This window comes from Acinetobacter sp. YH12049 (genome assembly GCF_013419875.1).
GTDB lineage: Bacteria > Pseudomonadota > Gammaproteobacteria > Pseudomonadales > Moraxellaceae > Acinetobacter > Acinetobacter amyesii.
Window position 1 is genome coordinate 1 of record NZ_VOZH01000013.1, and the last position, 57671, is coordinate 57671.

A 57671-nucleotide genomic window follows, 5' to 3' on the forward strand; every position below is an offset into this window, starting at 1 on the left:
CCTTTGTAAGAAATATTTTTGATTGAATGCGTTTCTATCTTTTCTGCAATCTCGCCAACTTTGTATGTCTGACCGTGATACTCAACTCGATGACCTTCTTTGGCCCGAATCAGCCATTTGAAGCGATTCTTGCTCATCGCTCTTAGATGGGCAATTGAGTCACCTTCACGATCAATGATATGAACTTTTGTTTTCTCAACCGGATACTGTTCGATCGTTTTGATTTGTTCTGCGAGTGAATCCAAATGGGTTTTTCGCTCGCTGTATTGTTCACTGAATGTGGAATAACAGCCTGATGCGTCAGATAGCGTTTGAGCCAATGGTGCAATGGGAAGCCCCGATGCCGCATCAACCAGTAGACTGCTTTGCAGTTCATAGCCTGAATCATATTGATGGGTTCTTTGAAGACGCTGAGTTTTATTGTTATGTTTCATATATTGCAGTTGAGACCAATCATGAATAATCAGCGCATAAGGGTGAGAGGATTGATCAATCTGTTCAAATGCAAGTCGCTGTATTGGCTCATTCAATTGCTTGAAAGAGACTTTTTCATTATTGAGAAATCGCCAAACTGCCTGGGTGGTTGCAAAACTGGACTTCTGGGCAGAGGCCATTTCCTTAATTGCAGGGGCAAGTGAAGCAAGAGGATTCATATTAAGCTTTACGAGGGCGTTGTATCGTCTGACGAGACGTGTATCAAGATGGGAGATATTAAATTGAAGAGCATGCTCTTCAATTTAACCCAAAACTTGGGATTTGTGTAGATACCTATGCCCAAAGAGAGAGGGAACTTAAAGAGAATTACTCAGCATCTGCCATCAGATCAGCGCTCATACCTACAGTATTAAAGCCTGCATCAACATACAGAATTTCACCTGTGATACCATTTGCCCAAGGTGAGCAAAGGAACAATGCTGCATTACCGACATCTTCAATGGTAACATTGCGTTTAAGTGGTGCGACTTTTTCATTTAGGTCTAACATTTTACGGAAAGATTTAATCCCTGAAGCCGCTAAGGTACGAATCGGACCTGCTGAAATCGCATTTACACGAATACCTTCAGCACCAAGACTTGTTGCCAAATAACGTACGCCTGCTTCTAGTGACGCTTTTGCCATGCCCATAACGTTATAGTTTGGCATTACGCGTTCAGAACCTTGGTAAGTCAGCGTCAATAAGCAACCTTGACGTGCAGCCAATAAAGGTTTTGCCGCACGAGCCATCGCAATAAAACTATATGCGCTGATGTCGTGAGCAATTTTAAAACCTTCACGGTCGGTAATATCAGTGAAATCGCCATCTAAAGTATGCGCTGGTGCAAAACCAATTGAATGCACAACACCGTCTAGACCATCCCAATGTTTAGCAAGTTCAGCAAAAGCGGTATCAATTTCAGCGTCCACTGCGACATCACATGGGAAAACTAAAGTTGAACCAAATTGTTCAGCAAAATCATCTACACGTTTTTTTAATTTTTCGTTTGGATAAGTAAAAGCCAGTTCTGCACCTTCGCGATGTAAAGCTTGCGCAATACCAAATGCGATTGATAACTTACTTGCAATACCCGCGATTAAAAAGCGTTTGCCAGCCAATAGTCCTTGTGCCATGTAAAACTCACTCAAAATAATTTAACAGCATAATGCCAAGTCTAAAGCATTTTAGAAATTGCATAATGCGCCTTTTTTTAGAAAACCATCATTGTATAAACAATGTGGAGAAAACCTGATTCAATCAAGCAGCGTCAATATTTGTTGCCGCTTAAGCGTCCAAATGCAATGCTTGTAATGAATTTCTCCATAAGATCTGTGCAATCTCAGATTCAGTACGGTTTAAGCTCTGAGCCAAACCCAGCAATACATAGGGCAAATTGACCGGCGTATTACGAGTACGCCCTTCCGTCGAATGCTGACAACATAAGGGTGTCATATCGGGACAGTCGGTTTCTAAGACCAAATGTGCCGCCCCTAAAGTCTGAACCACTTGATGTAATTTTTTTGCATTGGGATTGGTGATTTGCCCCGTTACACCAATTTTAAAACCTAGCTTGGTAAATGCCTTCGCTTCTTCAACACCACCACTAAATGCATGTGCGATACCACCGAGCTTAAATTGATGCTTTTTCAACATCGAAAGCACCTCCGCATGGGATTTTCGAATATGCAGCAATATTGGTTTATCAAACTGCTGTGCTAACTCAAGTTGTGCGGAAAAATACTGCTGCTGCTTTTGAAAAAGTTCAGGCTGCTTATGCTGTTTCAAAAAGGTATCTAAACCTATTTCACCCACAGCAACACAATCATGCTGCTTTAGCATCTGTTCCACATCGAACAAATGTTCTGTACGGTGTTGCTCAATATAAAACGGATGTAAGCCGGGAGCTAAATAGCTTGTTGGAACATTGGATAAACGAGCTAAAAACTCTTGGGTATGCAGCAAATCTTGAAAACGTGACTGTACAAAACCAATCAATACCAACGCATCGACACCCGCCTGTTTGGCAGCATACGCCAACTGTTCCCGATCAGCGTCAAAATCGGGAACATCAAAATGCGTATGCGTATCAAACAGTGAGTAAGTCATTGAACTAATTAATTTGCTTTTGCGGCTGAGGCTTCAACAGCTTCAACTACTGGTAGATATTGCTTTTTCAAGATACTTTGCAATTGATCATACGGAATGGTCAAACGTGGTAAACCCGCCACATATGGCCCAATTTCATATTCGGCATATTGCAAAATTAGACCTTGCTGACTTAGATAAAAGTTATCAGACAGTTTAAATTTCCAAATCTGTTCATATTCTTGAACATTGTCCGCCAACTTGGCATCTTTCACCCAAGTTTTAAAGACTTCATAGCCCAGCTTTTCAAGTTTAGTACGTTGATTGGGCAGCAATATGTCATTGAGCTGTACCAATTTTTGAGTGCTTAAATCGAAGTTATAATATTGCTGTGCAGAAGAACCATGCGCCCCACCTAAATATGAGCTGGTATTTAAAACCACTGTTGCCAAGGGTTTTTCAGCATTCAATATTTTAGGTTTAATCATCAAACTGATTTGCTGATTGGCGCTTAAAGATTTCAACTCTTTATCTAAATTTAAAAATGCTTGCATATAAGGCTGCGTGGCTTTTTCCAATTTTAATTTGGGCGTTTCAACCTTTGCCAAAGCAGATTTTGCTTCAGACGCTGCAGGTACTTCACTTGCAGCGGGAGCATCAGTACTCAGCGTTTTATCTTCTAAAGGCGATACAGATAGAATTTCACCTAACTGTTTTAGAATTTCCGCATCAATCAATTCATCAATAAAGGCTTGATTACTGTTTAAGCGTTCAACTGAAATTTCAGGGCAGACTCCGCCATCACATTCAGGTAAATTCAGTTGTAATTTTTCCGCATCACCAATCAGTTTTGCACTCAAATCTGGCTGTTCAGTTTTGGCTTGATCCGGCTTTTTTTCAGGTTCAGCTTGTTGTGGCTGACACGCCGTGAATGCAACAGAAACTGCCAATATTGAGCTTGCCCAAATTTTATTTTTTTGCACCATTGCTTCAACCTTTCATTTCGAATAATTGATATTTATCTCGGTAAATATCTCATCAAATTAAATACTTTCGTTGTTTAGAACATATGCTGATAAACGTCAGCTTTCAATACTTGTTGTGTTTGCGCTTTGCTGAGATAAATATCCAGTTGTTTACTATCTTTGACAATTTCATCTGTACGGTAATGCAAACCGACACCTTCTTGATCAAAGAACCAATCTGCTTGGCCCCAATAGAGTTTTTTCGGTGCCGATTTTTTGACATCTACCTCTTGTTCATCTAACCATTTGCTATAGGCTTGCTGCACAATAGCATCCATATTTTGCTGTTGCTTTGCATCAATAATATCTAAAGGTTTAAGATTCTTTTTCGCACGGCGGTCTGCCACAAAAAAATAATAACGCTCTTTGACCGTGATATTTTCCTGTTTGGTATCAACACCGATTTGCAGTAACACATACTGATTCCGTTGATATGGAACTCGTGTGTACATGGCCAATTCATAGGCTTTATTGGTTTTAAACTCTGCTTGCCAAGCATCTGATTTTTTCACATATGCATCGACAGCTTGTTGGAGATTCATATTTTGCTTTAATGCAATCTGATCTTGTACGACGCTGGCCTGATTCTTTTCAATCCAGCCATTCAACCATGTATCTACGGTCTGAATGGTTTGTATCTCTAAATCAATACAACTTTTATTTTCACAAAACGGTTTGGCAATTTTTGCGGCTTGCTCTTGGATATTTAAATAGAGCAAAACATCAGGATTGATTACGGCCGCTTCAGAAGCACCACCGTCGGCCGGCTTTGTCGCTTTGTTTTCTTTTCCTGAATCACATGCACTGAGCAGCAAAACACTCCCCAAAAGTGCAAAAACTGTAGCATCCTTGAATATTTTCATGATGTCCTAAACGACCAAATGATTGCGTAATGTATGGATTTAAAAACTCTACCACAAAATAAAACAGCTTCACGAAGAAGCTGTTTTATTTCTGTAAAAGAACAACTTAGTGTTCACGTGTATTACGGAACACGATATCCGGATAACGTTCTTGCATTAACTGTAAATTCACACGACTTGGTGCAAGATAAGTTAAATGACCACCGCCATCGACAGACAATTGGTCGTGTGCTTTTTTCTTAAATTCGTTGAATTTTTTCTCGTCATCACACGATACCCAACGTACGGTATTGATGCTTACAGGCTCGTAAATACAATCAACTTTGTATTCTTCTTTCAGCCGATACGCCACCACTTCAAACTGAAGCACCCCCACAGCACCCACGATTAAATCGTTACTGTTTTGCGGCATAAAGACCTGAGTTGCACCTTCTTCTGAAAGTTCTTTTAAGCCTTTTTGTAGCTGTTTTGACTTCAAAGGATCTTTTAAACGCACGCGACGGAACATTTCAGGGGCGAAGTGAGGAATACCGGTAAAGTGTAAATCTTCACCCGAAGTGAAAGTATCACCGATTTGAATCGTACCATGGTTATGCAAACCGATAATGTCGCCCGGCCATGCTTCTTCAAGGTGCTGACGGTCACCAGCAAGGAACGTTAAAGCATCACTAATACGCACATCTTTACCTAGACGCACATGTTTCATTTTCAAGCCTTTTTCATACTTACCTGAACAGATACGCATGAATGCAATACGGTCACGGTGTTTTGGATCCATATTGGCTTGAATTTTAAAGACGAAACCTGTGAAGCCTTCTTCAGTCGCTTCAACTTTGCGGTCTTGCGTCGGATGTGCTTTAGGTTCAGGCGCATATTGACTAAATGCATCCAAAACATGGTCTACACCAAAGTTACCGAGTGCCGTACCAAACAGGACTGGCGTTTGACGGCCTGCCAAAAATTCATCACGGTCTAAAGGTTCATTGGCCATTTGAACCAGTTCCAACGACTCTTCAAATGCAGCCCAAGCGAGATCGCCAACTTTTTCACGCAAATCTGCATAGTCATAACCATCACGGACTTCAATATCCGTAATGGTTGAACCGAAACCTGCCTTATAAACGTAGAATTTTTCTTCAAGTAGGTTAAATACACCCGCAAAGTCACGACCTGTACCCAGTGGCCAAGTAATCGGAACACATTTAATTTTTAATACGTTTTCGATTTCATCAAGTAGTTCTAATGGCTCACGAATTTCACGGTCCATTTTGTTGACGAATGAAATAATCGGCGTGTCGCGCATACGACACACTTCCATCAATTTGATCGTACGATCTTCGACACCTTTTGCACCATCAATCACCATAAGTGCAGAGTCAACGGCAGTTAATGTACGGTAGGTATCTTCAGAAAAGTCTTCATGCCCTGGGGTGTCGAGCAAGTTAATCATCTTGTCTTTAAACGGGAACTGCATAACCGAAGTGGTGATCGAAATCCCACGTTCTTTTTCCATTTCCATCCAGTCAGACGTTGCCGCACGATCAGATTTACGGCTTTTTACCATACCTGCAACCTGAATCGCCTGTCCCCATAACAACAGTTTTTCTGTCATTGTGGTTTTACCGGCATCGGGGTGGGAAATAATAGCGAAAGTACGTCGCTGAGCGACCTGTGTCGCTAATTCTTCTTTAAAACTCATGAAAGACACCTACTGCAAAACTCGCAGTGCAAAAGATCAGATCTGATCAATATGGAAAATTGGCGATATTGTATCAGATTGACCATTAAAAATAATCAACCACATCGGGTTGAGTCAAAATCTTAGCGTGGCGTGTCTTGATGTTTTACATTGGATGACGACCTGTTTTTATCGACGATATAACGTATTCCACTGTCTTTTTTCTATACTCATTGGCAATGCGATAAGACTACAAATGACTTTATTCAACTTTCGCTTTCATGCTTTCTTCAAGCTGTGTCACTGGCATCGGCATTCCTAACAAATATCCTTGCAACTGTTGGCAACCTAAACGTTTTAAAATTTCTGCTTGTTGTTCTGTCTCTACACCTTCTGCAGTGACCGTTAAACCCAGTCGAATTGCCAAGTGAATAATACTTTCTAAAATAATTTCTTCTTTAGAACCGACGCTCAAATTGCGGATAAACTCACGGTCAATTTTCAGTTCATCTACAGGCAGTTCTTTTAAATACAAGAAACTTGAATGTCCCGTTCCAAAGTCATCAATCGCAACTTTAATCCCCATCTGTCTCAAATGTTCAAAAGTCACGATACTGGCATCGATATGATGCATCGCTGTTGACTCGGTAATTTCAATAATTAAGTTTGACGGGTTAATTTCATACCGTGCAAAAAGCGACTCTAAGGTACTAAATAAATGTTTATGTTCAAACTGAATGGCCGATAAATTGACTGCAATTGGATACAGCGGCATATTCAGCTTTTCCCAGTGCTGAATTTGCTTACAGGCTTCTTCAAGCGCCCAATAGCCCATGGCAATAATCAGTCCAGTTTTTTCAGCGCCATTGATAAACTTATTTGGCGTCAGCATACCTAAAGTTGGATGATTCCAACGAATTAAGGCCTCTACCCCACAAATTTCACGATCAGCGGCATTGAATTTTGGCTGATAAAATAAAATAAACTGCTGCTCTTCTACCGCTTTATACAAATCATTGATCAGTTTCGTCTGACTTTTTTCTTCAAATTGGTCGGCGGTATAATTAAAGAATGAATAGGTATTACGCCCTTGATACTTCGAACTCAACATTGCAGTGTCTGCATTGATCAGCAGATCTTGCAAGTTCGCACCATGTTCTGGGTACATCGCAATACCAATACTGCCTGAAATATTGATTTCCTTACCTGCAATCAAGAAGCTTTCTTGCATCAATTCCAATATTTTTTCAGACATTGCTGTAGCGGAGTCATTGCTTGCCGACTCAAGCACAATCAGAAACTCATCGCCACCGATTCGTAGTAATTTGGCTTGATCATCGATTAAACGATGAATACGTGTGGCAATTTGAATCAGCAGTTGATCACCGACATGGTGTCCAAACACATCATTTACCGCTTTAAAACGGTCAATATCAATATAAATAAAAGCAATTTTATCTTGTCTTAAGCGATGCTCAGTAAATAGAAAATGTGCATATTCAGCCAAAAACAATCGATTAGGTAAACGGGTCAAATTGTCCTGTACCGTTTGATTGGCCAGTTCTCGATTTGCGCACATCAACTGCAAACTACGATGCTCTAAACGTTGCTCTAGTACTGCAACGCTAAAGGCTGCCATCAACAATAAACTGGTGACAAATAAGACAATAAACAGCAATAAATTGTGATTAATTTGAGCCGCGACCAATACATCCATCGAGTTTAGCGGTACAAAATCTACAGCCGCCATACCAATATAATGCATAGCGACAATGCTAAAAGTCAGCATGACCGCAACAAAGGCATTCATGATGTTACGTTTAGACGAATACTTATTTTTAAATGTCAGCCAAAATGCTAAACCTGAACCACAAATCGCGACCAAAATCGAACAGATAACAATTAAAGGTTCGTAGCGTTGTTCATAGCCCTGAACGGCTAAACTCAGCATGCCGGTATAATGCATGCCGGAAATGCCAAGGCCCATTAACACGGAGCCTAAAATTAAACGCGGAAAAGGTAAGGTCGGACGAGTGGTCAGCCACACTGCAAAAGTGGATGCAACAAAGGCGATAAAATAGGAAGTTAGGGGCAGACTGGTATCAAAACTATGATTTGAAGGCAAATGGCTGGCCATCATGCCTACAAAATGCATGCACCAGATCGCAGCACCTAAAATTGCGCCACTGAATAATAAAATGACATTTTCATATCTTGGTCGTGTTCCACGGAACAACATTTGTTCGAGTGAAACAGCTAAGTAACAACTTAATAATGCAACTACGATTGAACCAACGACCAGATTGTAATCATAATGAATATGGGTCATATCAAGCGTTCCGCTTAGGTTATCGTGGCACTTTCTTTAACCGAATTACCCAATCTATCTCTTCCCTTTAACTTGTTACATTTTCAATTACTTACTTATTTTCTCTTAGAATCTATTAGTCTACGGTAATGGTCAAGTCTTTCTTTCAAGATTTTAAGCAACTGATTAATTTAAAAAAATAAAGCTTGATGAAGTTCACTAAAACTTAAACTTTTGATAAAAATTGCATCAGGTGTTTATTATTTTAGAACAGTTTCTAATCATAATAAAATGAATAAGTTAGAATCATTTATAGATTGCTTTCTAGATTTAAATCGAACACCGCCCTACTCACAAAAAAATAGCGAGCCGTAGCTCGCTATTTCTCAATGGATAAATTCATCTTTTCTGTCAAAAACTCAAGCAATCATCTCAATGTTATTTATGGATGAATTACTTACTTTTTGGCTGTTGTTGTATGCGTTTTGCCTTGTAATTTGGCATAGTCCATTAGCACGTTTGCTGCTTCCGTCACAAAGACTTCTTCTTCAGGCAGTGCTGGACGTTGGTTTGCCTTCATTTTTGCACGTGCCTCCACCAATGCATCCATAGACGCTTGGTAGCTTTCCCAGTTGGCATAAGGTTTTTGACCCACCACTTTACGACGCTGATTTTCAGCATCCAAAGACTTTTGCTCTAGTGCCAACAGCTCGGCTTTACGCTTCGCTAAGTCAAGCACCACACGCTTTTGCTCTTCTGTCTTTTTCGCAATCGCAGTACGTTGCTCTAAATATTTAAATTGCGGATCAATGCTGACACGTTGCTGAGATGACTTAATCAAATCGGGAACATAGGCTTGGATCGAGCCTTCACGTTTAAACGGTGCTGTAGGAATGGTATCCCACTGTAAAGCATTTTTCGCTTTACGTTCACCAAACTCTTCATTGTAAATATCAACCAACTTAATATCAGGCACGACCCCTTTATTTTGGGTACTGCCGCCAGTCACGCGGTAAAATTTACGTTGCGTTAAGGTTGCTTGACCATAGGCTAAAGAGTCAAGTTGTACCTGCGCTGTTCCTTTACCCGTTGTGGTGCTACCAATCACCACACCACGTTCATAGTCTTGAATCGCAGCAGAATAAATTTCACTCGCAGACGCCGAAGCCAAGTTAATCAATACTGCCAATGGACCTGCATAAGTTTGCGCGCCCCCATCATCATCTTCAAACACGCTGACATTGCCATTGCCATCACGGATTTGCACCACTGGACCTGATTTAATCACTTGACCAAGCATACGTGCCACTTCTTCAAGTGAGCCACCAGGGTTGTTACGTAAGTCAATGATGATACCCTCAACATTTTGAGCATCTAAAGTTTTTAAGGCTTTATTGGTATCTTCTGACACAGAACGGTAGTCTGTACCTGCACGACGTGCACGATAGTTCAAGTAAAACGATGGAATTTCAATTACACCGAACTTATGTTTTTTGCCATCACGCTCAATTTCAGCGGTACGTGAACGCACGCCTGCATCTTCTTCTTGAATCACATCACGTACAATTGTGACATTTCGCGCTTGATTCATGGACGCACCAGCACCCAATAAACGTAGAGTCACTTTGGTGCCACGTTTACCACGAATCAGTCCGACAATTTCATTACTCGGCCAACCGATCACATCCACCATTTTGTCGCCATCTTGGGCAACACCAACGATACGATCGCCTGACTTGACTTGTCCTGATTTGCTAGCAGGACCACCTTCCACAATCGTCTCGATTTTGGTGTAGTCTTCATTACCACGTTCAGGACGGATCGATACCCCAATCCCTTCCAATTGCAGCGTGGTTTGACGGTTCAATTCCATCACATCTACAGGTGGAAAGTAATTACTGTGCGGATCATACGTCAGCATCATGGCATTCAGAGTTTTATCAAGCACATCATCGCTTTTTAAACGACTAATCCGCTCTAACTGACGTGTATAACGCTTGGTTAAAGTCTGTACAGGTGTTAAGTCTTCAGGACCTGTTAAGTCTTGACCATTTGCCAGTGTTGGGTCATCTTTCAACGCTTTTTGTTTGGCTTTCTCTTCTTCTTTGCTGATGGTTAAGTTGATCAGCTGAGAGACCAACATTTTATTCCAATGCGCACGCTGTTCTTCTGTCGATTTAAAGAATGGCGCTTTTTCACGATCGGTTTCGATGTAGCTATTCGGTTGATTTAAATTTTGTGGCTTTTTCAGCTCTTCCAACATATAGGTGTAGAACTGTTTTAGGCGCTCACGATATTGCGCATGGATGGCATACGGCCCTGTTAAATTGCCTGCTTTAAGGTTTGCACCAAAAGTTGAGCCATAACGTTTTTTATAATTTTCAATGTCCGATGCCAAGAACAACGTATGTTCAGCGTCTAAACTATCAATATAAAAATCTAAAATACGGTTAGACGTATTGGCATCTAAACGCTGATTTAAATAGTGTTGACGGTCTACCAATGTTGCAAGCTGACGTGAGACCAAGGCTTGTTCTTGAGTGGGTTGAATGGTACCCGCGCTCACTGCTTCTGTATTATTGGCAGCAATTGCGTCATTCACCACATGAGTGAAAAAGAATCCACCTGTCGCAATCGCAACGGCACAAGCTAATGTTTGAAGTTTCATAAATAATTTGTACTTCCTTGGTATTAAGACCAATATTACCGTGTTGGTTTTCGACCTGAATTGAATAGATTCAAAATCTTAAACAACTTAATATGTTTATGTCGTGTAGTTTTATCATATTCTCTGCTGACAAAGTGTAGCAAATCATTGCAGAATTCAGGTATTGTTTTTCCTTAAAAATTCCAACACGGACACCGAATATGATTGGCGCATTAATGCTCGACATTGCTGGCACAGAACTTACCCAAGAAGATATTGAACTATTACAGGCACCACAAGTTGGCGGCATGATTTTATTTGGTCGCAACATTGAATCTCCTGAACAAGTTCGTGCCCTGACCGACCATATGCGTCAAATTCGTCCTGATATTTTAATTGCCGTCGATCAAGAAGGTGGTCGTGTACAACGCTTAAAGCAAGGCTTCACACTCCTACCAGCTATGGGTAAGTTTGGAGAACTTTACTTAACTGAACCTGAAAAAGCAGTTGAACTGGCTGAACAATGTGGCTGGTTGATGGCGGCTGAAGTCCTTGCGGTCGGGATCGATTTCAGTTTTGCACCAGTGCTGGACTTAAATGATGTCAGTGATGTGATTGGTGACCGTGGTTTTGCCAAAAATATGCAAGACATCATTCCACTTGCAAGTGCCTTCCTAAAAGGCATGAAACGTGCTGGAATGGCATCTACAGGTAAGCATTTCCCAGGCCATGGCTCGGTGAAAGCAGACTCACATGTTGCTGCTGCTATTGACCATCGTAGTTATGAAGAGATCTACCAAAAAGACATGCAAAGCTTTATTCAACTGCAACCACAGCTTGATGCCTTAATGCCTGCGCATGTGATTTATGAAAATATTGATCCTAATCCTGCTGGATTTTCACCGTATTGGATTCAGAAAGTCTTACGTCAAGAGCTCCAATTTGATGGCGTTTTATTCTCCGATGATTTAAGCATGCAAGCCGCTTGTGTCGCTGGCGGCGCAGATGCTCGTATCCAAGCAGCATTAAATGCAGGTTGTGATATGGGCCTCGTGTGTAATAACCGTGAATCTGCATGCATTGCGCTGGATGGCATTCAAAACTTGGCTCTCCCAAATCAAGAACGCCTAGAACGTATGCGCGGTAAAATCCCACAGATTGAGATTGGACAAAGCATTGAACTCGGGGCGGACTGGCAAAACGTGCGTAACCGTATTGTGGATTTTAAAAATCAATATTGCTAATCCAAGACTTTCAAAATTCTAGAAAATGGAGCACGACAAGGTGCTCCTTTTTGATTTATGATGAAGTCAAAATAAGTGCTTCGGCGCTATACAAAAATTGCCAATAAAAACAACATTAGGTCAGGACGACATGACACAAAGTTTATCGGAACATCGACACATTTCCTTTACAGCACATTACACCGGCTATATTTGGTATAGCATGGGGATTTCACATCCCGTTTTTGCCACACGTAAAGGCAAATTTTTAGCACGTTTAGTCCATCCCTTAGAAAGCTGGGCAGAAAAGAATGTGGGCGGTAGCATGCGTTCGACGCTTAAACAGCGCCATGCCATGATCGATCAACATTTAGATCAACTCATTGCCCAACACCCTCAGCTACAAGTACTCGAAATTGCCTGTGGCCTCTCCCCGCGCGGTTGGAATTTTCGTACCAAGCATCCTGAAATTGACTATCGTGAACTCGACTTGCCAGATATGGCAAAAATCAAAACACAGGCACTTAAACAGATTGACCCGCATGCCCCTGAGGTCTTAACTGGCGACATTTTCACTCAAGATTTTGAACGTATTTTTCAGAGTTTTGACCCTGAACGTCCTTTGGTGGTGATTAGCGAAGGTCTGATTAATTATTTTGATCAAATCCTACTGAATAAATTATTGCAAGGGATCACCGAATATGGCGCCTCATTTCAGGAATTGCATTATCTGACCGACATCTATCCAGAACCCGTTAAGAACCGTTTAGCACGTTTTATTTGGGCCAGTAGTAAATTACTCAAAGTCATGTCTCGCAGCGCTTTTACTTTTCATTTTCAATCCCCTGCTGAATTACAGCAGTTTTTCACCCATACAGGATTTGAAGAAGTAAAAGTCGTTCAGCCGGCCTTATACTTTCCACAACAGCAGCAAGAACAAGTGATTCCTTTTCACGATGCAGAGCAGCACTGTGGAGATTTGGTTTGGATGGTGCATGCCAAAACAAAAAAACAGCGCTAAAGCGCTGTTTTTTTTTAGTTGTTCATGTTTTAACTTACAGCTTCTAATATCAACACATCTTCTTTTTGGCGTTGTACAAAGCGCAATAAGCGTTCTGCCAACTCAAAACTACCATGCTTAAATAAAGCGCGAACCTGTGTATCCACAACGTCAAAGATGAGACATTCAATTTTAAACTCACCTTCTTCATCTTCTAGATGTAATGCCAAATCCCGTGGATATGCGTGCATGGAGTCCAACATTTCAGCCTGCACATTCAACAACACCCCAAAATAATTTAAATCTATAATTTGAGTGTCAACCACAAGGTCTGAATGGCGATGAGATAAATGCGTGAATGGCTGTTGTACAGTTACACGCGCTTCGCCACGGCGTTCAATATTTTGCATTTGCTCACGGCTCATTGGAATGATCCCGTCCAACTGCTGAATAGACTCACCGCGTAGATAAGTTGCAAACAAATTCATGGTTTCCTTACGGCGTTGCAACTGCGGTAAATGATCCGCATTGGCAATCATAGCAAATTGCATATTCGGACATTGCAATGCAAAGCCCGCATTTTCATGTGGCAAAGTAAAACTGTCGTACTGCCCGCATGACACCAATACATCACACTGTGGAATCGGCACGTCTTGCAAACGCAGCAAACGATTACAGTTAATGTCATAACGCTCTTGTTCGGTATTGGTGAATTCAGCCATTTGTCTAAAGAACAAACGCTTCGCTGTCGGTGACATCCGCGTCACATCCAGTTTGGCATGATTAACCAAATACAAAATCACCGCTTGACCAAATTCATCCATGCGCTGTTCTTTCATCAAATGCAAGGATTCCTCAAGCAACATGCGCCAGCTCTTGCGCGTTTTTTGCATCACGCCCATTAAAATCATGCGATCAATCAATTCAGGACGTTGATCCGCTAGTCCTGCTGCCACCACTGAACCTAGTGACATCCCCATCACGGATACTTTTTCTAGCCCGACGATATCCAACCAAACGCCCAACATCTGCGCCAGATCACCCAACTCTAAAGTACCTGCTGACACCGCAGTATCGACATTGGTAATTTGCTGGTTTGAGCCCATGGAGGGTAAATCAATTAAAATAATAGGGCCTGCCGCAAATAGTTGTTCGACACAATATTTGTAGGAATTAAAGTTTTGAAATGCCCCACCAATAATAACAATCGGTGTGCGATGAATGGTTTCAGGTTGTGCAATGGCCATATATTCGACCTTCCAGCCATCAATCCATGTCGTTCTGGCAGGCTGTTTAAAGCTTTGCTTGTCATACAGATCGAAAAAACTGTAATGCGTACTTTCCTGTACGGTGGGATCCATTTGGATAATGGAATTCATATTCCTTTCCTCCATTCCTGCCTTATTTTTATTGTCAGGAATTCATTTAGAGACTCTGCTCGACTTAGCGTCCTGCTCTTTAATCGTTATTTGTACGACTTCAATGTCGCTATTGTTTCATTCTATACAGAGGTTCATTTTACAAGCAACTGATATCCCCGCCGCTTATCTACTTTTGTTCTAAAAACAATTTCAAAATGTTAATTCTGGTCAGCATGTACAGTCGAATATGCACTTAAGTGCTTCATTGTTCAGTCACAGGCTGTTAATATCGAGTTGAAATTTCTAAGTGATCAAACCGCTATGCAAGAGTCTATTGAACAATACATGCAAACGGTAGGACAGCAAGCACGCACAGCATCACGTGTGCTCGCAGGGGCTTCTACCCAGACTAAAAATAATGCCTTATCAGCAATTTATACTGCTTTACAAAACAGTGAAAATGCAATTTTGGCAGCTAACCAGGTGGATATGACTAAAGCGCATAACAACAACTTGGATAGTGCTCTACTTGATCGCTTAGAACTTACCCCCACACGCTTTAAAGGCATGCTCCAAGGTCTAAAAGATGTGATCGCACTGACTGACCCGATTGGCGAAATCACCGATATGGCCTTTCGTCCGACAGGTATTCAGCTGGGCAAAATGCGCGTGCCGCTAGGTGTTGTCGGCATGATTTACGAATCTCGCCCGAATGTAACGCTTGAAGCCGCATCTTTGGCGCTTAAATCAGGTAACGCGATTATTTTACGTGGTGGTTCTGAAGCTTTGGAATCTAACCAAGCAATTGCGGCAGCGATTCAACATGGCTTAACTGCCGCTGGCGTGCCTGAACATGCCGTTCAAGTAATTAATACCCCAGACCGTGCTGCGGTTGGCCAATTAATTACCATGCCTGAATATGTCGATGTGATCGTACCTCGTGGTGGCAAAGGCTTAATTGAACGTATCACCAATGAAGCACGTGTGCCTGTTATCAAACATCTTGATGGTAACTGCCATGTTTTTGTGGAAGCTCAGGCTGATTTGCAAAAAGCATTACCTATTGCGCTTAATGCCAAAACACACCGTTATGGCGTATGTAATGCCATGGAAACCTTGCTCGTCGATGAAAATGTCGCTGAAGAGTTTTTACCACGCATTGCTGAACTTTATGCTGAGAAAAAAGTTGAACTTCGTGGCTGTAATGAAACGCAGCGCATTTTGGGTGAATCGATTGTTCCTGCAACTGAGGAAGATTGGTACACCGAATACTTAGGCCCTATTTTGGCAGTGAAAGTCGTTACAGGCCTAGATGAAGCGATTGAGCACATCAACAAATATGGCTCACACCATACCGACTCGATCATTACCGAAAACTTTAGTCTGGCTCGTCAGTTCTTGGCGCGTGTAGATTCAAGTTCAGTGATGATCAATGCCTCAACGCGTTTTGCGGATGGTTTTGAATATGGTCTTGGTGCTGAGATCGGCATTTCAACCGATAAAATCCATGCACGCGGACCAGTCGGCCTAGAAGGTCTGACTTCTCAAAAATGGATTGTATTTGGTGATGGTCAAATTCGCCAATAACACCCAATAAGACAATGAAAGCTGTGCTTTTCTGAGTAAAGGCACAGCTTTTTTTATGACGATTTAAAAAACTAGACCCAGGGTTCACATATTGAAATATAAGCCTGTAAACACACAGGATATAGAATCGAAAACAGATTTTTTGACAATTAAATGCTTAAGAAGAATAAGAAAAGTTCAAATTACCTGCTTTTTGCAACAATTTGAGGATTACAGCGCAGCAACCGCATGTTATGTTCTATGTATATCGCTTAAATCGTATAAATTTTGAGGATTATTTTATTAATAAATGAAAACTATGAACTGATAAATTTTAATTATTATTGTGCTCAGGGTCGATAGTGCTTAAGTCTAATCTCCTAAAGTCTATCTAGGACGATAAAAAAACCCATGATAAAACATCATCACAGATCTAAATTGCATCAATCAATACAACTGCAATCAGATCAACATTATGGATAAGTATTTCAATTAGAATTCGGGTATTTAAACGTGTCTACATCAGTATTAGTAATTAACTGCGGATCTTCTTCTATCAAATATGCGTTAGTTTCTGAGCGCCGTGAAGATCGTATTTTTGGTCTGGCCGAGAACCTAGGTTCTGCTGATGCACGTATTAAAGGGGTCACTACGGGTGGTGCTGCGCTTGAGCTGTCTATTCCACATGCTGACCATGAAAAAGCCCTTGAAACTATTTTAGAGCGTTTGGCTCACCATAATCCTCAAGCGATTGGTCACCGCGTGGTACACGGCGGTACATTAACCAAAGCTGAGCTATTAACACCAGAAATTATTGAACGTATTCGTGAAGCTACACCGCTTGCGCCATTGCATAACCCTGCTCACTTGGTGGGTATCGAAGCAACCATGCGTTTGTTCCCTGAACTTCCGCAAGTAGCCGTATTCGATACAGCATTCCACCAAACAATGCCGTCTCATGCATACCGTTATGCTTTACCAAAATTCTTGTACACACAACATAACGTACGTCGTTATGGATTCCATGGTACTAGCCATGCCTACGTATCTGAGCGTGGCTCAATGTTGGCAGGCAGCTTTAAACAAGGTGGCTGGTTAACTGCTCACTTAGGCAATGGTAGCTCGACTTGTGCGATTTGGAATGGTCAATCTGTAGATACGTCAATGGGTCTGACTCCACTTGAAGGTGTGGTGATGGGCACACGTAGTGGTGATGTTGACCCAAGTATTCACAGCTTCCTTGCGAGCAACTTAGGTTGGGATATCTACAAAATCGACAAGATGCTGAACAGCCAATCAGGCCTACTCGGTTTGTCTGATCTATCAAATGACATGCGTACATTGATCGAAGCATCGGAACAAGGCAATGAAGATGCCGCGCTTGCCATTGAAGTATTCTGCTACCGTTTAGCAAAATCTTTAGCAGGCCTCAGCTGTGGTCTACCACGTATTGACGGTTTATTCTTCACAGGTGGTATTGGTGAAAACTCTGCCTACATTCGTGAAAAAACGGTTTCATACTTACCGCACTTTGGTTTCAACCTTAGTAAAGAATTAAATGACAACTTAAAACGCGGTACTGAAGGTCGTATTGACCACGGTACTGGCCCACAAATTTGGGTTGTTCCTACCGATGAAGAAGGCCGTATTGCCAAAGAAACTGAGCACGTTGTAGACGAGGTGACAGCGTCTGCTACAAAAAAGCCTGATGCTGAAGCTGCGATTGCATAAGCAATCGCATCAGCCCCTTCGCCTTCAATATTAATTTTTAGCTTTAATTTAGACACCGTATGAAAACAATTTTACTCGTGCCAACTGGGGAAGGTGTAGGTTTAACATCTGCATGCTTAGGTTTAATTTATGCTTTGGAATGCCAAGGGGTCAAAGCAGGTTTTCTGAAACCATTTTCACAGGAAAATGTCGCAGATACTGTAGACCGTACAACGGCTCTTTATCGTCATTTATTTAATAATGAAACGGTAGAACCCATTCATCATGCCACCATCGTGAAACAACTGAGTCATGATGAAAGTGATGAATTGCTCGAAGAAGCAGTTCGTTTGCACCGTGAAATTGCAAAAAAGCATGATCTGATTATTGTTGAAGGCTTGGTTCCAAACAGCCGTGATAACTTTGCCTCAGAGCTCAACGCGACATTAGCAAAAGCACTTGATGCTAAAGTAATTATTGTCAGCACAGCAGATATTCAAAATGCCACGAAAACGGCTGAGAAAATTGACAGTTCTCTACGCCAATTCGGTGGAGCTGCATCTGAACGTACTGCGGGCGTTTTGTTTATGCGCACACGTGGTTTGCCAGAAGAATCTGCGCAAATTCCTGTCACGCTTGATCCAAATCTGCGTTTAATCAGTGATACCAATAAATTTGTACTCGAATTACAACAAAGTAATCTGCAAATTGGTTCTACACAGCTACCTGTTATTGGCCTCGTTCCATTTAGTAATACGCTCAGCGTACCGCGCATGTCTGACTTGGCGACGCATATTCAAGCGGAATGGATCAACCAAGGCGATGCTGCTCATCGCCGTGTACTACATAGCAGCTTAGTTGCGTCGAATATTGAACATGAACTTCACAAATTTGTGGCAGGTGAACTGATTATCAGCGCCTCTGACCGTATTGATGTGTTGTTGGCTTCTAGCCTTGCAAGTAGCAATGGTATTCCACTTGCCGGTTTGGTTTTGACTGAACATCATCAACCGAACCCGCAAGTTTTGGATTTCTGCCAAACCGCGATTAAGCAAGGCTTACCGATTTTACATACGCCTTTAAGCACTTTTGAAACGGCACAACAACTTTCAAATTTAGGCAATGAAATTCCTGTCGATGACGTAGAACGTGCAGAGCAAGTGACTCGCTTTGTTTCAAGCCACATTAATGCTGAGTGGATTACTGAAGTATTGAATGGTTCGTATCAACCACGCTTGTCCCCTTCTGCATTCCGTCATGAATTGGTACAAAAATCCATTGCTGCGAAAAAACGGATTGTTCTACCTGAAGGTGATGAACCACGGACCATTCAAGCGGCTGCCATTTGTCAATCACGTGGCATTGCACACTGTATTTTATTGGCAAAACCTGAAGCCGTGATTGAAGTTGCAAAAGCACGTAATATCGAACTTCCTCATGATTTGGAAATCATTGATCCAGACCTGATTCGTGAAAACTATGTGCCGAAAATGGTTGAGCTGCGTAAAGGCAAACTCAATGATCTACAAGCACGCGAACAGCTACAAGACACCGTGGTTTTAGGCACCATGATGCTTGCACTCGATCAAGTGGATGGCCTTGTATCTGGTGCAGTACATACTACGGCGAATACAGTGCGTCCAGCATTCCAATTGATTAAGACTGCACCTGATTATTCATTGGTTTCTTCTGTATTCTTTATGCTGTTACCAGATGAAGTCTATGTATATGGTGACTGTGCCATTAATCCAGATCCAAATGCAGAACAGCTTGCCGAGATCGCGATTCAATCTGCAGATTCAGCGAAAGCTTTTGGTATTGACCCACGCATTGCGATGATTTCGTATTCAACAGGTACTTCTGGTGCAGGTGCAGATGTCGAGAAAGTGGCTGAAGCAACACGCATTGCCAAAGAACGCCGCCCAGACTTACTTATTGATGGCCCGCTTCAATACGATGCTGCATCGGTGGAAAGTGTGGGACGCTCTAAAGCACCTGACTCGAAAGTGGCTGGTCGTGCCAATGTGTTTATCTTCCCTGACTTAAATACAGGTAATACTACATATAAAGCAGTTCAACGTTCTGCAAATGTAGTCAGTGTTGGCCCAATGCTGCAAGGTTTAAACAAGCCTGTAAATGATTTGTCTCGTGGCGCATTGGTCGATGACATCGTGTTTACCATTGCATTAACGGCAATTCAGTCTGAACAGCAAGAAGCTTAATTTTAGTTTCGAGTTCTAAACCACCCTTTCGAAAGATTGGGTGGTTTTTTGTTTTATATAACTTCCATTATATTAAAAATGGCTCAGAATTAGTGGAAATTTCTTTTAAATTCTATGGCTGAATTTTGAGTATTTGGTACATGACCAATAATGTATTCATTCTTCGCTTGAAAAAAGAAATCAAAGCTCTGATACACATATCTAATTTAAAAAATAAAAGGAAAAATTTACATAAATTAGAGCCTGGATATGAAGCTAGGGCGTGACGTCTTGCTTCAGTTTATGCCAATATTTATCTAGAAAAAGAAAAACATGGAAACAAGGATTTAGTTGGTCGTTACTATTGGATGGGCTTAGGTGCATTTGCTTCAAATAATCTTAGCTGCCATTGTTAAACATGGTTTAATTGCATGGGGATATAAATGGATTCCACTAGGGGTAATTCGTGATCCTGTACATACTTTTGCAAAAGGTAACTTATGGCTATTTATGGATATTGCACCTTGGCATTATGCTTTGAGCATGTCTTCATCCTCTTTTAATCAATGCCGAACTCAACGTGATGTTTCCAAATTTACTCATATTAAAGAAGAAGTTATAAACATTCCTTGGTCAAATTGTTTACCCATAATTAAAAACTTAAAAGCACTTTAGAAATTAAAAGTGCTTTTGAATATCTACCAAAAATTGAAAAGTATTCTGCCGAGTTCTTATAATATCAAAAACATGGAAAGAGAATATCAGGGGCGACACGCCGGTGTACTTGATAAGGTACCAGAAACAGTATACAGCGAACCATTATCAAACACTAAAGTCGCCAATTATGATAGCCGTATGGAATGGATTAATAAAGCAGCAGAAAAATATCATCGTTTAATGCAAAGTGATAAAGGAAGATACTTTTTAGAAGAAGAACTAAAAATTATTGCGAAATGGGGCGATAGCAAAGCTAATTTTACAGTTGGAAAGGATAGTAATGATGGAAAAATTTAATTACTGCATTGTTATTTTTATGGTGGGTTATCTCCTTTCAGCTTGTCAACCTAGTGCAAAAAATACAGAGAATAATGTCATGAATCAACTGCGTTTTAGTTTACATTTAGGCAAACAAGGATTTAAAGATTTTTCTCAACATAATCTTGGGCATCCCGATAGTCATCCATCTGGAGCAGGTTTTAAAGAGTTAGATTTTACACCGCCCAACTTAGGTCAGATTAAAGTTGAAAATGGTGAGAATAGCTTAGTGATAGATCATGTATTTTCAGTTCTAGGAACATCGTTTAATAATGAGGATGGAATACAAGGGCTTGATGTTAATGCAGGGCTAAACAAAGAAGAATTTGTACGTCCTGAACAAGCCCACCAAGCTTATGTTGACTTAATGAAACGTATAAATCAGGCCGAATGGAAAAATTATTTCTATCGTTTTTCTGCACGAATAGCAAAGGAAGATAATATTCGATATCTAATGAAATCAGGTGATGTCATTGACCCGACTTATATCTTTAATTATGAAGAATGGAAAAAAATAATCAATACAGTTGGAGGGAACTCTATTGGCTACCGATTATATGCCAATGGTATCCTTTTGGATCTGAGTATAAAACAAACTCAAAAAACTGAAGATGGTAAAGAACAATATATGGTTCGTTATGCTTTCAATACGATTCGTTATGATGAAAGAAATTCAATGGATGATTCAGAGAATAATATTGATACTTACAAAATGACCTCAAAAGAGTTAGAACAAGCATTTGCAAATGAGCTGATAAGAAATAAAAAATCAAGAGAAATTGATGAAAAAGAAGTTATAGCACAAGGCTACCATATCGATGAAAATTATGAAGATCCTGATGTTTGGCAGTATGTTAAATAATCAAATGTTGTCGCTTTTAGACTCAATTTTAAAGCGCTTGTACACAAAATTAAGCATTGAAACTGAAGATTTGAAGATTTGAAGATTTGAAGATTTGAAGATCAGTTTGTATTTATTTTTTTAAAATTTAAAGCAAAAAAAAAGAAGATAAAGCTTTAGGCTTGATCTTCTTGTTGACCGTAGAACCAAGTTGCTGCGATAAACAGAGAAAAACCAATAACAGATAACACTGGAGTAACCATATATTTCACACTCTAAGTTTGATGAGGTCATTATGTAAAAGTTTTATGACAGTTATATGACAAATGTGAAATATTACAAAATCTAGATATACCAATAATAATCAATCATTTATAAAAATATTATATTCACTTATGCCCTTTTTATGACAATTATTTCACTCAATATGACATTAAATTGGCTATTTTTAGCTCAATTATGACAACTGATAAGATCTAGCAAGTAACCTATTAAACTTTCGCCCAAAGATTAAGCGAAATACCCACAAAAGCGCCTTTTTGTCTTATAATTTAGCCCGCTAGCTATCAGCCCGCTCAAGAGATATTTGTATGACAACTATTATCAAGCAAGATGACTTGATCACATCGGTAAAAGATGCGCTTCAGTTTATTTCTTACTATCACCCGCAAGACTTCATCCAAGCGATGAGCCGTGCATATGACCGTGAAGAAAACAAAGCCGCTAAAGACGCAATTGCACAAATTTTAATTAACTCTCGTATGTGTGCAGAAGGCCACCGTCCTATCTGTCAAGATACGGGTATTGTGAACGTATTTCTTGAAGTGGGCTTAGACGTTAAATTTGATTTAACCATGAGCCTAGACGATGCGATCAACGAAGGTGTACGTCAAGGTTATCTTGAAAACTCAAACATTCTTCGTGCATCAGTTTTAGCTGATCCTGCTTTCGGTCGTAAAAATACCAAAGACAACACTCCAGCTGTGATCCACTACAAACTCGTTCCGGGTAACAAAGTTGATATAACTGTTGCTGCGAAGGGTGGTGGTTCAGAAAACAAGTCTAAACTTGCGATGTTGAATCCATCTGACTCGATCGTAGATTGGGTACTTAAAACTGTTCCAACAATGGGTGCAGGTTGGTGTCCTCCTGGTATGCTCGGTATTGGTATTGGTGGTACTGCTGAAAAAGCCATGATGCTTGCAAAAGAAGCATTAATGGAAGAAATCAACATGGACGAACTCCTTCGTCGTGGCCCACAAAACAAAATGGAAGAACTCCGTATTGAGATCTTCGAAAAAGTTAATGCTTTAGGTATTGGTGCGCAAGGTCTTGGTGGTTTAACCACTGTTCTTGATATCAAAATCAAAGATTACCCATGTCATGCTGCGGGTAAACCAGTGGGTATGATCCCGAACTGTGCAGCGACTCGTCACGCACACTTCCAATTAGATGGCTCAGGCGTTGCGCACATTCAAGCGCCAAGCCTTGAAGACTACCCTGCGGTAACTTGGGATTCATCAACATCTAAACGTGTTGACCTAGACAACATCACACAAGAAGAAATGAACGCTTGGCAACCAGGTGATACATTGCTTCTTAACGGTACAATCTATACAGGTCGTGATGCTGCGCACAAACGCATGGTTGACATGCTCAACAATGGTGAAGAACTTCCTGTTGATTTGAAAGGCAAGTTCATCTACTACGTAGGTCCTGTAGATCCAGTTGGTGATGAAGTAGTTGGTCCTGCAGGCCCAACAACTGCAACACGTATGGATAAATTTACACGTCAAGTACTTGAAGCAACTGGCTTGTACGGCATGATCGGTAAAGCTGACCGTGGTCCTGCTGCTGTTGAAGCAATTAAAGACAACAAAGCGACTTACTTAATGGCTGTGGGCGGTGCTGCTTACTTAGTATCTAAAGCAATTCGTGAAGCTGAAGTTGTTGCTTTTGCTGACCTAGGTATGGAAGCAATCTACAAATTTGTTGTAAAAGACATGCCTGTATCTGTAGCTGTTGACGTAAATGGTACTTCTGTACACGCGACCGCACCAAAAATCTGGCAAGCAAAAATTGGTAAAATCCCAGTAGTTGATGCTGCTGCGAACTAATTTCGCCACATTCAAGATCTAAAAAAGCACCCCATCGGGTGCTTTTTTTAATGTCAATATTTAGGCTGTTTGTCGAATGACATTCGCTATTTAATATTTTCACACACTCAAAAACACGAGCTAATTACATTACCAAGTTAATGGATTCCACAGTTTAAAAGGCTTGGTCAACTGCACATCTTCCGCAGGATCATAATGAGGTGCTTTCAACTTCTGCACACTTTTCCGCACTTTTCCAGTGTTTTGATCTTCTGCCACAAAGTTAAAACTGTTGGATTTCAACTCTGTAAATGCGATTTCATTTCGACCAATTTTTTCAGGCATGAGCAGCAATGGCCCTGAAACCGTTCTTTTACTGGATAAATTCTCTTCATCATATTTAATGAAGTAAGTTTGACCTGCTTCAACATCAAAGTCTAAATATTTAGGTTTTTGAAAATGATTCACCCCCAAAGGGCGACTCGATGATAAGCGGTAATTCCCCGCAGGTAACTCCACCCAGTAATAATGATTATTCAATAAACTTGGAATACGCTCACTGTTCAGAAATAAGCTGCTGGCCACAATTTCTTGACGATTCCATTTACTGTCTGGACGATATAAATACACAATCGCTGCTTGATCATGCTGAGCTTTCACTTCTTGAAAATGTCGGCCTTGTTTCTGATTGACCCAACCACCAATGGTAAACATACCCAATCGATATTGCTCAATATGACCCGGTGTACTTTCAGGATCCACAGGCTTTAATGTTGAAGCCAATGACGTTTGCTCAACGGCTGATTTTCCATGACAACCCAGCAGCGCTACACTGCTTAAAAGTAGAATTGCAACTCCACGCATGATTATCCCTCACTGCGTCTTTTTTTATTTTTACACTTTTGTTTTCAGTTTTTTACATTCAGGCATCCACGCCATCCTGCTGAGATTAACATTCTGCCTTTATTTTTGGAAATAAAAAACGTGTGCAAATCTTGGATTTACACACGTTTCAGACGAATAGCGCTTAAGCAGATTTAGAGTTTACAACTTTTAAATCTGACTTCGGTGCAGCTTCTTCAGTTTTCTTTGGTTGACGTTCTGATTTAAATTCAGGTTTCGCTTCACCATTAATCACTGCTTCATTGACAACAACCGTACCCACATCTGAACGACTTGGTAGGTCATACATCGTTTCAAGCAATGAATTTTCTAAAATCGAACGTAGACCACGTGCGCCCGTATTACGGTCAAGGGCTTTTTTAGCCACGGCACGTAATGCAGAGTCTTCAAATACGAGGTCAACATTTTCCATTTCAAATAAATATTGGTACTGACGTGTCAATGCATTTTTTGGTTCTGTCAGAATCTGCATCAATGCTTCTTCGTCCAGTTCTTCCAAGGTAGCAATCACAGGTAAACGACCAATAAATTCAGGAATCAGACCGAATTTAACCAAATCTGTCGCTTCAACTTGGCGGAATAAGTCAGATAATTTTTTAGTTTCATCTTTCTTACGTACTTCAGCCGTAAAGCCAATACCACCTTTTTCCTGACGCTGCTGTACGATTTTCTCTAGACCTGAGAATGCGCCACCACAGATAAATAGGATGTTTGAAGTATCAATTTGGATAAATTCTTGCTGCGGATGCTTACGACCACCTTGAGGCGGAATCGACGCAACCGTACCTTCGATCATTTTCAATAATGCTTGCTGAACACCTTCACCCGATACATCACGAGTAATAGATGGGTTTTCAGACTTACGGGTAATTTTGTCGATTTCATCGATATAGATAATGCCTTTTTGCGCTTTTTCTACATCGTAATCGGCTTTTTGAAGGAGTTTTTGAACAATGTTCTCAACGTCTTCACCCACATAACCGGCTTCAGTTAAAGTCGTTGCATCTGCCATCGCAAATGGCACATCTAAAAGACGCGCAAGTGTCTGAGCAAGCAGTGTTTTACCTGAACCTGTTGGTCCAACCAACATGATGTTACTTTTCGAAATCTCTACACCGTCTTCTGGTTTTTTACCACTGGTGCCAACTTTTAGGCGTTTATAGTGGTTGTATACCGCAACAGAGAGGGTCTTTTTCGCAACATCTTGACCAATCACATATTGGTCAAGCGCAGCACGGATTTCATGCGGTTTTGGTAAAGGACGAGTTGCCCAGTCATTTGATTCAACTTGCTGACTGGTCTGAACTAGGTCAAGACATACGTCCACACACTCATTACAGATGTACGCGTCCTCACCTGCAATCAGTTTCCCGACTTCAGACTGCGTTTTACCGCAAAATGAACAATGCTTTTGTCCTTGAGGATGTTCGGACATATTCACTCCAATAATTAATTCTTTAAAACTTATGGACGTTTAGATAAAACTTCGTCCACAAGACCGTATTCTTTTGCAGCTTGCGCTGTCATAAAGTTGTCACGGTCAGTATCTCGAGCAACAGTTTCGTAGTCTTGACCACTATGCTCTGCCATTAAACGATTTAAACGTTCTTTGATGAATAGAATTTCACGTGCATGAATTTCAATGTCAGATGCCTGACCACGGAAACCACCGAGTGGTTGGTGAATCATGACACGGGCATTTTCAAGACAGTAACGTTTGCCTTTAGCACCGGCGTTAAGCAGGAATGCACCCATCGATGCTGCTTGCCCCATGCAGTAAGTCACAACATCAGGTTTAATAAATTGCATGGTATCGTAAATCGCCATACCCGCAGTAACCGAACCGCCTGGTGAGTTGATATATAAATGAATATCTTTATCTGGGTTTTCTGCTTCTAAGAACAACATTTGGGCAACAATCAAATTTGCCATGTTGTCTTCAACTTCACCGGTTAAAAAAATCACACGTTCACGCAAAAGGCGTGAATAAATATCAAAAGAACGCTCGCCACGAGATGACTGTTCTACCACCATTGGTACTAGTGCGTTTTCAATTGTTGGAACATACATACGTTATTTATTCCTAAATTTTTCTGACTCAACCCATAATTCACAATATGAGGGATATTTGTCGAAATTGCAAAAGATTCCCAATTAAATAACAGATATTTTTTTCATAAGCATTGTGAAATCAGGACAACTTATTTGGGGGCAAATTTCGATAAAAAAAGGCGCTTAATGCGCCTTTTTTTGAAAGCTAGAAATTAGCCTTGTTGACGAGCTTGTTGCTCTTTCAATAAGTCTTCATAGCTCACAGTTGTATCAGTTACTTTAGCAGAAGCTAAGATGTGATCTACAACTTGGTCTTCTAGAATAACAGCTTCGATTTGAGCGCGTTGCTGTTTATCGTTGTTGAAGTATTCAATCACTTCTTTAGGATCTTCGTAAGAAGAAGCCATGTCTTCGATGTAAGCATCAACACGTGCAGCATCAACTTCAATTTTAGCATCAGCTAATACTTTGCTGACTAATACGCCAAGTTTAACTGATTTTTCAGCTTGCTCTTTGAATAGGTCATCTGGAAGCATGCTTGAATCAAACGCTTTAGCGCCTTGAGCACCAAACTGTTGAGTGAATTGTTGGATCATTTGTTGACGTTGACGGTCAATTTCTTGAGCAACCATTGCTTCTGGAAGTTCTACTTCGTTCGCTGCTACAAGCGCATCAAAAGTTGCACCTTTCACTTGGTTACGAAGACCGTTTTTCACTTCACGTTCCATGTTTTTACGCACGTCAGCTTTCAGCTTTTCAACGCCTTCTTCTTCAGTTAGACCGAAGATTTTTAAGAATTCAGCATCAACTTCTGGAAGTTTTTGTTTTTCAACAAGCTTAACAGTGATTTTGAATTGAGCAGCTTTACCAGCAAGGTTTTCAGCTTGGTAGTCTTCAGGGAAAGTTACATCGATAACTTTCTCTTCGCCTTTCTTCATACCAACGATACCGTCTTCGAAGCCAGGGATCATACGACCAGAACCAAGAACGAGTTTAAAGTCTTCAGCAGCGCCGCCTTCAAACTTCTCGCCATCAACAGTACCTTCAAAGTCGAAAGTTACTTGCATGTCTTTTTTAGCCATGCCTTTAGTTTCAACCCATGAAGCGCGTTGTTTTTGAAGATTTTCAATCATCTTCTCAACGTCTTTGTCGTCAACTGAAGTTGTTTTACGTTCAACTTCTAGGCCTTCGAACTTAACTTCAACTTCTGGATAAACTTCTACAGTTGCTTCATAAACTAAAGCATCATCTTTCATTTCAGTTTTTTCAATGTTTGGCATACCAACAGCATTGATTTTTTCTTGTTGGATCGCTTCGAATACTGTGTCACGAATGATGTCGTTTACAACTTCTTGATAGATACCAGCACCGTATTCACGACGAACAACGTTTACAGGTACTTTACCTGGACGGAAGCCGTTGATCTTCACAGTTTTGGCAGTGCGTTTCAAGCGAGCTTCAAACTGCTCGTTAATACGGCTCGTCGGTACAGATACATTTAAACGACGGGCAACGCCCGAAACCGCTTCAGAAGTTACTTGCATGGCTTCCTCGATAATTTGTTAGTTAAAACAGTTTTAAAAAAAAGTGCCACATTATATGACAACAATTAAAGATATACAAAAATGGATTATAACACTATAAATTCAGGCATGGATGCCCTTCTTATTTTTAGAATTTTTCAGCTTTTTTCGAAGAAATATTGATTATTTTTTAATTCACCATTGAAAATGAGAAACTTTCTCACTATTATTCTTAATGATATTTTTTTAATTTATTTTCATATATTTATCTTGTCCATATTTGGAATTCTTTTATGAGTAAATTTAATCTCAACCCTCTTTCCGCTACTTTATTTGGGGCAATTGTAACCACTACGAGTTTCGCACATGCTGAAACGACTGAATCTCAAGCTCAACAGATGGAAACCATTGTTGTTTCTGCAGCGGGCTTTGAACAAAAGATCAAGAATGCTCCTGCTTCAATCAGTGTTGTTACAAAAGCAGACATAGAAAAGAAAAATGCTTCTAGCATTGCAGATTTACTCGCTGACATTCCGGGCATTGATATTCGTGACGGTATTGGTAAAACATCCGGCTTAAACGTAAAAATGCGTGGTCTAGGTAATGACTATAGTTTGGTTTTAATTGATGGACGTCGCCAAACAACATCTTCTGACGTAACTCCAAATGGTTTCGGTGAATCATCAAATGGTTACTTACCACCCCTTGCTGCAATTGAGCGTATTGAGGTCATTCGTGGTCCTATGGCTACTCGCTATGGCTCAGAAGCAATGGGTGGTGTAATCAACATTATTACTAAAAAAGTGTCTGATACATGGACTGGTAATGTTACTGTGAGTGGTAACCTCATGGAACATAATGGGGAAGCCGACTCAGCAAAAACCAGTTTTGTTTTAAATGGCCCTCTTATAAGCGAACGATTAGGGATGCAGCTACGCGGTTCTTATTTAGACCGTCAAAAATCTGAACGTATTCCGGGTACATCTGGCCGTGACCCACGCCCAAGTGAAGCAGATAATTTTGATTTTGGTGGTAAATTATCCTTTAACTTAGATGATAAAAATAGTTTCTGGTTAGATGGCTTCCATTCAAGTCAAAACTATAAAAATGATGATAATCGACTGGGCACTCAAGACACACCGAGCCGTGCTAATGGTTATAAAGACGAACTAGAATTTAACCGTGATCAAATTTCTGCTGGACATGAGGGTAACTATGATTTTGGTAAATGGTCATCTTACGTAAGCCATACAACTACTGAAACCGTAGGCCGTACTATTCCACGAAACACATTCCCATTAAATGCATTTGCAGGTACAGATCGTACATTAGAAAACACTGACTTTGTTGCTGATACACATATCGTCATGCCTATTGCAGATCATAAAATCACAGTAGGTGCCGAATATAAAGAAGCACAAATTGCTGACGATATTGCAGGCGTGGGTTCAAAATTCAAAAAAGACTCATTATCTTTCTACGCTGAAGATGAATGGCGCCTTTTAGATTCAGTTGCTTTAACTTTAGGTGGACGTTATGAAGATCATTCAGGTTTTGGTGGTCACTTCAGCCCACGAGCATATTTAGTTTGGAATACTAATGAAAATCTAACACTGAAAGGTGGTGTAAGTACGGGTTACAAAGCACCTTCTGCAAAAGCATTACACAATGGCGTGATTAGTGTTAGTGGTCAAGGTGCAACTTTTGGTGTCGGCTCTCCTAATCTTAAACCTGAAGAATCCACCAACTATGAATTAGGCTTTAATTATAACAAAGGTAGCTTTGACTTAACCACAACGGCATTCTTTAATAAAATTGAAGATCTGATAACTGATGGAGCTGACCTTTGGAACTGTTACTCTGAAACAAATCCAAACCAAGCAGGTTGTGTCAGCTATGGTTCCCATATTACTCAAGATAGTTTTTCACAAAGTATTAATGCCAATGAAGCAGAAACTAAGGGCGTTGAAGTTAGCTTGAAATACAGCATTATCCCTGAATGGGATATTAAAGCTGCATATACCTATATGGAAAGTGAGATCACAAAAGGTGAAAATAAAGGCTCGTACCTAAATAACGTACCCAAAAATGCTTTTAATATGACATCTACTTGGCATATTAATCCTTCACTCGATGTTTGGTTACAGCATGAGTATAAATCTGATCGTAAACGTTATAGTACAGTCCAAACTGCTGGTGATGCTGGTATCATTTATGCTGCAACTGGCAATAAGTTGAAGGGGTATAATTTATTTAACCTCGGTACAAGTTATAACCTTAACGACAATATTCGTATTAATGGTTCTGTAAATAACTTATTAGATAAAGACTTCACAAGCAATGGAACTTATATCAATAGCCAAAATGTAGAGGCATCGTACTATGACTACATGACTATAGGTTCTTCAATGGCTGGAACTTACTTAGCTGGTCGCAACTACTGGTTATCCATTTCTTATGATTTCTAACTTTTAGTACTTATAAAAGACAAAACTAAAAAACCTGCTTCGGCAGGTTTTTTTGCATTAACAATTACGATTACTTCTTATTTAATTCACAATCATGTCTATATTTATAATCTCAATTAAATATAAAAAAACAATATATTTTATCAATATTAAATAAAAACATAGCCTTAATTAATACTTGTTATATCATTACATTAAATAGGACTATCACAATATGATTATTTATCGTGATTTACAATTACACAAACATGTAAGAACAAATAAGAATCATTATTATTCGCATACAAATTCACTATTCCAAATCGGGTTCGAAATGGCCTTCATTAAAACACGTAAGAAAATTGTTTCATCAGCAATTGCTTCTTCTCTTTCTGTTATTGCCGTTAATGCAATCGCACAAGAGCAAGTTACTCAACTTCCAACGATTAACCAAGAAGTTGCTGCTGAAAAAGCACCAAGCTTAAAAGTTGATAAATCAGCGAATGCTAAATTTGTTGCTCCACTTCTTGATACACCAAAATCAGTATCAGTGATTTCTAAACAACTGATTGAAGACACGCAAGTCACAACTTTAAGTGATGCTTTACGTACAGTACCTGGTATTACCCTCGGTGCTGGTGAAGGTGGTAACCCAAATGGTGACCGTCCATTTATTCGTGGTTATAACTCTGAAAGCTCAATGTATGTTGACGGTGTACGTAACTCAACTTCTCAAAACCGTGAGATGTTTGCTGTAGAGCAAGTAGAAGTTACCAAAGGTTCAGCTTCTGCTATGGGTGGTGCAGGTACTTCTGGCGGCAGTATCAACATGATTTCGAAAGTTGCGAAAAAAGGTGACTTTTTAGAAGGTTCAGTTGCTGGTGGAACAGATGCTTATGCACGTGTGACGCTTGATGGCAACAAAGATTTTGGCAATGGGATTGCTGCACGTGTTGCCGTTATGGGCCACATGAATGAGAAAGCTGGTCAAGCTGATGGTGCTGAATACAAACGTGCTGGTATTGCCCCTAGTATTACTTTCGGCTTAGACACACCTACTCGTGCAACTGTTGGCTATTACTATCTAAAATCGGATGATACACCTGATTCTGGTGTGCCATATAACAATCCATTTGGCGCACCTAAAACTGATGAAATGGACTACCGCCCATTAAACGGTAACGGTAAACCGATTGATGTCAAACAAGGCATTTACTACGGTTGGAAAGATCGTGATTTCCAAAAACAAGAAAATCATATTGGTACAATTAAGTTAGAACATGACTTAACTGACAACTTGACATTGACTAATACTGCTGTTTATAGCAAATCAAAAAATGACTATCTATGGACAAACCCAGACGACTCAAAAGGTAACTTTTTTGATAAAGCAACAGGCCAAGTAACAGGCAATGTATGGGCACGTGCAAACTCACGAGTTGCGGATACAGATGGCTTTACTGATCAACTGGCTTTAACTGGTAAATTTGACACAGGCTTTTTAAAACATCGTTTTAATTTGGGCGCAGAATATTCAGATCAAGAAACAGATCGTACCCAGTATATTATTGACGGCAAAAACTCGACAGGCTCTGCACATCAATCTTGTCCGGCAGATTCGATCGCAAATGGTTGGTGTACATCAGTGCAAAACCCTGACCGTGGTAATTGGACAGGCTCTTTAAGTACTGCTGGCGCAGATCTTTATAATATCGAAACTAAAAATACTTCAGTATATTTCCTTGATAGCATTGAATTACACCCACAATGGATCTTAGATTTGGGTGTACGTTGGGATGATTACTCAACAGAGCAAACGATGACTTATGGTGCGCTCAACAGCAATGTGACCTCAAATCCTGCTAAAGCTCAAGCTGGCGATAAAGTATCAATCAAAAATGAAAAAGACTTTATTAACTGGCAAGCAGGTTTAACATTTAAACCAACTGAAAATAGCAGTATCTATGCAAGCTATGCGACATCCTCAAATCCAGTCGGTGTTGATGGTGGTGATGGCTCAGAAGGTATTACTGCAGCAATCGAAAACCTTAAACCCGAAGAGGTTAAAACTTACGAGTTAGGAACGAAATGGGATGTATTAAACGACCGTTTAAACTTAACTGCTGCAATTTTCCGTACAGAAAAAACCAATACACGTGCAACAACAACAGAGGGTACTACAAGCAACATTGGTGAAACACGTGTTGATGGTATCGAACTTGGTGTTACTGGTAATGTAACTGATAAGTGGGCTGTAATGGCAGGTTATACCTACTTAGACAGCGAATTAGTTGACGGTGGTTTCACGAAAGTCGGTGACGACTATGTTGTAAATCCAAGCAATGGTAACCAAGTTCAAAACGTTGCGAAAAACTCAGCAACACTTTGGACAACTTACCAAGTCCTTCCACAGTTCACAATTGGTGGTGGCGCTACCTACATGGATAAAGTATTTGGTAATGCTACCAATACAAAATGGGTTCCAAGCTACGTACGCTACGATGCTATGGCGCGTTATACCGTTAACAAAAATGTGGATTTACAGTTGAATGTAAACAACCTTTCTGACAAACGCTACTTCACTAAAGCGTATGCCTCACACTATGCAACTGAAGCAGAAGGCCGCAGCGCAGTTCTGTCTGTAAACTTCAAATACTAAGAAAAAATAAATACCATAAATAATTTATGGTATTGACTCAAATAGCCTCGCTTCGAGGCTATTTTTGTATATGATCAAAACACAAACATTACATTTCAAAAGGTCAGACCGTGATTCACCATATTCCAAATGTATTGACTAAAGAACAGGTCAACTACTTCCGCACAGAAATGCAAAAAGTAGAATGGATTAATGGTCAAAAAACTACAGGCTCACTGTCTAAAAATGTTAAAAATAACCAACAGCTAGATATAGACCATCCATTAACACAGCATTTGGGCGATATCATTCTGCATGAATTGTCACAACACGCGCTTTTTACATCAACGGCTCTCCCCCTCAATATTTTGCCGCCCTATTTTAACCGCTATGAAAATGGTGAAACGTTTGGTTTCCATGTCGACAATGCCATTCGCTGGATGCCTGACAGCAATCAAAAAATTCGTACCGATTTGTCCTGCACGATTTTTCTAAGTGAACCCGAAGAATATGAGGGTGGTGAACTTGTGGTAGAAGACACCTATGGCTACCACGAAGTGAAATTGCCTGCCGGAGATTTGATTTTGTATCCATCTACCAGTGTGCATGAAGTTACTCCTGTGACTGCAGGCTGTCGTATTGCATCATTTTTTTGGTTGCAAAGTATGATCCGTGAAGATGCTGAGCGTCACATGTTATTTAATCTCGATCAAAGCATTCAAAATTTGCGTATGCAATTGGGTGATGCACATAGTGAAGTCGTCAAGTTGACTAGTCTGTATCACAACCTTATCCGCAAATGGGCCGAAATTTAAAGCTTAAGGTCAATAGACATGGACAAACTACCAATGACTGATCACAACATTTTAGCGCCACTGACACAAATACCAGCTCATTTGCAAACCATTGCAGATTATGAAGTCGAGGCTGAAAAACACCTTTCCAACATGGTGTGGCAGTACTTGCAAGGCGGTTCGATGGATGAACACAGTGTCCGTGGCAATTTGTCTCAGTTTGAACAGATACAACTGCTACCACGTATGCTGAAAGATCTAACCCAAGGTCATACCCAAATCGAAATCTTAGGGCAACGTTTCCCACATCCTATTTTTGTAGCCCCGATAGGTCATCAACAACAATTTCATCCTGATGCTGAAGCTGCAACAGCCCTCGCTGCCGAAGTCCTTGGCAGCAATATGATCCTCAGTACGTTTACCAATACAGATATGCGTGAGTTAAAGCAGGACAATCCTTACAAATGGTTCCAATTGTATTGGCAAGGTGAGCGCGAAAAGTCATTATCGCTGGTCAAGATGGCAGAAGAACATGCCTATACAGCAATTGTAGTAACCATTGATTCCCCGCATACAGGGATTCGTGACCGTGAACGTCGAGTGTTTTTCCATTTGCCTGAAGGCATGCAACATCCGCATACCCCTGCACATATCCCATTGCCTGAGCTCAATGATGGCGACCATCCCGTATTTAACGGTCTGATGAAAATCGCACCAACATGGGCGGATATCCTTTGGCTCAGTCAAAACACCTCATTACCGATTATTTTAAAGGGCATTGTCAGTCCACATGATGCTGAACTTGCCCTGCAACACGGTGTACAAGGCATTATTGTGTCGAATCATGGTGGGCGCGTACTGGACGGTTGCATTTCCCCTCTCACCGCCTTAGAACTGATTAAAAAAGTTGTGCCTACGGATTTTCCAGTTTTATATGATGGTGGTATTCGTCGTGGTTCAGATGTGTTTAAAGCGATAGCCTTGGGTGCATCTGCCGTATTAGTTGGACGTCCTTGCATTTATGGTTTAGCTACAGCGGGCGCTTTAGGTGTTGCCCATGTACTCAAAATACTGAAAGAAGAATTTGAGATTACGATGGCATTGATGGGAACAGCCACCGTCGATGAGATCAATAAAGATTATATTTTTCAAAAAAGCTAATTTTATAGAAAAATATTTTCCAGTAATGGCATCTTGACGCAAAAATAGGAAATTATTTCCGAAATATATGGACTAATATTTAGTTATACATTTACGAGCTTACGGTAAAGCTAAGTCATGTGAATCTTTACAGATTTATTTCGACTTTCGACTAAAGACTCCGAAATTAAACTTGTAAATTGCTAGAATAGACACAATCTATATAAGTAGTACCTTGCCGTTTATCCACGACATTTATCCACGGTGCTATAAGGAGTTTTCACATGATGTTGGCAGATCCAAGCAAAAAATACCGTCGCATGTACCAACGTGTAGACTTACCAGACCGTCAATGGCCAAATAACGAAATCAATAAAGCGCCGATCTGGATGAGTACCGACCTTCGTGACGGTAACCAAGCGATCTTCGAGCCAATGAACATTGAACAAAAGTTTAAAATGTTCCAAATGCTTGTGAAAATTGGTTTCAAACACATTGAAATCGGCTTCCCTTCTGCATCACAAATCGACTTTGATTTCACGCGTTTGTTGATCGAAGGCGGTCATATTCCTGATGATGTGTACATCGAAGTTTTGGTTCAAGCACGTGATCATTTGATTCAACGTACATTTGAATCATTACAAGGTGCAAAACGTGCCATCGTGCATATCTACAACTCAAACTCGCCAACATTCCGCAATAAAGTGTTGAATGTTGATGTTGCTGGTGCAAAACAATTAGCGATTAATGCCGCAACGAAAGTCAAAGAATACGCTGCAAAACAGCCTGAAACTGAATTTGTATTCCAATACAGTCCAGAGTGTTTTACTGCAACAGAATTAGAAGTTGCTAAAGATGTCTGTGATGCGGTCACTGAAATTTGGGAAGCATCTCCAGAGAACAAAGTGATTTTAAACTTGCCTGCAACGGTTGAAGTTTCAGGTCCGAACGTCTATGCAGACCAAGTGGAATGGATGCACCGTAACATTCAACGCCGTGACGGTGTGATTATTTCTGTGCACTGTCATAACGACCGTGGCTGTGGTATTGCCGCTTCTGAGTTGGCCATTATGGCTGGTGCTGACCGCGTCGAAGGTTGTGTGTTTGGTAACGGTGAACGTACAGGTAACGTGGACGTTGCAGCGATTGCATTGAACATGTATACCCAAGGTGTTGCGCCAAACTTAGATTTCTCAAACATTAACGAAATCATTTCAATCATTGAAGAATGCACAGGCTTGCCGGTACACCCTCGTCATCCGTATGCTGGTGATTTGGTCTTCACCGCGTTCTCTGGCTCACACCAAGATGCCATTAAAAAAGGTTTCGAGTTCCAAAAGAACGAAGAAATGTGGGATATGCCTTATTTGCCAATCGACCCGAAAGACTTGGGCCGCGACTATGATGCCGTGATTCGTGTCAACTCACAGTCTGGTAAAGGCGGTATTGCGTACTTGTTAGAATCAAATTACAACGTGGTGTTGCCTCGTCGTATTCAAATTGAGTTCTCGCAAATCGTACAGCAAAAAACAGATGAAGACGGTACCGAGATTTCTGCGCAAGCAATCTGGTCTTTATTTAAAGACACGTATGTGGCGGCCAAAGATACACATTATGCGGCGAAAAACTACCGCTTACATGATGAAAATGGCAAGCAAGTCATTGAACTCGATATCGAAGTGAACGGTGAGATCCAGCAATTACGTGGTGAAGGCAACGGCCCAATCTCTGCTATCTTAAATGCCTTGCAGTTGCCGATTGATGTATTGAACTATGAAGAACGTAGCATCAGTTCAGGCGCGCATGCCAAAGCCTTGGCGTTGATTGAGCTTCAAGTGAAAGGCACAGGCAAGTCTGCATTCGGCGCAGGTGTACATGACAACATCGTGACTGCATCCATCGAAGCGATTATTGCCAGCACTAACCGTTTAATTGAACAAGGTGTTTTAAGTACTGAACAAGTGATTGCTGCTGCAGTCTAATTCAATGCTATAAATATCAAATAGCAATAAAATGACTTTAGAAGGATACCCTCAAGTGGTATCCTTTTATTATTCATACTAAAGATTTAAGGCGAATTATTCCTGTGTCTTTTCCAGCTGACTCAGTGGGCTTAGTTACCCCACAAAAGTTTATTTTTGAAGAGCCGTTAGAGCTCGAATGCGATCGCATACTCCCACGTTTTGAGCTCATGGTTGAAACTTATGGCGAACTGAATGCGGACAAATCCAATGCCATTTTGATTTGTCATGCTCTGTCAGGCCATCACCATGCAGCAGGTTATCATCATGAAGATGACCGTAAGCCGGGTTGGTGGGACGCATGTATTGGACCAGGCAAAGCCATTGATACGTCAAAATTCTTTGTCGTAGCACTAAATAATATTGGCGGCTGTAGCGGTTCTACTGGACCGACCTCTCCAAATCCTGAAAATGACAATCGTCCTTATGGTCCTGATTTCCCATTAGTGACTGTACGTGACTGGGTCAAAACCCAAGCCATGTTGTCTGATCGTTTAGAGATTCAACAGTGGTATGCGGTGATTGGCGGCTCTTTAGGCGGCATGCAAGCTCTACAATGGTCTGTGGACTATCCAGATCGTTTACAAAAGTGCGTGATTATTGCCAGTACACCAAAACTGTCTGCGCAAAACATTGCCTTTAACGAAGTGGCGCGTCAGTCGATTTTGTCTGACCCTGATTTCCATGATGGTCGCTATTTAGAAAATGATAGTTATCCTAAGCGAGGTTTGATCTTGGCCCGTATGGTCGGTCATATCACTTACCTCTCTGAAGAAGCCATGAAACAAAAATTTGGCCGTGACTTAAAGTCAGGTAAATTTATGTATGGCTTTGACGTCGAATTCCAAGTCGAAAGTTATTTGCGTTATCAAGGTGAGCAATTTAGCCGTAACTTTGATGCCAATACCTATTTGATCATGACCAAGGCTTTAGATTATTTCGATCCATCACGTGAATATGAGCAATCATTAAAAACCGCGATGTCTAAAACCAAGTGTCAATTTTTAGTTGTTTCATTTACAACGGACTGGCGTTTTACCCCTGCTCGTTCGCAAGAAATTGTAGATGCATTAATTAGTAATCATAAGCCTGTGAGCTATGTGGATATTGATGCTGAACAAGGTCATGACTCTTTCTTGTTCCCGATTCCGTTATATGTGAAAAGCTTACGTGCATTCCTAGGCGGTGTAAAACACCTGCAAGAAACACCGAAGGAGACCAACTAATGCGTATTGATCATCAACTGGCTGAACGTTGGATTAAACCAGATTCAAGCGTACTCGATTTAGGGTGTGGTGACGGTGAACTGCTTGCACATATGAGCAAAAAGCACAATATTCGTGCATATGGCTTAGAAATTGATCAAGAAAAGATTGCAATTGCGGTCAGTCGCGGGTTAAATATCATCCAACAGGACTTGAACTTAGGTTTAAGTCGCTTTGCCGACCAGTCTTTTGACTATGTGGTTATGGCACAAGCCTTGCAAGCTGTAGATGCACCAGACGTTCTTTTAAGAGACATGGTGCGTGTGGGGAAACAGGCTATTATTACCTTTCCAAACTTTGCACATTGGAAGACTCGTTCTTTCCTTGCATTAAAAGGAATGATGCCTGTTTCAGACGCGTTACCCTATATGTGGTATAACACGCCCAATATTCATTTATGTACTTTCCGTGATTTTGAAGCGCTGTGTGCTGAAAATAACATCCGGATTATTAACCGACTTGCCGTGAATGGGGATCAACAAGATAGTTTACTGAGTAAACGTCTCCCAAATCTATTTGGTGAAGTCGCAATTTATCGAGTGAGCGCTCTATGAAAAAATTATTATTAAGCACGACGCTACTGATTGGACTTTTTAGCATACAAGCCCATGCGGATTATGTTGCTCCATCATCTTCAGTTTCTAGCCAAGCTGCACAATATTCAATTATGGATATTCACAGCTTAAGTAAAGCTGCTAAAGCTGGTCAGCCCGGTGCTCAGTTTTACTTAGGCACTAAATATCAACAAGGTAAAGACGTTGCCAAAGATGAACGTCAAGCTTTTGCATGGTATAAGGCTGCTGCTGATCAAGGTTTATCTGCAGCACAGCTTAATGTAGGTCGTATGCTTGCAGATGGCATTGGGACTAAAAAAGATGAAGCGCTTGCTCGTCAATATTTCGAAAAAGCAGCCAGCCGTGGTGATAACCGCGCAAGCTTTAACTTAGCCATGATGGAAGAGCAAAAGAAAAACTACATGGGTGCATACCAATGGTATGAGCTTTCTACCCGTGATGGCATGCTCGACAACAAAGTGATTAGCTTGTCTGAAGGTAAGAAAACTGCTTTGGCAGCCAACTTAAGCCAAGACCAAATTCGTCAAGCACGTGACCGTGCAGACAAATGGATTCAAGCGCAATAAGTTTTTGAATCTTAAAAAGCACCTTCGGGTGCTTTTTTATTGCCTGTCAACCACAGCATCTTGTTAAAATAGCCTCAAATCTTGTTTTATGGTGAATATTCACATGGCTTCAACTGATTGGTTATCTCAAGGCACTTTGGTGCTTGCAAGTAATAACAAAGGCAAAATTGCAGAATTTGAAAAAATGTTTGCGGAACTGAATTTGCCTGTTGAAGTGATTCCTCAAGGTCAATTAAACATTGAAGATGCCATCGAAGACGGTCTAAGCTTTGTTGAAAATGCCATTATCAAAGCGCGTCACGCATCGAAAATTTCAGGCAAGCCAGCCATTGCAGATGATTCTGGCATTTGCGTTCCTGTACTCGGTGGCGCACCAGGGATTTACTCTGCGCGCTATGCAGGTGAACATGGCAATGATGCCGCTAACAATGCCAAGTTGCTTGCTGACCTCAAACCGCTCCGTAAAGAGGGTGAAGCAATCGAAGGTATGTTTGTATGTGTCTTGGCTTTGGTCCAACATGCAGAAGACCCACTCCCACAAATTTTCCAAGGGGTTTGGCGCGGTGAAGTGATGGAAGCAGCACGTGGTGAAAATGGCTTTGGCTATGACCCACTGTTTTGGCTGCCTGAACTAAACGTTTCTAGCGCTGAATTATCAAAAGAAGAAAAAAATAAAATCAGCCATCGTGGTCAGGCGATGAAATTATTTAAAGCAAGTTTGAAATAATTTGCATTGGAGTTAATCTTAATGCCAAAGATTAACTCCAATCCCTGAATAAAAATAGAATAATTATGGAACTTCAACCGATACAGATCATATGCAACGCTTGCCATCACACTTCAACTGAAATCCCGACACGCTCTTTTCTTGGTTTTCAAAAACTAAGCTGCCCTCATTGCCAGGCGCAACTGACCTACCCGCTCACCTCAGGCTTTCGTACCACTTACGCTATTTTTGCAGTGTTGATCGTACTGTCGATCATGCTTAATCTGTCGCAAGGTCAAATTGGATTTCCAGGCCTGATAGGTATCGCGATGATATATGCCCTCGTGCGTGATTGGCAGATTCGCAAACAGCTCAAGTAGTCGCCCTTTACGGGCATTTATAATTCACTTTTCATCTTAAAGCGAAAAAAGATGCAAAATTAACCCATAAAAACTGACGACGATGCAGCTCATAATCGTGCCTGAAGCAATATAACGCGCCGAAGTGCCTGTTCCTTGATAATGCGTTTCTAAAGCCACAATATTCGCTGCAGGGGGTAAGCAAAAGAGCATAAACATCACCCCAATATATTTCTCGATCTGGGGAATTGGAAGAAAGGCATAACTCAAACTACAGATCACCGCGCCAACGGTGAGTTTCATCGCATAAATACGACTACTGTTAATCAGATCACGCCATTGTACCTTGGTTTGACGCAGCCACATGCCTAAGACACACATTCCTGTGAAACTCATTCCAATTTTTGCAGCCTGATACAGCCAATCTAAGATCTGATGTTCTTCTAAATGTTGTAATCCAACTATTCGACAGACACCTGCAATCATCAAGGCAAATACAGGCGGTGACATCGCCACTTTTTGAATCACGCTCGACCATGGTAGTTGGGCTGAACTGACGGCTGTAACAGCCCACATATTGCCAAAGATAGAACCACCGACATACAAAGCCACCATCGCTGCACTAATTTCAGGGCCGAACAATGCTAATGCAAAAGGAAAACCCAGCCAAGCCAAGTTCAAATAACTGACACACAAGGCACGTAAACTATCTTTTAACAGCCAGCGAAATAAATAAAACATCAGCACGGCAACACTAAAGCTAAAGAGCATCAGCGCTAAACTGCCTGCTTGATAGAACACCATGTTGTAGATGATTACGGCTGGAATAAAACAGCGTGCAAGTAAGCTAGAAAAAATCGATTTGAGCGATGCGGTTCCTGATAATGATGCCAATCCGAGGCCACTTAAAAAACCCAATATCGGAAGAAGAAACGCCACTACACCACCCTCACTGCTCAATCCATGCATAGTAACACTGAACATAAGCTTCGCGGCTGTCTTTAAACTGCAACATCTTGGTCACTTCACTGTCATCTACAACTGCTGAAATGTTGTGCAAACCAACAAGAGGATAACAAGATGGCTGGACTATCGATTTGGCATGTACTGATTTTTGCAATTGTGGTGATTTTACTCTTTGGTACCTCTAAGCTAAAAAACTTGGGTAAAGATGTCGGCGGCGCGGTCAAAGATTTCAAAAAATCGATGCGTGATGAAGACGCAGCAAATACGCAGCTTAATGAGCCTCGCACGCTAGAGCATGAAGCTCAAAATAAAACCAATTCCTCAGTTCAAAGCTAAGGGGTTGTCATAATGCTTAATATTGGTATTAGCGAATTACTGGTGTTCAGCATTATTGCGCTGATCGTACTCGGCCCAGAAAAACTGCCTGAAGGTATCCGCTTTGCAGGTAAATGGTACGGGAAAGTTAAACGACTGATCAGTAACGTGCAAACAGATATTGACCGTGAACTTCGCATGTCCGAACTTCGTGAAGAAATGCAAAAAGAAATGCAACGTATTCAACAGCTCGAAGCGCGTATGCAGGCGCAGATGAATGAATTGCAACAAACGCAACACCCCATAGAACAGACTGCGCAAAAACAACAAGAAGCCGTCCTACCTGACAATAAAAATTTATCCCCACGTTATCAGTACATCGAACGTGGTCAGAGCACGATCTTTGCCGTGGCTACACCCCAAATGAAAAAAAAGCACGAGATTAAAACAGACCAAGCTCCTACATTAAGTTCGACCGATGCATTAGCAGAATATCAGGTGGCCGTATGACAGATCTTTCACTGAATAATTCACAGAACACTGTGCCTGATTTGGAAGAAATGCCAATCACCAAACATTTGGTGATTTTGCGTCGGCATTTGATCAAAATTACAGGACTCATTTTGATTCTGTTCTTTTGTTTATTGCCCTTTGCCAATCAAAGCTATCAATTGATGTCAGAGCCACTGCGTGCTCAACTGCCAATGACCTCATCCATGATTGCAACGGATGTAACCGCCACCTTTATGGCGCCGTTTAAGCTGAATTTCTTTGTCGCGCTAATGCTCGCGATGCCCTTCGTGATTTATCAACTTTGGGCCTTCATCAAACCTGCACTGTATGAAAAAGAGCGGCATTTGGCGATGCCCTTATTATTCGGCAGTATCGTCCTCTTCTATGCCGGAATTGCATTTGCCTATTGGGTTGCCCTGCCCTCCATCCTACATTTTTTTATGAGTGTTTCCCCTGAAACAGTCGCCCCAATGACGGACATCAATAGTTATTTAAGTTTCTGCTTAAAGCTTTTTTTGGTGTTTGGGCTGACCTTTGAAATTCCCATCATCACGCTAATTTTGATTTTGATCGGGGTGGTGTCTACTCAAACCTTGGTGGAGAAGCGTCGTTTTATTATCGTCGGCTGTTTTTTTGTCGCCATGTTTGCCACGCCACCCGATGCGCTTTCGATGATCATGTTGGCCATTCCCATGTGGATGCTGTTTGAGCTGGGTTTATTCTTTGGCAAGCTGATTGAAAAACGACGTGCATCTGCACCTTAAACAAACTTATTTTTCGACAATTTTGGTGAGTTTTACACCTAAGAGGCTATCTCAGCCTCTTTTTTTATACGCCCATTTAATGTTTTGCAATTTTCATGCAGCGAAATCTAAACGCCTATTTCATCAGTTTGCAACATTAGCTTCAAAGCATTGTCATATTTTATCGATAGTTTTATGTGATCAACTTTTACCCAGCACACCTTTGCCAGGATTTAAATTCATGACAAACATGCCATATAACGAAGATCAAGAACTTGATAACAACACTTCGGATAACCTTCATTTTCGTGACATTTTAGAACAGCGCATCAGCCGTCGTAGCTTGATTACCAAGACTGCGAGTGGTGCAGTCGCACTTGCATTGGCATCTTCATTAACGGGGTGTAATGATGACAATGACTCAGATTCAAATAGCAATACCAAACCACCAGTTACCGATCCAAATCAAAAACCGACCAAGTTCAATTTCACACCAGTGAAAAAGAATTTAGACGATATTGTGACTGTTCCTGAAGGCTATCAAGCGCATGTACTATATGCGATGGGTGACTCGATTAACCCTGCATACCCAGCGTGGGATGATAACAATGTTCCTTCTGGCCCGAGCTTCCAATTCCGCTCTGGTGACTGCCATGACGGTATGAGCTTCTTTGGTTTAAATACCACCTCTGGACGTTATGATGCCAAGCAGTCAGACCAAGGTTTGTTGGTGATGAACCATGAATACATCAATCCGATCTTCTTACACCCGCAAGGCCCAACCAAAGTGGAAGGTCGTCGCCCTGAAGATGAAGTTATCCGTGAAGTCAATGCACACGGTGTTTCTGTGATTCAAATTGAAAAAGACAGCAAGACTCAAGCCGTTAAACTGGTACAAAACTCTCCATTTAACCGTCGTATTACCGCATCGACCGTAATGGACTTTAAAGGCCCTGTTGCAGGCTCAAGCTTAGTTTGCACGAAATTTTCAACCAATAGCCAGCAAACCCGTGGTACACACAACAACTGCGGTAATGGCTATACCCCTTGGGGCACTTACCTGACAACAGAAGAAAACTTCATTGGTTACTTCGCTCGTGCAAAAGACGATGATGCCAAACGTAGTCCGGCTGAAATTGTGGCACTCAACCGTTATGGCCTAAAAGCGGGTGCGAACTCACGCTATGGTTGGGAAACGGCGATTGGAAGTAATGAGTCACAAGATTTATATGACCGTTGGTCAGCGAATGTTACCGGTACTCAGGCAGCAGAAGATTATCGTAATGGTCCAAACACCTTTGGTTGGATTGTCGAAATCGACCCATTTGACCGTCGTGAAAACCCCGTAAAACGTACAGCACTGGGTCGCTTTGCACATGAAGACTGCCGTGCAAGTCGCTTACGTGAAGATGACAACCTTGCGTTTTACATGGGTGATGACTCACGCGGTGAATACATCTATAAATTTGTATCCGACCAAAAATGGAATAAAAAAGATGTCAACGGTGGCTATGCTGCAGGTGACAAATACATGAACAACGGTAAGTTATACGTTGCCAAATTTAACAATGACGGCAAAGGTCAATGGATTGAATTGAGCTATAACGTCAATGGTTTAAACCAAAGCAACAGCGTGTATCCGTTTAGTTCACAAGCAGATGTGCTGACCTTCGCACGTCTTGCCGCAGATGCTGTCGGTGCTACCAAAATGGACCGTCCTGAATGGGTCGCTGTGCATCCAGACAATGGTGAAGTCTATGTGACCCTCACCAATAACTCGAACCGTGGTACGACGCATGCACTAGATGCTGCCAACCCTCGTAACTACACCGACCCTGAAGGTGGTAAAGGCAATGTCAACGGTCATATTATCCGTTTCCGTGAAGATGGTGATACAACCACAGCACTCAGCTTTACTTGGGATATTTACCTGTTTGGTGCTGAAGCAAAAATGGCGAGCAACATTAACTTATCTGGTCTAAATGACAATAATGACTTGTCATCACCTGATGGGATGTGGTTCGACCCACGTGGTGTGTTATGGATTCAAACCGATGACGGTGCTTATACCGATACCACCAACTGTATGATGCTTGCTGCACTTCCAGGTCAAGTCGGTGATGGCACAAAAGCTACGACCTCATCGGGTCAAGAAACCATTGTGGGTGCAAAACTGAATGATGAAAACTTACGTCGCTTCCTGACTGGACCTAAAGAATGTGAAATCACAGGTGTGACGATGACACCTGACTACAAAGCGATTTTTATCAATGTGCAACATCCCGGCGAAGATTCAGCATCCTATGCTGAACCGACCAGCCACTGGCCTGCATCACAAACCAATGCTGCAGCGACCTCACGCCCACGTTCTGCAACCGTTGTCATCACCCGTAAAAATGGTGGTGTGATAGCTGGCGAAGCGGTAGAACAAGCTCAGCCAACGCAAAAAACCGCATAAAAAAACTCTAAAAAATAAGCCGACGAATCGTCGGCTTTTTTATTGCTTTAAATGCACTTCTATCTGTGTGATCTGTCCTTGTTGCTCACCCTGCTGCTGTTTTTCTTGCCATTGCCACTGTGAATCCCGCATACACAATAAATTTGAACAACGTGTGCCATACACCGGACTTTGAATAAAGGTTGAAGACAACAAATGTTCCATTTCCGCCTGAATCCCAGTATTGGGTAACAGCGCTGGAATGATTTTACGTTCATCTTCCAAAATATCCCACGCAGCGGCATCTATGTCCGCCTGTGGTTGCTGGCTTTGTAGCATCGGCAAAAATTCTTGCGTGAAACGTTTACGTAAATGTCGGGTCTTTTCCCAATGTTCAGTCATTAAACCATTAGACGTGACATACACCCCTTTGGCTAAGACTTGTGGCGCTTCACCGCGATTACTCATATAAACGGCTTGAGTGGCGTCGCCAACGAATAAATTAAAGCCGGCATAATTACATTGGACTTGTTCAAGTGCTTGCGCAAACCGAATGGGTGTTTGCTCTGATTCTAAAAATTGCTGAATCAAAGCGCCGCGTGAAGTGGGATATGTGGTCTGATCACGGCCATCACGAAAATTGGTCACAATCGCCCAACGCCCTTGAGCGGTTATCCCCATCCATGTTCCACCAGACTGTAAGTCCTGCCCTGCAATAATCGGACTATCTACCCATTGCTTTAGGCCTGTCGTCGGTCGATGATAAAACTCATCACGATTCGAAATCAGGCAGAGTGGCATGTCATCCAAGACCTGCCAAGCAAAAGCCACAATGCACATATTCAATTCTCAATATCTTTACACATTGAATGTACAACATTTTTCAGCGCATTCAGCTAAAATCTGTGCAAAACATAATGACAAGGAACAGCAATGCTGACATATCCAAATATCGACCCTGTGGCGATATCACTGGGGCCACTACAAGTTCACTGGTATGGTCTGATGTATTTATTGGCCTTTTTATTTGCATGGGGCTTGGCAACCTACCGTGCAAAACAACGTGACGGCTGGAACGCAGAAATGGTCTCTGACCTGATTTTCTACGGTGCATTGGGTGTTGTGATTGGTGGACGCTTTGGCTATGTCTTCTTTTATGGTTTCGATCAATTCCTTGCCAACCCACTGTGGCTGTTCCAAGTTTGGACCGGCGGCATGAGCTTCCATGGCGGTTTCCTTGGTGTCATGATTGCCATGTTACTGTGGTGCAAAAAATATAAAATGACCTGGTTTCAAACCCTCGACTTTATTGCACCCTGCGTTCCAACAGGCTTGATGTTTGGTCGTATTGGGAACTTTATTGGTGGCGAACTGTATGGCCGTGCAGTGACTGACCCTAATTTTGCTTTCGGTATGATCTTCCCGACCGATCCACTTCAGTTGGTGCGCCATCCGTCGCAGCTCTATCAAGCCCTCTGTGAAGGTTTAATTCTGTTTATTGTGCTGTGGTGGTTTAGTTCAAAACCTCGTCCACGTTATGCCGTTTCAGCCTTGTTCCTCATCGGATATGGTATCGCACGCTTCACCATTGAATTCTTCCGTGAGCCGGACAATGGTCAACTATTCATTGGATGGATGAGTAAAGGTCAGTTCCTGACAGTTCCGATGATTCTGATTGGCCTATGGATGATGGGGTATGCCTACCAGAAAAAAATCTATGACTGGGGTCCACAAAAAAATCATTAATATTTTCTAAATGTCTTTAAGCAAGCGAGGTTTAAGCCTCGCTTTTTTATGCGCTGCAATTTATTCCTTCATACGCATTTACTGCACATGAAGTGACTGAATTAGACAACTGATCTGTGCTAAAGTTTATTCAGCTTATTTTTAAACTATCGATCCATGCTTGAATTTTGGTTTAACCCCAGCGTTTCTGTACTTAAAAAAATCCTGTTTTTTATTGCGATGGCCATACTGACAGGTGCTCTGTATTGGATGGAACCCTTAACACTTCAAGCCATTCTCATGTTCATGGGTACAGGTGTCATTTTCCTGATTTGTCGTTATTGCAAGATTCATTTTGCAGCAAAAAATCCAACAGGTTTGCTCTATCGTTTATTGACGTGGATTCCGATTGCACTGCTGTTGGCATTGGTTTTTATCAACATGAATAAGGGTGAAATTTTGATTCCGGGTGCTCAAGGCATTGGCTTTATGGCTTTGGCGATCTGCCTGCTCTCCCCGATTTCACTGCTGAATAAAAACGAGAAAACTTCATCCGAAGGTAAAGTTTAAATGCTGACGTTTTGGTACTCTGAGCGCTGTAACCGACAAATCAAGCTCATCATTTGTATCAGTACCTGCGTGCTAATTTTTCTATGTGCAGAACAAAAACAACTTGATCCCCGCTTTGCGGGCATAAGTTTAGCGATTGGTTTGATGATTGATCTGCTTTATAAACTCAGACAAGACAAACTGAGAACACTGTCTCAGTCATTAAAATGCGCTTTGGCTACTTTGCCAATTTTATGTTTAGTGTGCTTAATTTATTTTCTACCCAATGAGCAACGCTGGATTTTAGCGCTGCAATGTGTGGGCTTTACTGCAATTGGATTATTTATTGTCTCGATCTACAGTCAGCGTGCAAAAAGATTTGAAGACTAACCTTTTATTCAGCCACGGGCTGTTAATCTGCTAAGCGATAATAGCTATATTTCACATTTGGAGTTCGATAGACCGCATAACCCGCTTGACGATAATCAGACACCCAATCCTTACCTGAATATGCTGCGATATGACCATAACGGCTACTTTGATTGCGGTCGATAATATAAATATCGCCTTTCTTAGGACGATCAAACGCTAAATTAATTTTTTGATAACCAATTTTTTGTAATGTGCTGCCCCAGTCTGCTGCGGCAACGGGGTGACCGTTAAAACGTGCCCCTGCGGACTCAAGTGCTAGACGAACACTGCGGGCACATTTCTGAGTACTGCTTTGGCGGGTAATGCCTTGTAAAAATCCAGTCAAACGATCGATATCGATACGCTGACCATTGCGGGATACCACATTTTTAGTTGCTGCTTTTTGAGTGGTATTGGACTTGCCCGTATTTTTACTCGCCTGAGAACGAATTATGATATTTGCCTGAACTGGAGCATGCACTTCACTCAAGTTTACATTGTGATCATAAGCCATTCTTTAACCCACACTCCCGCCTATATTTAGGCATTCAAAAATTTTAACGAGGGTGATAGTACCGCGTAAATCATGTTTTTTCATGTAAAAAATGTAAGATTTCTTAAACAAATCTTCACAATTAAATACGACCGTCTATTTTTAATTCAAATAGATTTATTTTTGATATCAAACTTTTAATCAAAAATAGTTGTTCAAAATCACCTCTTCATAATGAGAAAAATCACGTTTATTTTTTAATCAAACTTATCTGTATTTTTTTTCACCGCTGCGAATGGAACATCGCTTAATAAGTAAACAATAAAGTTTAAGTCTTCTAAGCTCATGCTTGATTTAACAGACATATTGTCTCGTTAACGCTTGATGTAATTGTTATAAATAGACGTCTTCAACTCAGAAAATCCAGCGCTTGTTGCCTGCAAAATTTGGTCATCACCCAATAAACACCGTATGTTTTTGATTTTTTAAACCTGACCATATTCAAGCGCCCATCGCAGTTCCTTCCTCACGCAAAACAAGCTAATATGTGCCACAAGAAATTTAGCAAATTATGAGAGAGACATGCGCCAGTATTTAGACCTTTTACAACACATTCTCGACAACGGCGGCGACAAGGGCGACCGTACGGGTACGGGAACACGTTCTGTATTTGGTCATCAGATGCGCTTCGATCTTTCTCAAGGTTTCCCTTTACTCACCACCAAAAAAGTTCATTTCCGCTCTATCGTGATTGAACTACTGTGGTTCCTTAAAGGCGATACCAATGTTCAATATTTGCAAGACAACAAAGTCTCGATTTGGGATGAATGGTCTACAGCAGAACAAACTGCTCGTTTTGGTCGTCCTGCCGGTGAATTAGGTCCTGTTTATGGTCATCAATGGCGTAATTTCGGGGCGACCAAAAAAGCCGATGGCCTATATGAACAAGATGGTTTTGACCAAATTAAATGGTTGGTCAATGAAATCAAAACCAATCCTAACTCTCGTCGTCTAATCGTGTCTGGTTGGAACCCAAATGAGGCAGGTAATGTTGCATTGCCACCATGCCATACCTTGTTTCAATTTTTTGTTCAAAACGGAAAATTATCTTGCCAATTATATCAACGTAGTGCTGACGTTTTCCTAGGTGTGCCGTTTAACATTGCCAGCTATGCCCTGTTAACACACATGATTGCACAAGTTTGTGGTCTTGGTGTGGGCGACTTCGTTTGGACCGGTGGGGATACACATTTGTATGCCAACCATTTCGAACAAGCGCAGTTGCAACTGACACGTGAACCAATGGGTCTGTGCCAATTAAAACTCAATCCTGAAATCACCGATCTTTTCGATTTTAAATTTGAAGATATTGAAATCGTAGGTTATGAATCACATCCTGCGATTAAAGCCCCTGTTGCTGTTTAATTTCAGAAATCCCAAGTGAAAAGCAAAATCCCGCTTTACCTCAAGCGGGATTTTGTATTCTAATAGACGACAAATAATTCGGCTATTTGAGTTCAAACTATGGCATTTCAAAATTTAGAAATCGTGCACGTTGTCGCTATGGATCAGCAGCGCTGCATTGGTAAAGGTAATGATTTGCCGTGGCATATTTCTGCCGATTTACAGCACTTTAAAGCCATCACCCAAGGTGGTGTAGTGGTTATGGGACGCAAAACCTTAGAGTCTATGGGACGTACCCTTCCGAAGCGTGTCAATTGGGTCATTACACGAGATAGCAATTGGTCATTTGAAGGCACCAAAGTCGCATATAGTATCGACGAGGCGTTAACGCAAGCTGTTGCTGATGTCGCAAGTTCAGAAAAACCAACGAGTCTTTTTATTATTGGTGGTGGTGAAATTTTTAAGCAAACCATCGGCATCGCAGACCGTTTAGAACTCACGCATGTTGAACTGGATGTTCAAGGTGATGCGCATTATCCTGAAATTCCTGCGGACTTTCAAAAAGTGGCGTCAGAACAACATATCGACGACAAAACTGGGATTGCTTTTGAGTTCGCAACTTACCGAAAATAAAGAAAAATCTTAAGCTAAAAGAAAAATATGCAACAGAGTGACCAACAAGCAATCTTCAAAAAAATAGGGCGAAGTATTCTTCATTCTCTATTTAGTGTGTTTGTCCTCTGTTCTTCGATTTGGCTCTGTGCCGCCCTGTGGATACAGCAACCGGCAGGCTGGCTAGGCAGCCGCATTATCATTGGGATCTGGATCGCTTTTGCTCTAAGCATTTTAGGCATCTATATTACCCAACACTTTTTTAGCCGTCGTAAAGATGTCTTGATTTATATTGTGGGCTTTATCTGTGGTCTATTTTGGTATTTTGGCATGGAAGCACGCCAAGATCGTGAATGGAATCCTGAAGTAGCAGAAATTCTACATTATGAAAAGCAAGGCAATCTTGTCACCTTGCACAATGTGCGTAATTTCGACTGGCATGCCGATGGCAGCTATACCCCGCGTTGGGAAACCCGCCAATATGACCTAAGTCAAATCAATGGCGTCAACATCATTACCTCATATTGGATGGGGCCGCAAATTGCCCATACACTGGTCACTTTTGATTTTGCTGACCGACCACCGCTGACGTTTTCGATTGAAATTCGCAAAGAGAAAAATGAAGAATTCTCTGCGATTGGTGGTTTTTTCCGTAAATATGAACTGAGCCTCATTGCATCAGATGAAAAAGATATTATCTATACCCGCAGCAATACACGCGGAGAACAGGTCTATTTCTTCCCCGTAAACATGCCAAAATCTGAAATGCAGGCGCTGTTTATTGAATATCTACATAAAGCCGATGAACTGCAGACTCAACCCAAATGGTACAACACACTCACTAGTAATTGTACAACACTGGTGTTTGACATGATTCAAGCGGTTTCCAAACATCAACTTCCAACCGATTACCGCTTATTTGCATCCGGTTATTTGCCGAATTATTTGCACGACCTCCATGCCATAGACCAAAATTGGGATATGAAAACATGGTATCAAAAAGCCCATGTTAACCCCCGCGTCTCTCAAATTAAGCAACTGAGCAGTGAACAATATTCGAAGTTAATCCGACAAGGTTTGCCGCATTCACAGTCTAATCCAAGCGCCAATCAATTGTAATTCTTAAATATTGATACAAATATGGCTAGCTTATCTGTGCGATATTTGCTTAGATAATTGAAATGCTTCCACGGGGAAATTCCGATGCTAAAACAAATATTTGTTGCTGCAACTTTGGTTTCAACTTTAGTGGTGACAGGCTGTGAAAGCATGCCTGCACAAGACAACACCATAACTGAAAATTTAAACCTATTACAAAACCGTACTTGGATTGCCACTCAGATTGGCAACACCCCAATCAAAACAGCACCCAATGCGCATAATATTCCAAGCATTCAATTCGATGCGGCTTCAAAACGTGTCTCAGGTGCAGACGGCTGTAATCGTATAATGGGTGGCTATAATGCTGGCAAAGACACCATAACGTTTGGCCCGATTGCATCGACACAAATGGCTTGTCTCAATAACAATGGGCTAGAGCGACAGTACCATGCAGCACTCGAAAAGGTAACGCATTATCAAGTTTTTGGAAAAACCTTGAAATTGCTAGACCGTCACGGCAATTTATTAATTCAATATGAAAGCGCTGTTCAACCGCGTTAAATCATTAAAAAAGTCTGCTTCGGCAGACTTTTTTATTCACTGTTCAGTCATGCCAGAGACATTTAATGCACATAAACTAGTGATTAGTATACAGACGTACATTGCAGTTTTTAGCTATAACCCCATATTAAACATCAGGGAACAAAATAGGATTTCACTATGCAACAAGCGGTATTTGGTGGTGGGTGCTTTTGGTGTGTAGAAGCAGTTTTTCTACAACTAAAGGGCGTGCAAACAGTCGTCAGTGGTTATGCAGGGGGAGTTACTCAGCATCCGAGCTATGAGCAAATTTGTGAGGGGAATACCCAACATGCAGAAGTCATTCAGATCAATTTTGATGACAGCCAAATCAGTTTTAGCCAATTGCTGGATGTATTTTTCGCAACCCACGATCCAACCACGCTGAACCGTCAAGGCAATGATGTCGGCACACAGTATCGCTCAGTGATTTTCTATCAAGACGAATCACAAAAGCAAATCGCTGAACAACGTATTGAAGAATTAAAAGCTGAAGGCATCAATATCGTGACTGAACTGAGTCCAATGCCGACCTTCTACCCTGCCGAAGAATATCATCAGAACTTCTTTGCGCGTAACCCAAACCAAGGCTACTGTAATTTTTCAATACCACCTAAACTCATGAAATTACGTAGCAAATTTCAAGACCTACTCAAATCTGAGTGATCTATTTGTACGACATTTTTTCAAAATAGAGACATAAAAAAAGCGACATTTCAGTCGCTTTTTTTAGTTATCTTTGCTCAGTGCTTAGTTATCACTGGCAAAGGCGATATCGCTGAGTCCGGCTCCACTCGCACGCGACATCACTTGTGCAACTGTGTCATAACGTGATTCTTTATCAGCTTTTAATACCAATGCAGGCTTACGTTCTTGCTGACCAGCTGTATTTAGACGACTTTCTAAATCTTCGAGCGTGACAATATCACCATTCCAAGCGATATCACCCGCTGAGTTAATGCTGATGGTTACGCTTTCAGTTGGCAGATCAATCACTTCTGCAGTCGTTTGTGGCAAGGTTAATGGAATTGATGGGTTGGCAACAGTCGCAGTCACCAAGAAGATGATCATCAATACCAACATAATATCGATGAGCGGAATGAGGTTCATCTCATTCATGCCAGCATCGTTGTCTTCACCCAATTGAAAAGCCATTAAGCTTGACCTCCAGCTAAACTTTGCTGTGCAGTTTTCACGTCTTCTTTCTTCGCTGCAGATTCTTGTTGCAACATAGTATCAATCAATAAACCATGCGCTTGATCTTGCAATTCATTCGAAAGTGTACGGTTAAAACGAACACAGATGTTATAAGCCAAAACCGCAGGAATCGCCACAGCCAAACCAAGACCGGTCATGATCAAGGCTTCACCAACTGGTGTTGCTACTTGTGCAAGACCTGCTTGACCGCTTTTTCCTACTGCTACAAGGGCATGAAAAATACCCCATACTGTACCGAACAAACCTACGAACGGTGCAATTGAAGCAATCGTACCCAATACAGATACGCCTTTTTCAGCATTAGCTTTTTCTACCGAAATTTGACGTAGTAATGCTTGTTCTGCCACAGCCTTACGTTGTTCAAAAGCCAAAGGAGCAAATTTCGCTTTCAGTTTGCTTAGTGCATCTGCAAGGTGGTTATACGCCACTTGTTTGAGCTGACGTGTGCCCATAATACGAAGAACGAAGATCGTCCAAGTCGCAATCGACATTGCAAGTAACACGAAATACAGTGTTTTGCTGACTGCATCTGCATGTTGCCAATAAACTGAAAAGTTCATATTCGAACTCCTAATGGGTTAGCCGGAATCTTAATTAAGTTTAAAGTTGAATGGTTGATCAACTCGCGTCGGAGTTGCCACACCATTATCAATATATTTGGATAAACGTGCACGCTTCACTGCATCAGTCACTTTACGGTTTACAGCAGCGCCACAAGTCGAGTTTTTAATCGTTGCTGATTCGACTTTACCTTCAGCACTTGCAGCAATCGCAACTTCAACTGTACACGACGCTTTTAATTCACCATTTTCAAATTGAACATTCGGTTTCTTAATCCAACTGACACCATTACCGATGCTGACTATTTTAGGTGTCGGTGGCGCAGGTGGTGCTGGAGGCGCAGGTGGTGGTGCAACAGGTGCCGGAGGTGTTGGTTCAACACGAACGACTTTCGTTTCAGAAACCACAGTTGAAACAACAGGTGTTGGTGGTACGTTTTTGACCGCTTCAACAGTTGGTTTCGGCGCATCTTTCTTTTTCACCTGTTCCACTTTTTCCACTTTCTTCGGTGGAGGTGGTAACGGCTTATCTACTATTTTAACTTCTTTTGGCTTTGGTGGCTCTTTCTTCGGTTCTGGTTTTGGCTTCGGAGGTTCAGGTTTTTTCTCTTCAACAATCTTCACAAAACGAACTTTAATCGGATCTTTTTCGATCGGTTTAAGTTCTGGTGCTTTCATATTGCTGACCGCCCACAATACGCCCACATGCCCTATCACAACAGCGAGAAGCGCAGTAATGATTTTCTTTTTCATCGGGTTAGGTGATTGCATCATTGGAGCGGGAGATTGACTCATTAAACTCAGTTACCTTGAAGAAGCGATTGCATTTATTTTGTCAAAAATACAATCATGCTCATCGGTTAGCACAATTAAAGTACGGCAATAATAAATGAGAAGTGTTTTCATTTGCAACTATTAATTCGTCAGTTTTAATGACTTTTTTTAATCATAATATAAAAAAGGCATACCTAAAGTATGCCCTTTTATTCAAAAAATCATCTCGTTTTATTGAAATACAACAGTTTTATTACCATCGACAATAATACGATCTTCAAGATGCCATTTGACTGCACGTGCGAGTACATTACGCTCTACGTCCTGACCTAACTCACGCAATTGTTCAACGGTAAAGTCGTGGCTTACACGCTCTACGTCTTGCTCAATAATCGGCCCTTGGTCAAGATCCGCAGTCACATAGTGTGCTGTCGCACCAATCAACTTCACACCTTTTTCATGCGCTTGTTTATATGGGTTCGCACCAACAAAGGCTGGGAGGAATGAATGGTGAATGTTGATCACTTTCATTTCCCATTTTTGAACAAATTCTTCGTCTAAAATTTGCATATAACGAGCAAGAACCAATAAATCATTGCCTTGCATCAATTGATCAATTTGCTCATAAGCTTCACGTTTGTTTTCTTTGTTCACGGGAACCACTTCAAACGGAATACCGAAATTTTCTACAGATTCACGTAAAGCATCGTGATTAGACACGACTTTGGTGATTTCACATGGTAAACCACCACGTGCATGACGCCATAACAGTTCAAGCAAAGCATGGTCAACTTTAGACACCAAGATACCGACTTTCTTCACATCACTGACTAAGGCTAAACGCCAGTGCATGTTGTAACGCTCAGCAACATTGCTCGCAAATGTTTGAGTTAGACTTTCTTTACGGCTTTGTAAATTGTCCAATTCGAACTCAACACGCATGAAGTATCGCCCCCCTTGAGCTTCAGTCGCGTATTGATCAAGTGCGGTAATATTTGCTCCCTGATGATACAAAAAGCTCGATACAGCTTGCACAATCCCTGGTTTATCTTCACAGGTAATGAGTAAGCGTGCTGTGTTAGCGGTCGACATATTCATGTTGGTTTATATCACTAATCAGTTAAATTGAAAAAATAGCCGAGTATTCTAACGCTTTTTAAAGCCAGACTAAATAGTCTTATTCAGTAACCTGATGCTTTACGTTTGAAAGACTTGCAAATAAGTCCGACGGCCCTAAAGTTTCGAGCAGTCGCTCATAGGTTTCACGGCTTTCACCACGTAGATATGCGCCTTCTAAGAACACCATTTGTCGCAGTGCTTGCCACACCCACTTTTCTTCCAAAGTATTGGAGTCGGTAATATGGCCCGACATATAAAGGAAGTTGGTCCAGTTGGTCAGCACGATCCACAAGTTAATGGTTAAGGCCTCAATTTCAGAATCGGTCATCTGCATTAAGCCTGCGTCAACAAAGGCACGATAAATTTTCTGCCCTTGTTGCATAACTTGACCGGCAAAACGTGGATACATTTTGCGGAAATCTTCATTATTTTCGACCAAGTGATAAACATCACGATGTAAAAAGCGATAAGCCCATAATTGGCTACTTAACACTTGGAAATAGCGAATTTTATCATTGGCATCAAGCTGACGATCATCAGGAAGCGCTAACATTTCTAGCGTTTCATGCTGATATTGCTCCATTAATTCCTTAATAATTTCACTTTTATTTCGGAAATGGTAATACAAGTTACCTGGGCTCATTCCCAGTTCAGCAGCAATATGATTGGTTGTCACTGAACGCTCGCTACGCTCATTAAACAACTGCAAACTCAGCTGCAAAATACGTTCTTTCGTTTTTAAGGTTTTGGTGTGAGACATCCTAAAACAACCATTTATTTCAAAGCATTAGAACACTAACACATAAAGTAACTTGACTATTTAGAGTATTTACTCTAAAAATTAATTAATCGCTAATTTGGATATGGTCGTGCGACATGAATAGTCAGACAAAAACAACTTCAATGACACCACATTCTTTTGATCACCAGCATCTCAACAATATGTTGGAACAGCAGAAACAAGCGTATTTACGTTACCCATTGCCTACAGCGAAGGAACGTATTGACCGTTTGGCTCGGCTTAAGCGTATCTTAGTTAAGTATCAAGA

Annotated in this window: 50 protein-coding genes and 2 pseudogenes (1 of these 52 running past the window's edge); 31 read left to right on the forward strand and 21 right to left on the reverse strand. The window is 41.2% G+C overall.

Going from position 1 to position 57671, the window contains the following annotated elements; genetic code table 11:
* The 8 genes and pseudogenes from FTU05_RS07325 to FTU05_RS07360 all read right to left on the reverse strand — a co-directional run.
* Positions 1-653: pseudogene (locus FTU05_RS07325) on the reverse strand (transposase); the annotation flags it as partial.
* A gap of 148 nt (positions 654-801) precedes the next feature.
* Positions 802-1608 (reverse strand): enoyl-ACP reductase, encoded by an 807-nt coding sequence (locus FTU05_RS07330; RefSeq protein WP_078189642.1) that lies wholly within the window; start codon positions 1606-1608, stop codon positions 802-804.
* A gap of 151 nt (positions 1609-1759) precedes the next feature.
* Positions 1760-2581: a TatD family hydrolase gene (locus tag FTU05_RS07335; RefSeq protein ID WP_180164779.1), complete on the reverse strand. Its 822-nt coding sequence runs from the start codon at positions 2579-2581 to the stop codon at positions 1760-1762.
* 8 nt (positions 2582-2589) lie between these two features.
* Entirely contained in the window at positions 2590-3546 is a 957-nt protein-coding gene (locus FTU05_RS07340; RefSeq protein WP_180164780.1) for an RsiV family protein, read from the reverse strand.
* 74 nt (positions 3547-3620) lie between these two features.
* A complete protein-coding gene (locus FTU05_RS07345) occupies positions 3621-4448 on the reverse strand; it encodes a hypothetical protein (protein WP_180164781.1) in 828 nt (275 codons plus the stop codon).
* Between the two features lie 106 nt (positions 4449-4554).
* Complete coding sequence (locus FTU05_RS07350) at positions 4555-6147, reverse strand: peptide chain release factor 3 (RefSeq protein WP_078189646.1); 1593 nt, start codon at positions 6145-6147, stop codon at positions 4555-4557.
* A 241-nt stretch (positions 6148-6388) separates the two neighbouring features.
* Positions 6389-8455 carry an EAL domain-containing protein gene (locus tag FTU05_RS07355; protein WP_180164782.1) on the reverse strand — a complete coding sequence of 689 codons (2067 nt, stop codon included), beginning with the start codon at positions 8453-8455 and terminating at the stop codon, positions 6389-6391.
* Between the two features lie 436 nt (positions 8456-8891).
* Positions 8892-11102 (reverse strand): carboxy terminal-processing peptidase, encoded by a 2211-nt coding sequence (locus tag FTU05_RS07360; RefSeq protein ID WP_180164783.1) that lies wholly within the window; start codon positions 11100-11102, stop codon positions 8892-8894.
* Between the two features lie 200 nt (positions 11103-11302).
* On the opposite strand from FTU05_RS07360, the gene nagZ reads away from it, so the two are divergent.
* Together nagZ and FTU05_RS07370 are read left to right on the forward strand one after the other, a co-directional pair.
* Positions 11303-12325: a beta-N-acetylhexosaminidase gene (nagZ, locus tag FTU05_RS07365; protein ID WP_180034909.1), complete on the forward strand. Its 1023-nt coding sequence runs from the start codon at positions 11303-11305 to the stop codon at positions 12323-12325.
* A gap of 130 nt (positions 12326-12455) precedes the next feature.
* Positions 12456-13325, forward strand: coding sequence for a class I SAM-dependent methyltransferase (locus tag FTU05_RS07370; protein WP_180164784.1), 870 nt, complete (start codon positions 12456-12458; stop codon positions 13323-13325).
* 29 nt (positions 13326-13354) lie between these two features.
* Here the strand turns inward: FTU05_RS07370 and FTU05_RS07375 are convergent, their stop codons facing one another.
* On the reverse strand, positions 13355-14683 hold the full coding sequence (locus tag FTU05_RS07375) for an alpha/beta fold hydrolase (RefSeq protein WP_180164785.1): 1329 nt from the start codon (positions 14681-14683) through the stop codon (positions 13355-13357).
* A gap of 303 nt (positions 14684-14986) precedes the next feature.
* On the opposite strand from FTU05_RS07375, the gene FTU05_RS07380 reads away from it, so the two are divergent.
* The 6 genes and pseudogenes from FTU05_RS07380 to FTU05_RS07405 all read left to right on the forward strand — a co-directional run bounded on the left by FTU05_RS07380 (position 14987) and on the right by FTU05_RS07405 (position 24135).
* Positions 14987-16252 (forward strand): glutamate-5-semialdehyde dehydrogenase, encoded by a 1266-nt coding sequence (locus FTU05_RS07380; RefSeq protein WP_180164786.1) that lies wholly within the window; start codon positions 14987-14989, stop codon positions 16250-16252.
* Positions 16253-16744: 492 nt separating this feature from the next.
* On the forward strand, positions 16745-17962 hold the full coding sequence (locus FTU05_RS07385) for an acetate/propionate family kinase (RefSeq protein WP_078189653.1): 1218 nt from the start codon (positions 16745-16747) through the stop codon (positions 17960-17962).
* A gap of 59 nt (positions 17963-18021) precedes the next feature.
* A complete protein-coding gene (gene pta, locus FTU05_RS07390) occupies positions 18022-20163 on the forward strand; it encodes a phosphate acetyltransferase (RefSeq protein ID WP_180164787.1) in 2142 nt (713 codons plus the stop codon).
* A gap of 140 nt (positions 20164-20303) precedes the next feature.
* Positions 20304-21156: pseudogene (locus tag FTU05_RS18095) on the forward strand (DUF2515 family protein).
* On the forward strand, positions 21140-22039 hold the full coding sequence (locus FTU05_RS07400) for a hypothetical protein (protein WP_180164789.1): 900 nt from the start codon (positions 21140-21142) through the stop codon (positions 22037-22039). Before FTU05_RS18095 ends, FTU05_RS07400 begins: the two are co-directional and overlap by 17 nt.
* Positions 22040-22608: 569 nt before the next feature.
* Positions 22609-24135: a fumarate hydratase gene (locus FTU05_RS07405; protein ID WP_067763653.1), complete on the forward strand. Its 1527-nt coding sequence runs from the start codon at positions 22609-22611 to the stop codon at positions 24133-24135.
* Positions 24136-24264: 129 nt separating this feature from the next.
* On the opposite strand, the gene FTU05_RS07410 is transcribed toward FTU05_RS07405, so the two are convergent.
* The 4 genes from FTU05_RS07410 to tig form a co-directional block, all read right to left on the reverse strand.
* Positions 24265-24978, reverse strand: coding sequence for a DUF2846 domain-containing protein (locus FTU05_RS07410; protein ID WP_180164791.1), 714 nt, complete (start codon positions 24976-24978; stop codon positions 24265-24267).
* Between the two features lie 163 nt (positions 24979-25141).
* The gene (clpX, locus tag FTU05_RS07415; protein ID WP_180164793.1) at positions 25142-26452 is read right to left on the reverse strand and encodes an ATP-dependent protease ATP-binding subunit ClpX; all 1311 of its coding nucleotides are present in this window, start codon (positions 26450-26452) and stop codon (positions 25142-25144) included.
* 29 nt (positions 26453-26481) lie between these two features.
* Complete coding sequence (gene clpP, locus FTU05_RS07420; protein ID WP_078192707.1) at positions 26482-27087, reverse strand: ATP-dependent Clp endopeptidase proteolytic subunit ClpP; 606 nt, start codon at positions 27085-27087, stop codon at positions 26482-26484.
* 194 nt (positions 27088-27281) lie between these two features.
* Positions 27282-28613, reverse strand: a complete 1332-nt coding sequence (gene tig / locus FTU05_RS07425; protein ID WP_078192708.1) for a trigger factor — start codon at positions 28611-28613, stop codon at positions 27282-27284.
* A gap of 272 nt (positions 28614-28885) precedes the next feature.
* On the opposite strand from tig, the gene FTU05_RS07430 reads away from it, so the two are divergent.
* The 10 genes from FTU05_RS07430 (at position 28886) to FTU05_RS07475 (ending at position 41124) form a co-directional block, all read left to right on the forward strand.
* Positions 28886-31060 carry a TonB-dependent receptor domain-containing protein gene (locus FTU05_RS07430; protein WP_180164795.1) on the forward strand — a complete coding sequence of 725 codons (2175 nt, stop codon included), beginning with the start codon at positions 28886-28888 and terminating at the stop codon, positions 31058-31060.
* A gap of 313 nt (positions 31061-31373) precedes the next feature.
* A complete protein-coding gene (locus tag FTU05_RS07435) occupies positions 31374-33698 on the forward strand; it encodes a TonB-dependent siderophore receptor (protein WP_180164797.1) in 2325 nt (774 codons plus the stop codon).
* A gap of 110 nt (positions 33699-33808) precedes the next feature.
* Positions 33809-34492: a Fe2+-dependent dioxygenase gene (locus FTU05_RS07440; protein ID WP_180164799.1), complete on the forward strand. Its 684-nt coding sequence runs from the start codon at positions 33809-33811 to the stop codon at positions 34490-34492.
* 33 nt (positions 34493-34525) lie between these two features.
* Positions 34526-35632 (forward strand): alpha-hydroxy acid oxidase, encoded by a 1107-nt coding sequence (locus FTU05_RS07445; RefSeq protein WP_180164850.1) that lies wholly within the window; start codon positions 34526-34528, stop codon positions 35630-35632.
* A gap of 263 nt (positions 35633-35895) precedes the next feature.
* Positions 35896-37593, forward strand: coding sequence for a 2-isopropylmalate synthase (gene leuA, locus FTU05_RS07450; protein ID WP_078192712.1), 1698 nt, complete (start codon positions 35896-35898; stop codon positions 37591-37593).
* 104 nt (positions 37594-37697) lie between these two features.
* Positions 37698-38858: a homoserine O-acetyltransferase gene (locus tag FTU05_RS07455; RefSeq protein ID WP_168377871.1), complete on the forward strand. Its 1161-nt coding sequence runs from the start codon at positions 37698-37700 to the stop codon at positions 38856-38858.
* On the forward strand, positions 38858-39451 hold the full coding sequence (gene metW / locus FTU05_RS07460) for a methionine biosynthesis protein MetW (RefSeq protein ID WP_067763682.1): 594 nt from the start codon (positions 38858-38860) through the stop codon (positions 39449-39451). The genes FTU05_RS07455 and metW overlap by 1 nt, the downstream gene beginning before the upstream one ends.
* Positions 39448-40038, forward strand: a complete 591-nt coding sequence (locus FTU05_RS07465) for a tetratricopeptide repeat protein (RefSeq protein WP_078189669.1) — start codon at positions 39448-39450, stop codon at positions 40036-40038. Before metW ends, FTU05_RS07465 begins: the two co-directional genes overlap by 4 nt.
* A gap of 103 nt (positions 40039-40141) precedes the next feature.
* Positions 40142-40765 (forward strand): RdgB/HAM1 family non-canonical purine NTP pyrophosphatase, encoded by a 624-nt coding sequence (rdgB, locus tag FTU05_RS07470; RefSeq protein WP_180055642.1) that lies wholly within the window; start codon positions 40142-40144, stop codon positions 40763-40765.
* A gap of 65 nt (positions 40766-40830) precedes the next feature.
* Positions 40831-41124 carry a hypothetical protein gene (locus FTU05_RS07475; RefSeq protein WP_180055641.1) on the forward strand — a complete coding sequence of 98 codons (294 nt, stop codon included), beginning with the start codon at positions 40831-40833 and terminating at the stop codon, positions 41122-41124.
* A 36-nt stretch (positions 41125-41160) separates the two neighbouring features.
* Here the strand turns inward: FTU05_RS07475 and FTU05_RS07480 are convergent, their stop codons facing one another.
* Complete coding sequence (locus tag FTU05_RS07480; RefSeq protein WP_180109056.1) at positions 41161-42042, reverse strand: permease; 882 nt, start codon at positions 42040-42042, stop codon at positions 41161-41163.
* 141 nt (positions 42043-42183) lie between these two features.
* Here FTU05_RS07480 and tatA point away from each other — a divergent pair, with 141 nt between their 5' ends.
* The 4 genes from tatA (at position 42184) to FTU05_RS07500 (ending at position 46098) form a co-directional block, all read left to right on the forward strand.
* Positions 42184-42405, forward strand: a complete 222-nt coding sequence (tatA, locus tag FTU05_RS07485; RefSeq protein ID WP_078189673.1) for a Sec-independent protein translocase subunit TatA — start codon at positions 42184-42186, stop codon at positions 42403-42405.
* Between the two features lie 12 nt (positions 42406-42417).
* Positions 42418-42894, forward strand: a complete 477-nt coding sequence (tatB, locus tag FTU05_RS07490; protein ID WP_078189674.1) for a Sec-independent protein translocase protein TatB — start codon at positions 42418-42420, stop codon at positions 42892-42894.
* The gene (gene tatC, locus FTU05_RS07495; protein ID WP_180113544.1) at positions 42891-43661 is read left to right on the forward strand and encodes a twin-arginine translocase subunit TatC; all 771 of its coding nucleotides are present in this window, start codon (positions 42891-42893) and stop codon (positions 43659-43661) included. Before tatB ends, tatC begins: the two co-directional genes overlap by 4 nt.
* Positions 43662-43881: 220 nt before the next feature.
* Positions 43882-46098, forward strand: a complete 2217-nt coding sequence (locus FTU05_RS07500) for a PhoX family phosphatase (RefSeq protein WP_180164801.1) — start codon at positions 43882-43884, stop codon at positions 46096-46098.
* A 39-nt stretch (positions 46099-46137) separates the two neighbouring features.
* On the opposite strand, the gene FTU05_RS07505 is transcribed toward FTU05_RS07500, so the two are convergent.
* The gene (locus FTU05_RS07505; RefSeq protein WP_180004559.1) at positions 46138-46917 is read right to left on the reverse strand and encodes an NRDE family protein; all 780 of its coding nucleotides are present in this window, start codon (positions 46915-46917) and stop codon (positions 46138-46140) included.
* 93 nt (positions 46918-47010) lie between these two features.
* On the opposite strand from FTU05_RS07505, the gene lgt reads away from it, so the two are divergent.
* From lgt to FTU05_RS07520, 3 genes are all read left to right on the forward strand, one after another.
* On the forward strand, positions 47011-47823 hold the full coding sequence (lgt, locus tag FTU05_RS07510) for a prolipoprotein diacylglyceryl transferase (RefSeq protein WP_180164804.1): 813 nt from the start codon (positions 47011-47013) through the stop codon (positions 47821-47823).
* Between the two features lie 156 nt (positions 47824-47979).
* Complete coding sequence (locus tag FTU05_RS07515; protein ID WP_180066298.1) at positions 47980-48372, forward strand: hypothetical protein; 393 nt, start codon at positions 47980-47982, stop codon at positions 48370-48372.
* A complete protein-coding gene (locus FTU05_RS07520; RefSeq protein WP_180164806.1) occupies positions 48373-48741 on the forward strand; it encodes a hypothetical protein in 369 nt (122 codons plus the stop codon). It abuts the gene before it with no gap.
* Between the two features lie 22 nt (positions 48742-48763).
* Here the strand turns inward: FTU05_RS07520 and FTU05_RS07525 are convergent, their stop codons facing one another.
* Positions 48764-49276, reverse strand: a complete 513-nt coding sequence (locus FTU05_RS07525; RefSeq protein WP_078189680.1) for a peptidoglycan amidohydrolase family protein — start codon at positions 49274-49276, stop codon at positions 48764-48766.
* A 561-nt stretch (positions 49277-49837) separates the two neighbouring features.
* Here FTU05_RS07525 and thyA point away from each other — a divergent pair.
* From thyA to msrA, 5 genes are all read left to right on the forward strand, one after another.
* Positions 49838-50680 carry a thymidylate synthase gene (thyA, locus tag FTU05_RS07530; RefSeq protein WP_078189681.1) on the forward strand — a complete coding sequence of 281 codons (843 nt, stop codon included), beginning with the start codon at positions 49838-49840 and terminating at the stop codon, positions 50678-50680.
* Between the two features lie 99 nt (positions 50681-50779).
* The gene (locus tag FTU05_RS07535; protein WP_168377882.1) at positions 50780-51292 is read left to right on the forward strand and encodes a dihydrofolate reductase; all 513 of its coding nucleotides are present in this window, start codon (positions 50780-50782) and stop codon (positions 51290-51292) included.
* A 27-nt stretch (positions 51293-51319) separates the two neighbouring features.
* Complete coding sequence (locus FTU05_RS07540; RefSeq protein ID WP_180164808.1) at positions 51320-52390, forward strand: DUF4105 domain-containing protein; 1071 nt, start codon at positions 51320-51322, stop codon at positions 52388-52390.
* Between the two features lie 84 nt (positions 52391-52474).
* Complete coding sequence (locus FTU05_RS07545) at positions 52475-52933, forward strand: META domain-containing protein (RefSeq protein ID WP_180004564.1); 459 nt, start codon at positions 52475-52477, stop codon at positions 52931-52933.
* Between the two features lie 159 nt (positions 52934-53092).
* On the forward strand, positions 53093-53617 hold the full coding sequence (gene msrA / locus FTU05_RS07550; protein WP_180115882.1) for a peptide-methionine (S)-S-oxide reductase MsrA: 525 nt from the start codon (positions 53093-53095) through the stop codon (positions 53615-53617).
* 84 nt (positions 53618-53701) lie between these two features.
* On the opposite strand, the gene FTU05_RS07555 is transcribed toward msrA, so the two are convergent.
* The 5 genes from FTU05_RS07555 to FTU05_RS07575 form a co-directional block, all read right to left on the reverse strand.
* Positions 53702-54106, reverse strand: coding sequence for a biopolymer transporter ExbD (locus tag FTU05_RS07555; protein ID WP_078192724.1), 405 nt, complete (start codon positions 54104-54106; stop codon positions 53702-53704).
* On the reverse strand, positions 54106-54729 hold the full coding sequence (locus FTU05_RS07560; RefSeq protein ID WP_078192725.1) for a MotA/TolQ/ExbB proton channel family protein: 624 nt from the start codon (positions 54727-54729) through the stop codon (positions 54106-54108). The genes FTU05_RS07555 and FTU05_RS07560 overlap by 1 nt, the downstream gene beginning before the upstream one ends.
* A 30-nt stretch (positions 54730-54759) precedes the next feature.
* On the reverse strand, positions 54760-55524 hold the full coding sequence (locus FTU05_RS07565; RefSeq protein WP_180164810.1) for a TonB family protein: 765 nt from the start codon (positions 55522-55524) through the stop codon (positions 54760-54762).
* Between the two features lie 210 nt (positions 55525-55734).
* On the reverse strand, positions 55735-56601 hold the full coding sequence (purU, locus tag FTU05_RS07570) for a formyltetrahydrofolate deformylase (protein ID WP_078192727.1): 867 nt from the start codon (positions 56599-56601) through the stop codon (positions 55735-55737).
* A gap of 79 nt (positions 56602-56680) precedes the next feature.
* The gene (locus FTU05_RS07575; RefSeq protein WP_180004567.1) at positions 56681-57382 is read right to left on the reverse strand and encodes a TetR/AcrR family transcriptional regulator; all 702 of its coding nucleotides are present in this window, start codon (positions 57380-57382) and stop codon (positions 56681-56683) included.
* 116 nt (positions 57383-57498) lie between these two features.
* Between FTU05_RS07575 and FTU05_RS07580 the strand changes: the two genes are divergently transcribed.
* Positions 57499-57671 carry the start of a coniferyl aldehyde dehydrogenase gene (locus FTU05_RS07580; RefSeq protein ID WP_180164812.1) on the forward strand. The gene runs 1276 nt beyond the window's last position, so the window shows 173 of its 1449 coding nt (coding positions 1-173); the start codon lies at positions 57499-57501; the stop codon falls past the right edge of the window.

Coding starts and splice junctions, on each gene's coding strand:
- FTU05_RS07330 (WP_078189642.1), bottom strand. CDS start 1,608: ATGGCACAAGGACTATTGGCTGGCAAACGCTTTTTAATCGCGGGTATT.
- FTU05_RS07335 (WP_180164779.1), bottom strand. CDS start 2,581: ATGACTTACTCACTGTTTGATACGCATACGCATTTTGATGTTCCCGAT.
- FTU05_RS07340 (WP_180164780.1), bottom strand. CDS start 3,546: ATGGTGCAAAAAAATAAAATTTGGGCAAGCTCAATATTGGCAGTTTCT.
- FTU05_RS07345 (WP_180164781.1), bottom strand. CDS start 4,448: ATGAAAATATTCAAGGATGCTACAGTTTTTGCACTTTTGGGGAGTGTT.
- FTU05_RS07350 (WP_078189646.1), bottom strand. CDS start 6,147: ATGAGTTTTAAAGAAGAATTAGCGACACAGGTCGCTCAGCGACGTACT.
- FTU05_RS07355 (WP_180164782.1), bottom strand. CDS start 8,455: ATGACCCATATTCATTATGATTACAATCTGGTCGTTGGTTCAATCGTA.
- FTU05_RS07360 (WP_180164783.1), bottom strand. CDS start 11,102: ATGAAACTTCAAACATTAGCTTGTGCCGTTGCGATTGCGACAGGTGGA.
- nagZ (WP_180034909.1), top strand. CDS start 11,303: ATGATTGGCGCATTAATGCTCGACATTGCTGGCACAGAACTTACCCAA.
- FTU05_RS07370 (WP_180164784.1), top strand. CDS start 12,456: ATGACACAAAGTTTATCGGAACATCGACACATTTCCTTTACAGCACAT.
- FTU05_RS07375 (WP_180164785.1), bottom strand. CDS start 14,683: ATGAATTCCATTATCCAAATGGATCCCACCGTACAGGAAAGTACGCAT.
- FTU05_RS07380 (WP_180164786.1), top strand. CDS start 14,987: ATGCAAGAGTCTATTGAACAATACATGCAAACGGTAGGACAGCAAGCA.
- pta (WP_180164787.1), top strand. CDS start 18,022: ATGAAAACAATTTTACTCGTGCCAACTGGGGAAGGTGTAGGTTTAACA.
- FTU05_RS07400 (WP_180164789.1), top strand. CDS start 21,140: ATGATGGAAAAATTTAATTACTGCATTGTTATTTTTATGGTGGGTTAT.
- FTU05_RS07405 (WP_067763653.1), top strand. CDS start 22,609: ATGACAACTATTATCAAGCAAGATGACTTGATCACATCGGTAAAAGAT.
- FTU05_RS07410 (WP_180164791.1), bottom strand. CDS start 24,978: ATGCGTGGAGTTGCAATTCTACTTTTAAGCAGTGTAGCGCTGCTGGGT.
- clpX (WP_180164793.1), bottom strand. CDS start 26,452: ATGTCCGAACATCCTCAAGGACAAAAGCATTGTTCATTTTGCGGTAAA.
- clpP (WP_078192707.1), bottom strand. CDS start 27,087: ATGTATGTTCCAACAATTGAAAACGCACTAGTACCAATGGTGGTAGAA.
- tig (WP_078192708.1), bottom strand. CDS start 28,613: ATGCAAGTAACTTCTGAAGCGGTTTCGGGCGTTGCCCGTCGTTTAAAT.
- FTU05_RS07430 (WP_180164795.1), top strand. CDS start 28,886: ATGAGTAAATTTAATCTCAACCCTCTTTCCGCTACTTTATTTGGGGCA.
- FTU05_RS07435 (WP_180164797.1), top strand. CDS start 31,374: ATGGCCTTCATTAAAACACGTAAGAAAATTGTTTCATCAGCAATTGCT.
- FTU05_RS07445 (WP_180164850.1), top strand. CDS start 34,526: ATGACTGATCACAACATTTTAGCGCCACTGACACAAATACCAGCTCAT.
- leuA (WP_078192712.1), top strand. CDS start 35,896: ATGATGTTGGCAGATCCAAGCAAAAAATACCGTCGCATGTACCAACGT.
- metW (WP_067763682.1), top strand. CDS start 38,858: ATGCGTATTGATCATCAACTGGCTGAACGTTGGATTAAACCAGATTCA.
- FTU05_RS07465 (WP_078189669.1), top strand. CDS start 39,448: ATGAAAAAATTATTATTAAGCACGACGCTACTGATTGGACTTTTTAGC.
- rdgB (WP_180055642.1), top strand. CDS start 40,142: ATGGCTTCAACTGATTGGTTATCTCAAGGCACTTTGGTGCTTGCAAGT.
- FTU05_RS07475 (WP_180055641.1), top strand. CDS start 40,831: ATGGAACTTCAACCGATACAGATCATATGCAACGCTTGCCATCACACT.
- tatA (WP_078189673.1), top strand. CDS start 42,184: ATGGCTGGACTATCGATTTGGCATGTACTGATTTTTGCAATTGTGGTG.
- tatB (WP_078189674.1), top strand. CDS start 42,418: ATGCTTAATATTGGTATTAGCGAATTACTGGTGTTCAGCATTATTGCG.
- tatC (WP_180113544.1), top strand. CDS start 42,891: ATGACAGATCTTTCACTGAATAATTCACAGAACACTGTGCCTGATTTG.
- FTU05_RS07500 (WP_180164801.1), top strand. CDS start 43,882: ATGACAAACATGCCATATAACGAAGATCAAGAACTTGATAACAACACT.
- FTU05_RS07505 (WP_180004559.1), bottom strand. CDS start 46,917: ATGTGCATTGTGGCTTTTGCTTGGCAGGTCTTGGATGACATGCCACTC.
- lgt (WP_180164804.1), top strand. CDS start 47,011: ATGCTGACATATCCAAATATCGACCCTGTGGCGATATCACTGGGGCCA.
- FTU05_RS07515 (WP_180066298.1), top strand. CDS start 47,980: ATGCTTGAATTTTGGTTTAACCCCAGCGTTTCTGTACTTAAAAAAATC.
- FTU05_RS07520 (WP_180164806.1), top strand. CDS start 48,373: ATGCTGACGTTTTGGTACTCTGAGCGCTGTAACCGACAAATCAAGCTC.
- FTU05_RS07525 (WP_078189680.1), bottom strand. CDS start 49,276: ATGGCTTATGATCACAATGTAAACTTGAGTGAAGTGCATGCTCCAGTT.
- thyA (WP_078189681.1), top strand. CDS start 49,838: ATGCGCCAGTATTTAGACCTTTTACAACACATTCTCGACAACGGCGGC.
- FTU05_RS07535 (WP_168377882.1), top strand. CDS start 50,780: ATGGCATTTCAAAATTTAGAAATCGTGCACGTTGTCGCTATGGATCAG.
- FTU05_RS07540 (WP_180164808.1), top strand. CDS start 51,320: ATGCAACAGAGTGACCAACAAGCAATCTTCAAAAAAATAGGGCGAAGT.
- FTU05_RS07545 (WP_180004564.1), top strand. CDS start 52,475: ATGCTAAAACAAATATTTGTTGCTGCAACTTTGGTTTCAACTTTAGTG.
- msrA (WP_180115882.1), top strand. CDS start 53,093: ATGCAACAAGCGGTATTTGGTGGTGGGTGCTTTTGGTGTGTAGAAGCA.
- FTU05_RS07555 (WP_078192724.1), bottom strand. CDS start 54,106: ATGGCTTTTCAATTGGGTGAAGACAACGATGCTGGCATGAATGAGATG.
- FTU05_RS07560 (WP_078192725.1), bottom strand. CDS start 54,729: ATGAACTTTTCAGTTTATTGGCAACATGCAGATGCAGTCAGCAAAACA.
- FTU05_RS07565 (WP_180164810.1), bottom strand. CDS start 55,524: ATGAGTCAATCTCCCGCTCCAATGATGCAATCACCTAACCCGATGAAA.
- purU (WP_078192727.1), bottom strand. CDS start 56,601: ATGAATATGTCGACCGCTAACACAGCACGCTTACTCATTACCTGTGAA.
- FTU05_RS07575 (WP_180004567.1), bottom strand. CDS start 57,382: ATGTCTCACACCAAAACCTTAAAAACGAAAGAACGTATTTTGCAGCTG.